Below are 57,671 nucleotides of genomic sequence, written 5' to 3' on the forward strand. Positions count from 1 at the left end.
ATTGCCATACCACCATCAATAGACAATACTTGACCTGTCATATATTCTTGCTCTGCAAGGAATTTCACGACTGTAGCAACTTCTTCTGGTTGACCAAAACGTTTCATTGGGATTTGGCCCTTCATTGTATCCTTGACTTTATCTGAAAGAACTTCAGTCATATCTGAATCAATAAAGCCTGGGGCTACAGCATTGACACGTACATTGCGTCCAGCAACTTCTCGTGCAATAGATTTTGTCAAACCGATCAATCCAGCTTTTGAAGCAGCATAGTTAGCTTGACCAGCATTACCAATTAAGCCCACTACAGAAGTAATATTAATAATTGCACCTTCTCTCGCACGTGTCATCGGTTTTAGGACTGCTTGAGTCATATTGAAAGCACCTGTAAGGTTTATTTTCAAAACAGCTTCGAAATCTTCTTCGCTCATTTTCAATGATAAACCATCACGAGTTATACCCGCATTATTAACCAAAACATCAACCGATCCTAAAGCATCAACCGCTTCAGCAACCATGCGTTTAGCATCTTCCGACTGAGAAATATCACCAGATACGCCAACAGCTTTAACACCAAAAGAAGTGAACTCTGACAAAAGCTCATCAGAAATGGCTGAACGTCCATTGATAACTACGTTTGCACCAGCTTGAGCGAACTGCAAGGCAATCGCTTTACCAATACCACGTGTTGAGCCCGTCACAAAGACATTTTTATTTTTTATTTCCATTATTTTTTCCTGTTCTTATGATTTTGATTGCTCTCAAACCAAGTTCTACAGCGACAACTATCACTCATTGTATAAGTTTAAGCTTCTTCTGCCAGTAAAGCCTTGAATGAAGCAAGATCTTCAACATTTGTAAAGCTGGCTTCTTTGTCGATTTTTTTAATAAAACCAGAAAGAACTTTACCAGGGCCAACTTCAATAAAGCGTTGTACACCGATCTCTTTCATTGTTTCAATAGACTCGTAGAAACGTACCGGCTCCATCACTTGACGTGTGAGAAGTTCTTTGATTTCTGTATCCTTCATCACTTTCGCTGTCGTATTTGAAATCAATTCCAACTTAAAGCTATTGAAGTTAACTTGTTCAAGTTCTTTGGCTAACTTTTCGCTCGCAGGTTTTAAGATTGCTGTATGGAAAGGGCCAGAAACTTGAAGCTCAATCAGACGTTTCACACCAGCTTCTTTCAGAAGTTCCACCGCGTAATCAACGGCTTCAGCTTGTCCCCCAATAACAATCTGTGCAGGGGTGTTATAGTTCGCCGGGCTCACAATCCCACGTTCTGATGCTTGTTCACAAATTTCTTCGATCAAAGCAGCTTCTGTATTCATCACAGCAACCATTTTACCTGATCCTGTTGGTGCAGCTTCTGTCATATATTGACCACGTTTTGCTACTAAAGCAACAGCTTCCGCAAAACCTAGCGCACCACTGGCTACCAATGCAGAGTACTCGCCTAAAGAAAGTCCCGCCACAAGATCTGGCTTAATGCCTTGTTCTGAAAGCAAACGAAGGATCGCTACAGATGTTGTTAAAATAGCTGGTTGTGTATATTGTGTCTCGTTGAGTTTTGCTTCATCATTATCGATTAACCCACGAAGATCATAACCCAAGACTTGACTTGCCTGATTAAAAGTTTCTCTGACAATGTCAAATTCATCATAAAGGTCTTTAGCCATACCCAATTTTTGAGCGCCTTGACCAGAAAAAAGAAATGCTGTTTTCATATTTTTAAGATTTCACAAAATTTAGATTTTTGTGACGCTTTCCTAATTTTCAAAATTTATTATAAGTGAAAAACGGGGCTTTCACCCCATTAATTCTCTTATTGTTGAGCTTCAACATATTTAACGAGATCAGAAACAGTTTTCATGTCCGCTTCTGTATCTACTTCAACATCGAATTCATCTTCGATATCGTTAATGATTTGGAAAAGGTCAAGTGAGTCAGCATCGAGTTCTTCAAATGAAGTTTCGAGTGTTACTTCTTCTTTTTCTTTGCCGAGTTCGTCAGCGATGATGTCTTGTACTTTTTCAAATACTGCCATGTTATTTCTCCTTTAATGTGTAGAAAGTATATATATTATAGCGTGATAAATCACTCATATAACCAAATTTAGATGTTATCAAACTTATCAAAGATTGATAATGAGCGTTCCCCATGTGAGGCCGCCCCCGAAACCTGTCTGGACAATTTTATAATTTTCGTCCAAAGAAAGTTTACCATTTTTTATTGATTCTGACAAGAGAATAGGTATCGAAGCGGCACTTGTATTGCCATATTCTTGCATATTCTGCAGGAATTTACTGCGATCAGTCCCTAATTTTTTAGCCATTTTATCAAGTATTCGAGAATTCGCTTGATGCAATAAAAAATAGTCAATATCTTCAGGTTTCAGACTTGCTTTTTCCAAGGTCTCTTGGATATTTTTGGGAACGTCATGTGTCGCAAAGTCAAAGACTGCACGCCCGTCCATTTTTATGAACTCTGTAACATGGTTAACTTGACCATTAAGTTCAGGATTAAGTGCTAAATAATTTGCGGTGAGAGAATCGCCTCGAGAGCCGTCTGTTCTTAGGTTTTCAGCAATAATTAAAGGCTGTGTCCCTGTATCTTCCAAAAGGACACCTCCTGCACCATCACCAAAAAGAACAGCGGTAGAACGATCCGACCAATCCAGAGATTTAGACAAAACTTCTGCACCAATAACCATCCCACGTTTGTAGCCACCGGCAATCAGCTTCTCAGCCGTTGCCAAGGCGAAGACAAAGCCTGAACAAGCAGCTGTTAAATCATAAGCAAAGGCACGATGTGCGCCAATTTTTGCTTGCACTAAAGCTGCCGTACTCGGCATACTGCTGTCTGGCGAGATCGTTGCCACGATAATAAAATCAATCTGGTCCGCTGACAAATCAGCTTGAGCTAAAAGTTGCTCACCAACTTTTGCAGCCAGATCACTGGTATTTTCGTCAACTGTAATGTGTCGCTGCTTAATACCCGTCCGTGAATAAATCCACTCGTCACTCGTGTCCATGATTTTTGCCAAATCATCATTTGACACAATATTTTCGGGCACATAATGTGCCACTTGGGTAATTTTAGCGAAAGGCATTATTTCATATTCTCCAATGACTTATGTAATTCTTCAAGCTCGCCTGCAAGTTTGTTTTCGGTAGTTCCGTAAACACTTAACATAAGTTTTTCTGAAATGCTACGGAAAAATTCGCTGTGCGATGCACAGAGTGCCATACCTTTTTCAGTCAATACGATATAAGCCACACGACGGTCACGATCTGAGCGTTCACGCTTGATATATCCCTTAGTTTCCAGGCGGTTGAGTGTAATGGTGATTGTTGAAAGGGCTAATTTTTGATTCCTTGCAATGTCTGTAGCGCGGCAAGTTCCCAAAGTATGGATAAGTGTCATTTGTTGAAGTTCTTTCACAGTTACATCTGGGTAATCAGAATCCTTCAAGAACTGTTCTTCTAAGTTCATGCAGTCGTGGAAAAGTTGAATCAACCATTCATTAATTTTGTCAAAATCTGTTTTCATTTGTACTTCCTGATATTTTGATGATACAAACCATTTACAATACAAAATTGTACCATAATAAAAATAATTTGCAAGTGCTAAGTAGATTTAAAAAATACCTCTGATGGCTTGGATTACCTCTTTGTTCTGCTTTATAAAGAAAAAATTCAAAATGTAGTCGACAGCAAAAAGATGAAATCATGGTATTTCATCTCTCTTGTTTATGAAAAATTTCCTTTTTAAAAAGGATCGTAAAATCCTTTTTTAGTTTTTAAGGTTTGAGGTTTTAACAGATCTACTATAAGCTTAATTTCATTATAGCAAAATAAAAGTTTAAAATTTTCTGTTTTTCTTGATTTCCTATAGTTTTTGGTCAAAAATGAAGCTTTAGATAACACTATCCTCTTTTTTGTCTAAAAAACTCTTGGAAAATCTTCCAAGAGTTAAGGTGCCCAGTTTTTTTATTTTGTTTGTTTTAATAAAGCTTCTGTATAATCAGTCAGTTGTGCCATCGAAGCTGTTGGCCCACCAAAGAAATAAACCTTGTCATAGTCCATTGTGATGACATGCCCTTCTTTAACTGCCTTGAGATTTTTCCATACTGGATTTTTTTGAAGTGCTTCATATTGTGCTTTATCTGCATTTTTAAAATCGATAAAAATATAGTCAGCATCGAAATCTTTGAGGCTTTCAGCGTTGACTTCGGCATACCCTGTTCCTTTAGATAATTCAGACATTTTTGGTGATTCTTGGAATCCAAGACCACGCGTAAGCGCTTGTCCACCACGTGCAAAGTTATCACCATAAGCATAAATCTTGTCGCCTTGGAGCTCTAACAGGGAAATACTTGATTGCGCTGTATCTATACCTTGAGCTTTAAGGTTTGTTTTTTGTTCTTCAGCTTTTTTGTCAAAAGTTTTGAGAAACTCTTTCTTTTCATCTTCACGGTTCAACAATTTGGCAAAGAAATCCAAAGATTTAACCATATCATTCAAATCTTGATAGTTAACAAGTACAGTAGGTGCTACTTTTTCATAATCAGAAACTTGTGTTTTATCCACTGTCACAATCAAATCAGGCTTTTGACCAATAAGTTTTTCAATATTAAAGCTTGGCGAACCAAGATCAACCATATTTTCCTTTTGTTTATCTGACAAATAAGGATTAGGAAAAGCCCAAGAATCCGTCCCAATTACATTTCCACCTAAGGTTGCAACATCATCCGGATAATTCTGTACTGCAATACGTTCCGGATGCGCAGGAACTTCTACATCACCATTCAAGGCAGTGAAGGTTACTTTTTCCTCTTTTTGGGATTGTGATACATCTGAGTTTGAACATGCAGAAAGACCCAAAAGTCCAACTGCTGCTAAAGCTATAGAATATAATTTAAGGTGTTTCATGAGATCCTCTTTCAAATTTTTTGTATTAAGTATATATAGTAAGGCGCACCTATGAGAGCAACAACAAAGCCAAGCGGTAAACTTGACGGTGCGATAATCATTTGCGATAAGCTATCTGCTAAAAGTAAAATAATCATTGAAATCAAAGCTGACGCCCAAGCCCGCTTTTTACTTTCAAATCCGACCAGCTCGCGAGCTATATGTGGTGCAATCAAGCCAATAAAGGCAAGACCGCCAACTAATAAAACGCCAATTGATGCAAAAAGTAGTGCCAATATATAAAATTGCATTTTACTCTTTTTCACATTTAAGCCAAGGCTTGTTGCCATTTCTTGACCCAAACTTAGTAAGTCTAGTTCTTTGCGAATCAAACTAAAAATTAATAAGCCAATAATTAACAGGACAAAAGTCAAACCTATAAACGCTTTATCTGTTTGCCAAATATCTCCTGATAACCAAACTGCCACTTGTTGAAAATCAAAACGGTTGATAGAAAGTTGCGCTAAGGTGATTAAGGCTTGAAAAAGAGCGGTAAGCCCTAAGCCAATCAGAAGGACTTGGATATTGCTTACATTTTTCCTTAGAGCAAGATGATAGAGTAAGGCAAAGGAAAAGACTGCACCCAATAGAGCAAATAAAGGATACATAAAGATCCAAGTGCCCGAAAGTTTTAACCATTGACTAATGAAAAGGAATAGCACCGCACCTGCACTTGCTCCACTTGTAATTCCAAGTGTACCCGCATCTGCTAAGGGGTTATCTACTACGGTCTGGATGATAAATCCAGCCATAGCCAAAGCCGTCCCCGCAATGAGCACAACCAATGTCCGCGGCATTCTAAACTGGGGAATCAGTATGGATAACAGATTCCAATCTGTAGAAAAGTGTGTCAAATCAATAATAATAAATGCAATCAGGAGTAAGACTAAAAATAAAAATTTCTTTTTCATTTTCCCTCCTGACTCATCATATAAATGAAGAAAATTGCACCGAATAAAAGGGTTAAACTACCTGCCGGAAATTCATAAGGCTTGAACAAATTACGGGCCAACAAATCTGCCACAAGTAAGAGCAGCACGCCCAATAAATTGCTCATAAAAAATCTTTTTAAAAAATGCCCACCGACAATTCGTCTTGCCAAATGTGGCGCCATGAGTCCAACAAAACTAATCACACCAACACTCGAAACTGTTACACCACTTGCCAAAGCCACCATGACCATAATAAATAACCTTAGACGGTTTACGGAAATTCCTAGACTAGTGGCCATTTCTTCACCAAAGGCTAAAACTTTAATCTGATTTGCAAACAGGAGAACCATCGATACAAACAGAACACTCACAACCATTAAAATTTCTAGTTTTAGTGGAGTAATTCCGGAAAACGACCCTACAATCCATAAAAAATAGGACTGCATATTTTTACTATAAAATGTCAAAATACTTGCAAGACTTGTCGCAAAAAGACCTACAGAGGTACCTACCAGCACAACCTTTATCGGTTGAAATTTACTTTTCACAGTGAGAACAGCTACCGTAACGAGAGCAACAAAAGCTCCTAAACTTGCTACAACGCTGCCTAACCATCCTCCTGTGGAAAGATTAAAAACTAAGAGAAGAGCAAGTGAAAAACTCGCACCTCCAGATATCCCCAATGTCGATATCTCGGCAATGGGATTCCCTGTCATACTTTGGACCAGAAGCCCACTACTGGAGAGGAGAATACCAACAAATACTAGAGCCAATAAACGCGGTAAACGTAAATGCAAGACGACACTCTCGTGCCAAATCTGGCTCAAACTATAGTTTTGATCACCGAGCATCAGATAAAGGAAAGACAGAAAGACAATCAACAACAGAGCAATTGTAACCTGATAAGAAAATTTCCTAATCTTCATTTTTAACTCCTGTAATCATTAGAGTTTGACAGAAAAGGTCCCGCCCTAAACGAACATGGAGGCCGAAGCTTTCATGAATTATTTCCTCTGTAAATAATTCTTCCACTGGACCTGAGGCAAAGATTTCACCCTCTTTTACAATCACTAAATTATCCGCAAAACGAGCCGCATGGTTCAAGTCATGAATGACATAAACAACGGTTTTTTTCATCTTTTTAGCAAAAGTTTTTAACAGTTTTAAAATATCAAGTTGGTGCAAAAGATCAAGATACGTAGTCGGCTCATCCAAAAGAATAATTTCACTATCTTGCGCCAAAATCATCGTGATAAAGGCACGCTGACGTTGTCCGCCAGAAAGCTGGGCAACTTGTTGGTTACGCAAATCCCAGATTTCGGTTTCCTTCATGACTTGTTCCACAAAGAGCTTGTCTGCTTCAGATAAGCTCTGCTGGGTAAGCTTTTGATGTGGAAAGCGGCCAAGACTGACCAGTTCATACACAGTTATATCACTCGGGGCTTGCATAGCTTGTGGAAGCAAGGTCAATATTTTAGCTATTTCTAGATTTTTACGATTAGAAAGGCATTCATCTTTATAAATAACTTCCCCTTCATACTTGATTAAACGTCCCAGGGCTTTGAGTAATGTCGACTTCCCTGAGCCATTTATTCCGATAATTGCTGTCGTTTTGCCTTGCTCAATTTCCAAAGATACATCTCTTAGAACCTGCTTTTTACCGTAATATACATTTAAATTTTTTGCCCCAAAATACATGAGTTCTTCCTTTTTAGCTCTAGTCACTCGAAGATGCCAATAATGTCAAATACTTTTTACATATTTAATTAAAGCATACTTTATAAAAGTTAACAAGTACTTTCTAAATTATTTTAAGCCAGATATTTTCTCTATCTTGACATTTTATTGTTTTACTTATCATGTGAGATTACAAGAGTAAAACCCCCAAGCCCAATGACTTGAAGGTTGTCCTGTTTACTTACTTTAAGTGTGGATTAGCTGAATCCCGCCTTGTAAATTTATCTACACCTATGATTATAACAAACTTTTTATGATTCTTTCTTATTTTCTTGTGGAATCTCGTGATTTCTCCTGAGTGAAAATTTATCAGGTACCAAATCATAACCTGGTTTACAGAATGGATGACACCTTAGAAGCCGGGAGGTTCCCATTGCAATTCCTTTTGTAGCTCCGTGCTTTTCAATAGCCTGAATCATATAATTTGAACACGTTGGATAGTAGCGACAAGCTGGCGGTAAAAGAGGAGAGATAAACCTCTGATAACCATGCACAGTTTTAACTAAAACTTTTTTCATTTTTTCCTTTTATTTGAGAGCTTCTAGAATATCTGCAATCATCAATTCTGGCGTCAAATGATAGCGATCATAAAGCTCATCCACAGCAACAGAGTCATTAAACTCTTTATCTGCACCATAATTCAATATTTTCACACCAAATTGCCCAAGATAACCAGCAACTTTTTGACCAAAACCGCCATCAAGAATACCATCCTCGATGGTCACAAAGACTTTATGGTCCCCAGTCAATTCTTTCAAGGTTTTCTTATCAAGTTCTGCAACAAACATTGGATTAACTAGTGTAGCATTGATCTGTAATTTCTCCAGTTCTTCTGCTACTTTTTGACCGTGACTAAAAAGACCGCCCAAGGCCAGAATGGCAACTTCTTCACCTTTATGCGCAATTTCATACTGTGGCTTGCTGAAATCAGTCAAAACGGTTGACCGATTTTCTACACCATGCTCAGGGATTTGTAGCACTACTGGATTATCTTTTTGTGTCAGTGCCCAATCCAACATCGCTACAAGTTCTTCCTCGCTCGTAGGTGCCAAGTAGACTAAATCAGGAATATTAGAGAGCATACCAATTGCAAAGCTTCCTTGATGGGTTTTATCTGAACCAGAGATGGAAGCTGATTTTACAATAACTACTGCCGGTTCTTTATTAATGGCTAAGTCGTGTAAAAATTGATCGTAAGCACGTTGCATAAAGGTTGAGTTATGAAAAATCATTGCACGCGCACCGCCTGCAGCAACAGCTCCACCAAAAGTAGTCACATATTGTTCCGCAATCCCAGCATCAACATAATTTTCAGGATACTTTTCAGCAAATTCCTTAAGGTTATTCACCATCGGAATCCCACCATTGACTGCTACTAAAGGCATTCCCTCAGAAACTTTTTCTTCCATATAATCAAGAATAATGCGGGTATAATTTTTAGTCGAATTTACATTTTTCAAAGATCCGTCTGCTAAGTTGAAAGGAGAGCGCCAGTGGAAGGCTTCCTTCATGTCAACAGCAGGTTTATAACCATGTCCTTTTTCAGTATTGATATGTAAAACAATCGGATGCTTAATATCTTTTACTTCTTCAAAAAGAGAAATGAGTGCTTCAAGATTATTACCATCTGCTAGATACTTGTAATCTAATCCAAAAGCTTTAAACAGATTATTTGGTGATTGACCTTCTGTTGCACGTAATTCAGCTAATCCCTTATAAATTCCACCGTGATTTTCCGCAATAGACATTTGGTTATCATTGAGAATGAGGATGAAGTTTTTATTATACGCACCGGCATTGCTGATGGCCTCCAAAGCTAAACCTCCGGAAAGTGAGCCATCACCTAAAATAGCAATGATATTCCCTTCTTGTCCTGTTAAATCACGTGCTTTAGCCAACCCCATCGCATTTGCAACAGAAGTTGAGGTGTGTCCAACAGTGAAGAAATCATGTTCTGATTCATGTTGACTTGTATAACCCGTGATATCATGAAAATGCCCATCTTGAAAACCGTGTTTACGTCCTGTTAGAATTTTGTGTGGATAAGTTTGGTGACTTACATCCCAAATAAATTTATCCACAGGCGACTGAAAGACTTTATGCAAAGCAATTGTTAATTCCACAACACCCAGATTTGGTCCTGTATGTCCCCCAATCTGGCTGACTTTATTCAGCACAGCTCCTCGAACATCTTGAGCAAGTTCTGTCAATTCAGCAGCGCTTAGCTTTTTTAAATCTGCTGGCGCATTTACTTTATCTAAAATAGTCATCTTCGCCTCTTTCTACTCGTTCTTTACTTTTATTTATAGTGCATAGGTTTACAACCTATTCTATTACTTTTTGGTCACTTTTGCTGATTTTGGAGATGGACTGGTCCTTAAACGGACGGTAAATTTTGTACCGCGTGGTTGATTATCTTCAACTGTAATTCGACCATTATGTGCCTCAGCTATTTGCTGTGCAAGAGATAATCCAAGACCTAAGCCCCCTTTTTGTCTTGTTCTCGCCTTATCCACACGGTAAAATCGGTCAAATATTTTTTTCTTATCTGCTGCTGTAATGCCCTCTCCATTGTCAGATACACTAAGCAGAAGCGTTGCTCCATTTTTTTGGACATCAACTTGAATTTCACCATCTTCGCCTGTATATTTCATAGCATTATCAAACAAAATCGTTAAAAGTTGTTTTACTAAGCTTCGATCTAAGCTTAAAGATCCTTCAAATTTCAAAGAAGTTTTCAAGGCCTTTTCTGAGCTTTCTGCCAAGAGCTGATAATTGCTAAAGATAGCTTCAAAGAATTCCTTATCTGTTGGCTCAGGATTGGTTTTAATATTATTATCCTGTCGTGCCATGTTCAATAGATTTGTCGTCAAAAGCCGCATATTACGCACTTCTGAAAGACTTTCTGAGATATTTTCAGATTCTTCAATTATTGTAGCATTAGGATTTTGGAAAAGTAATTCTAAACGGTTTTGTAAAATAGCAAGTGGAGTTCGTAGCTCGTGGCTCGCATTTTCCACAAAAGCTTTCTGTTTTTCATAGGCAACCATAACGGGGCGTAGTGTCCAGTTAGCAAGATACAGACTAATAATCACGGAAATGAACCAAAACATGACCATTGTTGTAATAATAATAAAATTGCTCCGGCTCAAGCTATCTTGGAGCTGGTCCACGTTACTAAAGACTTGAATATAAGCAATATTACTTGCACCATAGGTTGTATCCAGATTTGATTGGGGCATTGCCAAAGTAACATAACGATAATGCCAGTCGGGTCCATAAGGATTTCTAATTGAGATGGACTTGATTTGTCCGAGCGCATCCTTATCTAACTTAGCTGTCTGCTCAAGTTGGTAGCGTACGAGGTCAACACGTATGATTTGTTGTTGGCTACTGCTTCCCGGCTTCGTTGCCTCAACACTGCCTGTCGGACCTAAGACATTGCCCTTTTCATCGTACATCACGATACTATTTGTTGGGCTATAATTTCCTTGATTAATTTCAAAAGTCCCCTGATTGACTCCTGCCTGATCAAGTGCTAAAGCCCTCAAAATATCTGGATTAGCTGCCAAATCTCGTAGATTTTGGTCCGTTGATTTATAGACTCCACTTGTAAGGACTTGTAAAATAATCACTGTAAGTGCAAAGAAGATGATTGTGAAATCTAGAAAAAAATGAAGGAAGTTTTTCCCATCATTTTTCACAATTGGCATCGATTTTATTTTTTCAATTATCTTTTTCATAAAGTTTACCGTAAAATATAGCCGACATTACGTAATGTAGCTAGATTTTGGGCAAAGTCTGTATCTTTAAGTTTTTTACGGATTTTACTCATATAAACTTCAACTACGGTTACTGTTGTGTCACTGTCAAAGCCCCAAATGCGGTCAAAGATTTGTTCTTTAGGCAAGATGACATTTTGGTTTTGCATCAAATAAACTACAAGATCAAATTCTTTACCGATTAATTCCACAGGTGTATCGTTCACAAAGGCTGACTTGTTTGTCAAGTTTAAACGTACATTGCCGTAAGAAAGTCCATTAGCATCTTCAAGCTTTCCTGTACGTTTTAAGAGTGCTTGAATACGCGCTTTCAACTCATCAAGATAGAAAGGCTTCGTCAAATAATCATCGGCTCCAACATCGAAACCGTGCATTTTATCGTCTAAAGATTCCTTAGCAGTCATGATTAAGACTGGTGTGTCGATATTTTGGTCACGTAATTCTTTGAGTACCTCGAAGCCGTTTTTTTCAGGCAACATTAAATCTAGGAGGATTAAATCATAAATCCCCATTTCTGCTTCATAAAGTCCTTCTTCTCCATCAAAAACTTGTTTTACCTCAGCAAAAGATTTCAAGAAATCGTAAACTGATTTTGACAAAGAGAGGTCATCTTCAACTAATAATATTTTAATCATCGCATCCATCTTTCTTACACTAACGGGAAAATTTAAACGAGAAATTTACCCATCCTTCCCTTTATTTTACACTATTATGACCTTTTTTTCTTATTTAAAGCTAAAAGGAAGAGAGAGGCAATTGTTTTTTGAGGAAACTCCCAAATAGAAAAACAGTGAAAAATTTTTTCACTGTTTTTCTTTAGGTGCTGTCGTTTCTCTTAAGATAAGCTCAAAAGGAATAATTGTTTTATCATGAAAGGCTTCCTTATTTTGTGTCAGCCCAAGAAATTTCTCCACGGTTGCTGCTCCAAGACGTACGATATTTATATCAAAGGTTGTCAGATAGGGGTGAACAAGCGTTGAAAATGCTGAGTTATTGTACGTAATCACACTGACATCTTCTGGCACTTTTATACCTTGTTCTGACAATCGAGAAATCACTTTCAAAGCTAAGACTTCATCCATAACAACAAGTCCCGTCTCATCTTTCAAAGTCATATTTTCTTCAAAAACAAGCAAGTTTGGCTTACTTTGTTTTTTCAGCATCTCATCTTGGTAACCTTGATAGCGCTCTTCAAAGACTTCACCATCTTTCGTATCGGTTACAAAAGAAATCTCCGAATGTCCTAAAGTCATCAAATATCTTGTTGCTTCATGCCCCATCAAGACATTGTCATTATCCACATGGGTAATTTCATTTTGCTTTTCTGTTGGTGTGCCTAAGAGGACGAAGGGGATCTTGTTATCGAAAAGATAATTGCGAACACTATCTGCTTTACCAGCATAAAGGACAATAAAACCATCCACACGTTTCTCGGAATACATCAGCTCAACCTGCTGCTTAAGCTCACTCTCTTGGTATCCAGTCACAACAGCAATTGAAACATCGTATTTACGTGCGGTTTCATTAATTGATGTCAAGACTTTCATATAGAAAGGTTGGTTTGATTTATCTTCAACAGGAGGAAAGACAACCCCAATTGTATTGGATTTGCCTGAAGCCAGAATCTGAGCCGCCACATTGCGCGTGTAGCCAAGTTCTTGCATTGCTTTTCTTACCTTAACTTTCGTCTTCTCGCTGATTTCCGAACTGTCTTTGAGAACACGGCTAACTGTTGAAGCATTCACACCCGCTTTTTTTGCTACATCTTTTATAGTAACGGCCATATATTATCTCCTGAATCTACTGTCTTCTACTTATTTTCCCAAACTTTTGTTAATAATTCAAGAGAGAGACTGTTTGTATTTGAAACTAAAGCAATATCCGTTCCTAAATCTTCAGCAGCACCCACACCTATAGGTAATGCACCTGCTGCTTTTATCGCTGTAATACCAGCCTGTGCATCTTCAATTCCTATACACGAAGTAATAGGAACGCCAACACCAGCGGCAGCAGCCAAAAAGATATCTGGCGCTGGTTTTGAAGCTGCAACTTTTGCTGGATCAGCAATGGCATCAAAATACGAACTCAATCCCATCGCCTCAATAAGAAACGGACCATTTTTTGAAGCAGAAGCCAAGGCAATCTTGATGTTTTTCGCACGCAAATCTTTCAACAAATCTAGTATCCCGGGATAAATATCATCTGGTCCTACCTTCTGAATCATTTGGACATAGTTGTCATTTTTTCGTTGAGCAAGCTGGGCAAAAGTTTCATCATCATATGCTTCAAGCTTTCCACCAAGCTCCAATATCTTTCTCAAAGAATCCTCACGAGACACACCTTTTAATTGTTCATTAAAAGTTCGATCGACTCCATCTATTCCCAACTCTTCAGCCAAGGCTTTCCAAGCTTGAAAATGATACTCCGCGGTATCAGTTATTACACCGTCAAGGTCAAATAATACGGCTTTAAACATGTTTCACCTCTGCTTCATACTTGTCTTTCAATTGGATGGATTTACCATAAACTTCTAAGTCAATCGCTGCACCTTTGAGCAGTTCTATTTGAAGTTTGTCCCCCACACTGACTTTTATCAAACGATTACGATAGTTAATACGGAAACTGTAACCAGTCCAAGCTTTAGGAATGAAAGGCGCGAAACTTAACTGACCATCCCACGTTTTCATTTGAGCAAATCCCTGCACAATAGCCAACCATGAGCCGGTCATTGAGGTGATATGTAATCCATCCTCTGTATCGTTATTGTAGTTGTCCAAATCCAAACGCGCAGTCCGTTCATACATTTCAACCGCTTTATCTTCCATCCCAAGTTCAGCAGCTAAAATCGCGTGAATAGATGGAGAAAGTGAACTTTCATGAACAGTTAATGGCTCATAAAAGTTAAAGTTACGACGCTTTTCTTCCAAGCTATAGTGGTTGCCAAAGAAATAAATCCCTTGCAAAACATCTGCCTGTTTAATATATGGCGAGCGCAAAATACGATCCCATGACCAGTTTTGATTCAAGGGCAAGTGCTTAGAGTCTAAGTCTGCTACTGGTGTTAAATCTTTATCCAAAAAACCATCATGCTGTACAAAAATCCCCAACTCTTCGTCTGTTGGATAGTACATATGAGCAGTGATATCGTTCCATTTGGCCAGCTCTTCTGTTGAAACTTGTAGATCTGGTCGAGGGTATTTTGTCAAGCTCTCCATTGTATAATTTAAAACCCAAGTTGCCAATGTGTTGGTATACCAGTTATTATTGATATTATTTTCATATTCGTTCGGTCCTGTAACCCCATGAATCATGTAAGCTTTTTGTCGCTCCGAATAGTGAACACGGTCTGCCCAGAAACGAGCAATTTCCACAAGAACTTCAAGACCTTCTTGAGCCAAATAGGTTTCATCGCCAGTATAATTGCTGTAATTGTAAATAGCATAAGCTATAGCGCCATTACGGTGAATTTCCTCAAAAGTAATTTCCCACTCATTATGACACTCAACACCTGTGAAAGTCACCATTGGATAAAGGGCTCCATCCAAACCTTGTTGTCTTGCATTATGTTGTGCTTGTGGCAACTGTTTATGACGATAGCGTAATAAGTTTTGCGTTACTTGCTGGTCCGATAAAGAGAGGTAAAGCGGAACCGCATAGGCTTCCGTATCCCAATAAGTTGCTCCCCCATATTTTTCCCCTGTAAAACCTTTAGGACCAATATTAAGGCGTTCGTCTTCACCATAGTATGTCGCAAAAAGTTGGAAGAGATTAAAACGAATTCCCTGTTGTGCTTGGACAGAGCCGTTAATTTCAACATCCGCAAGTTCCCAACGCTTTGCCCATTCTTCTGCATGCTCTTGTAAAAGTTGTGCATAAGATTTTGTCTGAATTACTTCCTTTAGTCCGGTTAAAGCTTCATGCATAGCAGCTAAATCACTATAATCACGGCTCGTCAGAACAAGTACACGTTTTTCAAAATGTAATGGGTCCTGTTCTACAGTTGCTTCGTGGTAGTTAATCACTTTTTCTTCTTGGATTTCTTGTCCTTGGGCTTGAAAGTCTCCTCTGAAGTTTTGTCCTGCTAATACAGTAAATTGTTCTACACCAAAAGGATTAGCAATCGTTTGATTGGCAATATATGCCCCTTCTTTATCGCCACCTTTGTCTAAAACGGTCCAGAATTTTTCTTCGTAATTTGAATCTTCATTGTGCACGTCAGCATCAATAAACGAAGCAGTACGTACTTTGTGCGATTGACCATCCACACTAGAGAATTTGAAAGAGAAGACAGCTAATTCTGGATGCACGATCGACATAAAACGCTCAACAGTAACAGCCACGCCAGCTTTTTCATAAGAATAAGAGAGAACTGCTTTTTGCATATCCAAGGAAAGATTGAAATTATTAATGCTATCGGTGTAAAGATCAACTTCTTCGTCATCAATAAAAATCGATACCCCTGAGAAGTTCAAGGCATTGATTGCTTTACCAAAATATTCTGGATAACCATTTTTCCACCAGCCTACACGTGTTTTATCTGGAAACCACACGCCTGCAATATATGTTCCCTGATGATGATCACCTGAGTACTTCTCTGAAAAATTACCGCGCATCCCCATATATCCGTTTCCGATTGAGGTTAAAGATTCCTGTAGACGACGTTCTTTCTTTTCTAATTTATTTGATTGAATATGCCAAGGATCAATTTCCATGATTCTGCTGATTTTTTTCATCTTTTTTCCTATCTTTTTCTTTTCTTACTTTTTCTTAAACACTTGATATTCCCAAGGAAGGAAAGTCATCTTTTTTTCCAACTTTCTTGGACGGCTTCCTAAAATATGCCGGTAACCTTCTGTCTCTAGTTTATTAAAGTCCAAATGTGCTTTTTTGGTACCTAAATTTGTAATAATTAAAAACGAATCGCGTTCATAAACAAAGGCTGTCAAATGTTGCTCAAACCAAAATTTTATCGCCCCACGCGCAATATCCTCTTCCTCATGACGAAGACGGATTAACACTTTATACAACTCGATAAGCTCGTGTGATTTTTCAGTGTTTACTTCCTTATAATCTGGATGAATTGGCATCCAAGGTTTGCCACTGGTAAATCCTGCATTTTGACTTGCATCCCATTGCATCGGTGTGCGAGAATGATCCCTACTGTTCGCCATCACTTTATCCAAGGCTTCACGTTCAATCATTCCCTCTGCTATCAGAGCTTCATACGCCTGTTTGATTTCAGTTGCATCTGTCTGAGTGATATCTGTGAAAGGAAAATTACTCATACCAATTTCCTGCCCCTGATAGATAAACGGTGTGCCTCTGAGAAGCATATAAGATACGGCCAAAGCTTTAGCGGACGCAAGGCTACCATCACCAAAACAACTGATTGCTCGTGGTTGATCATGATTTTCCAAATAAAGAGCATTCCACCCTCGCGTAAGCATATCCTTTTGCCAACGTATAATTGTCTTTTTGTAACCAAACATCCAGCCCTGACCAGCATGATCCTTCTGACGTACGTTATGTTCCAATTCAAAAATCATCTTAAGATATCCTGAGGTTGCATCCGTCCAATCAGGAGCATCAGTTGAAGTCACACCTGAAGCTTCACCTACTGTTAAAGCCCCATATTCGTCAAATATTTCTTTTAAGTCAGCCATATAATCTTCGATGCCCGAGACATTCATAAAAGGCTTCCAAGGATCGTTTCCTCTTGGTGACTTGATTTTAAAGGACCAGTCTTCTTTTTGAATATGAGAAATCGCATCTAAACGAAAACCATCTATGCCTAACTCCAACCACCATCTAATCATCGTGTAGATTTCTTCACGCACTTGGGGATTTTTCCAGTTCAAGTCAGGTTGTTCTTTCGCAAAAACATGAAAATACGCTTGTTGAGTCTGTTCATCATAAGTCCAAGTTGACCCGCCAAAGAAAGATTGCCACTCATTTGGCATTTTTTCCGGTGTCGCATCTGCCCAGTGATAATAATCTCGATAGGGATTATCCTTTGATTTTTGACTTTCAATAAACCACGGATGTTGATCTGAAGTATGATTAACAACCAAATCCATAATGACTTTTATACCGTTCTCATGTGCTTTTCTCAGAAGTTCTTTTAAATCTTCCAAGCTACCAAAGCGCGCATCTATATTATAAAAGTCTGAAATATCGTAGCCACCGTCTACTTGTGGACTTGTGTAAATGGGGTTAAGCCAAATAAAATCTACCCCCAAATCTTTCAAGTAAGGTAACTTTTCGATAATTCCTTGCAAGTCACCCATCCCGTCACCATTACTGTCTTTAAAAGACTTGGGATAAATCTGATAACCTGTCCAATTCGCAAAAGCATCTTTTTTCATTTTTTTCCTTTTAATTATATTTCTTGAAATTAAAGCAAGTTCTTCGAAAACGATGAATAGAGTCAGAAATACATTGATTTAAAATAATATTTGTCATCCTACCAACACTTGTTATATAGCTGGTCTATCGAGTCTGAGGTTCCTTTTTCTCTATTATGTCAAAATTTTCCCATATAAGAAGCAATATCTGGGCCATAGTCATCTTTTAGAAGAATGAGCTATTAATTCGTTACTATATCTTGTTTAAATTTCTATTATTTATAGATTACAAAGCCATTTTTCTGAACTTGATTGTTTTCACTCAAGTGCGCCAGCAATATTTTACCCGCTTCGAAATTAACCGGCTGTGAACCCTTGTTGAAGATTGCCTTAAGCTCACCCCGTACCAGTTTCACCACTCCTTGAGCATCATCAACACACTGCCAGTCTAAATCTGATTGGCTTAGTGTCTCTGCGTATTCTCTACGGAAAGCTACCAAGTCTTTGAAGAAAGCAAACATTTCTAAATCTTGATGTTCTTCGGTCCAAGGCATGCATTTGCGACAATCTGGATCAGCGCCCCCATCCAAACCATATTCGTCACCATAATAGATACAAGGGACACCTGGTTGGAGATACATGAAGGCCTGAACTTGTTTAACTAAGTCTTTACTTCCTTTAGCTTGTGTTAAAAGACGAGGTGTGTCATGGGAATCTAAGATGTTAAACATAACTTGATTAGTCTGTTTACGATAAAGCATAAGTTGAGCATTAATCGCCGAAACCATTTGTTCTAAGCTTAACTCTTCTTTCACAAAAGTATCAATAATCGCATTTGTATAAGCATAGTTCATTACTGCCGAAAATTCATCACCAACAAGCCAAGGTTGTGCTGAATGCCAGACTTCTCCTAATATGTAGAAATCATCCTTCACTGCATCACATGTGGTACGGAATTTTTTCCAGAAAGCATGATCGACTTCGTCTGCCACATCTAAACGCCATGCATCAATATCGCACTCCTTGATCCAGTATTCTGCAATATTAAGCAAATACTCTTGAACTTCTGGATTGGCAGTATTTAATTTTGGCATATGCGGTGTAAAGGCAAATGTATCGTAAGTCGCCGCTTCAGAAACCTCAAAATCCTCGGTTGGCGTGTAAGTTGCGGGCCATTGATTAACATGGAACCAATCCGCATATTTTGAATTTTCTTGATGTTTGAGGACATCTTGCCACTGTGGGCTTGTATCCCCAATATGGTTAAAGACTGCATCAAGCATTACTTTGATACCTCGTTGGTGAGCTTCTTTAACTAATGTCTTGAAGACATCCAAATCGCCAAAATACTGGTCAATTTTCAAATAATCTTCCGTATCATATTTATGATTCGAATAGGCTTGGAAGACAGGGGTAAAGTAAATGCCATTCACACCTAAGTTTGTCAGATGATCCAAATGATTGATTACTCCTTGAAGGTCGCCACCGTATAAGTCTTGACGCTCAGGAGATTCAGTTGGATCCCATTCTTTAACTCCTACTGGGTTAATCACTGGATTCCCATTGGCAAAACGTTCGGGGAATATTTGATACCAGACTGTATTTTTGACCCAATCCGGAGCCTTAAATCGATCAACTTCATGGAAGAAAGGCATACGAAATGCAGCATACTTCTTTGTGAGTAGTTTGTCTTCATAAGGGAGAATACCAGAGTCAGTATAAACAACCTTTTCTCCATCTCGGCCCGTAATCACGAACACGTAGTCCATACGCTTATGGGGAACACTAACCTCGGTCATATAGAAGTCACTCTCTGCTGTAGCCAAACCGTACTTCATTTCTGCCTCTTGATAATCCCAGACCATCTCTGGTTCATCATCATGCTTTACAAACATATAAGGGTCACCATAGATCAATGCAACACTTTGAACATCGTTACGAGCAACACGTAAACGGATATGAATTGTTTCCTCTGTATAGAGATAAGCAAATTCTGATTCTGGACGGTGATAAATGGCTGCTTTATTCATGAATAAATACCTCTTTTTTTCTTGTTTTTTTCATTTTAGCACAAGCTCATCATTTGCGCAACCGTTTGCAGTATATTTTTTTGTTGAAAATGAAATCCCAAGGAAAACTTTCTATTATATACAGCTATAACGTGTATATACCACCACACACAGTAATCAAATTGTAATAAATTTATACTTGACAAAACGGAAGCGTTTGCATAAAATAGAATTACAAATTAGAATAATTATTTTCATTAGGAGGAAATATTTTATGAACACATGGAAAAAAATCGCTCTGGGTAGCGCTTCTCTGATTGCTCTTGCTAGCCTCGCTGCTTGTGGGAATAGTAAGGATAGTGGAAGCACAACTTCTGCATCTTCAGATGCTAAAGACCATAAAGGTGCAGTTACACTCTGGGTCGATCCAGCAAACGTTGCTTCTTATAAAGATTTAATTAAAAACTTCAACAAAGAATACCCAAACATTAAAGTGACTGTCACACAATCTCCAAACGGTTCTGCAAACGCAAAACAAGATGTGAGTAAAGACCCTGGACAAGCTGCGGATGTCTTTAAAGTACCAAATGACCAGTTGGGAGCCATGGCTGAAGCAGGATATATCAATCCTCTTTCACCATCAGCAACAGACTGGGTAAAATCGAATGATATCTCTATCGCTGTTGATGCTGTCTCTTGGAAAGGTAAACTCTATGCTTATCCCCAAGATGAACAATCAAACATTGTTTACTATAATAAAGCGAAATTTAGTGAAGCTCCAAAAGATTGGGCAGACTTTACAGCAGAAAAACCAATCGGAACAGATTTCACTAACTCATATAACTGGTATCCTGTATTCTTAGCCAATGGAACACAGCTTTTCGGTAAAGATGGTGAAACTGTTGACGGTACGGATGCAAATACTAAAGCTGGCATCCAAGCTATGACTTGGTTTGCTCAACAAAAAGCAAATCCTGGTGTCAAACAATCTGGTACAGCACTTCTCGCTGACCTCAAATCTGGTAAAACACAAGCTATCCTAAATGGCCCATGGGACGGTAGCACAGTAAAAGAAATCCTTGGCGATAACTTTGGTGCAACTACCTTACCAACTGCTGACTTCGGTTCAGGCTCTAAACAAATGCAAGCATTCTCTGGTGTGGGTACTCTTGCTGTGAACTCACAATCTGAAGATCCTGTAGCTGCCTCTGCTTTAGCACAATATCTATCAAACACTGAATCACAATTGGCACTCTATAAAGCCAATAATGCAATCCCAGTTTCAAAAGAAGCCCAAAAAGATTCTGAAGTTGCAAAAGACCCTGTAGCTCTTGCAGTTATCAAACAAGTAGAAAACGATACATTGATGCCTAAGATGCCACAAATGGCTACATTCTGGAACTTGGCTGCCCCACTTATCGAAAATGCGTATACAGGTAAGACTCCAGCAACACAATACCAAGCACAACTTGATAATTTCGTAAAATCAATCTCATCAGCTACTGAATAATTTTTGATTAACTTAAGGGGATTGGGCTCATCCTAATCCTCTTATTTTTTATATACAAAAGGGTAAAATATATGTTTAAAAAGAAAATTAAACCATCTCCTGAAGCAACATACAAAGAGGTATGGCGCGAGGGTGATATTTTCACAAAACTCAGCTTCTTTATCATGGGTTTAGCACAACTAAAAAATAAACAATGGCTTAAAGGACTTAGCTTCCTCATCATCGAAATTGTCTTCCTTTTCTGGCTCATCTTCAATGGTATCAGCTCAATCAGTCTTCTGAGCAGCCTTGGACATATCAAGAATAAACAAGTCGTTTTTGATGAAGCACGACAAATTTATGTCACTCAACAACCTGACAACTCCATGCTTATCCTCCTGTTTGGTGTCATGTCATTAGTACTCATTGCGATGGTTGCGGTTATCTACGTTACAAGTCTTCGTTCAACACGTCACCTCTATGCCTTAAATCGTGATGGAGAGCATATCCCTACAACGATGGAGGATTTGGCTACACTCTTAGACAGCCGTCTTCATTACACACTGATGGCGATTCCTTTGCTTGGAATTTTAGTTTTCACAATTGCCCCTTTGCTTTTCATGATTACCATTGCCTTTACTAATTTCAACCAAGACCATCCTATCGGATTTTCTTGGACTGGTTTTGCTTCATTTGGTGAAATTTTGACAGGGAATATCGCAGGAACATTCTTTCCTGTCTTAGGTTGGACCCTCGTTTGGGCTGTGGCAGCTACAGCGACAACCTTCTTCTTTGGTGTCTTACTTGCGCTCTTGATTGAATCATCTGGAATTAAATTTAAGGCTTTCTGGCGTACACTCTTTGTTATCGTTATGGCCGTTCCTTCTTTTGTTTCCCTCTTAATGATGAATATGTTCTTGGACAACAACGGTCCACTTAACAGTTGGCTTCAAAGTATCGGTCTGATTGATCATCCTATTCCATTTTTGATGGATCCTTTATTGGCGAAGTTTTCAGTTATCGGCGTTAATATGTGGATTGGTATTCCTGTATCGATGTTAATTTCAACTGCGATTATCCAAAACTTGCCAACTGATCAAATTGAAGCAGCAAAAATTGATGGCGCCAACAGTTTTGATATTTTCCGCTCTATTACTTTCCCACAAATTTTGTTTGTTATGACACCTGCTTTAATTCAACAATTTATCGGAAATATCAATAACTTCAACGTTATTTTCCTCTTGACTGGTGGTGGACCATTGAACGCAGAGTATTTCCAAGCGGGCTCTACTGACTTATTGATTACTTGGCTTTACAGCTTAACCATGAAGTCTATTCCAAGTTATAATATCGCTTCAGCTATTGGTATCGTGATCTTTATCATCTCAGCTACAGCTTCATTGTTTGCTTACCGCCGTACAAACGCTTTTAAGGAGGGATAAAATGAAATCATATAAACGCCAACGTCAAGCTTCATTAGTACTCAGATACTTGCTCTTGACCTTACTCGCAATCATCTGGATTTTCCCAATTATTTGGATTATCCTGACCAGCTTTTCTAAAAATAATACCGGTTTTGTTTCGACATTCATTCCCCAGCAGTGGACTCTGGATAATTTTACTGGTATTTTCAATAACCCGGTTTATCCTTATGGTCATTGGCTCCTCAACACATTTATCATCGCAGTTATCTGTGCAGTTGTTAATACTTTGATTACCACTGTTATGTCATATGTTCTGTCACGTTTACGCTTCAAATTACGTAAACCTTTCCTACAGTTGGCACTTATCATTGGAATGTTCCCTGGTATCATGGCGATGATTGCTCTTTATTACATCCTAAAATCATTCAATATGACCAACTTAGTTGGCCTGACTTTGATCTATATAGGCGGCTCTGGTTTAGGCTTCTATATCTTTAAAGGTTTCCTCGACACAATTCCTGCTTCAATTGATGAAGCGGCCGTGATTGACGGCGCAACTAAATGGCAAATTTTCACCAAAATTACTTTGCCTTTGTCAAAACCAATGATTGTTTACACATCACTCACTGCCTTTATTGCACCTTGGCTTGACTTCCTCTTTGCGAGTGTTATCTTGGGCGGTGGCGATCCTAAGTCACGTACCATTGCCTATGGTTTGCAGAACATGATGACCAACTCCAGAGGATCCTCTGCAACAAACTTTACCCAATTTGTTGCGGGATGTGTAATTATCGCAATCCCTATCACTATTCTCTTCATTGTGATGCAAAAATTCTATGTTAAAGGAATTACTGCCGGTGCAGATAAAGGATAATAAACTAAAAAAGCACTCAACTTTGCGTTGAATGCTTTTTTTTATTGTCCCAAAAGTTCCTGTGCTTTTGCACCATACTTGTTCATATCAATGAGGATACCTGAACCTCCGTACATATCATAGGCAGATTGCCAATCATTGTCGGATGGGATCGTTGTATTTTCTACACCACCAAACATTGCCGGTAAAGCTTTTGTGATCAGGAATGTGTTGGAAAGATTTGTCATTGTAACAGCCCGAGCTGTACCCAAGGCACTTGCACCAGTAAAGAGTGTCAACGGATTTTTAACTTTTGATGTGAGCGTTTGCATCACTTGCTGTTGACGTTGGACACGTCCAAAGTCGCCTTGATCATCGTGACGGAAACGTGCATAGTTCAAAAGCGTGCGTCCATCCATTCGTTGTGGACCTTGCTTGATCATCATAAAGATTCCACCGCCATCAGGATAGCCCAAGGCCGCAGCTTCTTCTGCACTCAATTCCTTATCGTTTTTGGCCATACCTTCTGTTTCCGCTAAATCATCTGGTACGGGGACTTCATCAAATTTTTGACCGTTAATTGTAGCGAATTTGGCATCAATCTGTACTCCTCCAGGGAACATCGAATCAATCACTGTTGCAAAACTTGAGAAGTCCACTACAGCATAGTACTTGGCATTTATACCAAAATTTTGCTGCAAGGTTTGACGCACAAGTTCGACTCCTTGATTTTCATTTTGCTCACCAATCGTAAAGGCCGCATTAAGCTTCATGTTAGGGCCTTGACTTGCATCACCAACACCTGGGATGTTAACCAGAGTATCACGCATAAAACTCACTAATTGCATTTTACCATTCCTGCCAACATTCAAAACCATAATACTGTCAGAGTGAGCCACTCCTGAACTTTGCCCTGGACGCTGATCAGCACCTAGCAAAAGGATATTGACTGAGCCATCAGCATTGGCAGCACCATTGAACTGTTCGGCTTTAATTCCACCACCTTCTCGGCTGATTCCACGCTGATAGCCATAAATAAAGAAACCAATCATAATCAATATCAGTGCGATTAAAATAAAGAAGATCCGTTTGAGCCAACTTTTCTTTTTCTTTGGTTTTTTACTTCCTGTTTCCTCAGATGTTCCATCATCCAAGTTCTCTTCTGCACGACGACTTTCTTTCTTTTTCCCACGTTTGGATAAAAATGCTTCCGGTGCTGAATCGAAAGATCGGCTGGATCTTCTCCTTCTCTCAGAAGAAGAACTTTCAGACTGTGCGCGTTCTTCTTCCAAGTCAGCTGCGTATTCTTCTTCAAGAGCTTGCCAGCCTTCTATCTCTTCTACTAATTCATAATATTCTTGCTTTTCGCGTTCACTTAAGTAAGCTTTATTTGCTCTTAAGTATTCAAAACGTTTTTGTTTATTATCTTTCATTATCTGTCTATTATATCATGATTTTTTATTTTTGATAAAAGCCTTTCATAATTCTCAGCAGAATACAGATCCTTTTCTTAAGTTTTTTTACCAAAAAATTTATTTCTGAATCGTTTAACTTTCAGAAACTGTTCACGTGCTTTGTGCATCTGTTTATATCTCTTAGGGTTCTTTTTATAAAAATCTTGGTGATAATCTTCAGCTGGCCAAAATGTTTGCGCATTTTCTATAGGGACTATAATTGGTTTATCCCAAAGCCCCGACTCCGACAAGGCCTGCTTACTTTTCTCAGCAGCTTGACGTTGTTTCTTATTTTGAACATAGATTACTGGTCTATAATTACTACCTCGATCATAAAATTGACCTTCTTCATCCGTTGGATCAATAAGATTCCAGTAAATTTCCAGTAAGGTATCGTAAGAAATAACGGTATTTTCAAAAATTATCTCCACAGCTTCAGTGTGCCCTGTATATTTTCCGGAAACTTCATCATATGTCGGGTCATCCACATGACCACCAGTATAACCGCTAATGACAGACACTATGCCTGGACGTGTTTCAAAAGGTTCAACCATACACCAAAAACATCCTCCAGCAAAAATTGCAGTTTCTTTACTCATAGTTCTTCCTCCAAGCACATTATAGCACAATGAAAGGGCTTGCATGATATAATTTAACTATGAATAAATCATTAAATCAGGTTGAAATTTTGAATGAAATGTACAACTTAGTTTTAAGCAAACATATCCGAGAGTGGGAACGTACGTTGATATTAGAAGCTAAAAATCGCATTGAAAGCCAAGAAAATCTTGAAGATGCCTTAGTACAATTAGAGGCCCAATTACGCCCACTAGCTCTTCGCTATAATTTAACACCTATGACAAGCGAATTTTATAATAAAATATCCAATTCAAGTTTGTTTGGGCGTGGCGTCGGCCATCGTTTATAAGTGTCCATCTTTTTAATCAAAAAACGTTAGCTTTGCTAACGTTTTTTATTTCAAATTTCTTTTGCACTTAATTCCGTTTGACTCAAGCGTTCATACCACAACTTTCGTGTGCGTGAAAGTGTTGCAAAGAGAATATCTAGTATTGGCAACATAAGAAGAATTAAAGAAAGAACAATCATTAAGAAATTTTGCCCCAACTCATTTTGTGGGATGTAACCTGACCGTTGCAAGAAATAAGACAAGAAAGCAACAATCCCAAAATTAACGCAAGATAAAAGTTGTCGGATTAGGATCTTCCAGCGACTTCCTTCTATTTTTATTTTAAGAAGTTTTTGACCAAAAGTAACATTAAAAATGACAGGAATAGCCACGAAAGCAATAAGCATTGCTATATAAAAATGCGGTACAAAGTTCGATAGAAGATTCGCAAAAACGAGATCTACACCAAAGGCAATACTCCGTCGTATCATTCCAATCTGAGCAGGAACAGCTTGTTTAGCATCCAAATCAGGTAAAACCTTCACAAGTAAACACGCAATACCAAACCCTAACATACTTCCTAATGTATTAATCATTAAATCATCCACATCAAATAAACGATAAGGACGAGGATAAAGACCAAAAAGAGCTGAGCGTTGTAAAAGTTCAAACGATAAGGTGAGCATAAAACTCCATACTAAAGTTTGAGAAAAATTGCGTTTAAAGAGATAACGTAAATATATCCCAAATGGCAGTGTCAACAGAAGGTTAAAAAAAGGCTGAATAAAACTCGGCGCTTTTATAGCCATTAGCCATGTGGAAGAATCGTCGAGTACCAGCGGATTATAAGTTATAAACTGACGTACAAACTCAAAAGGAACAAGGTTTTGTTTAGGCCCTGTCATCTGTGCAACTTGTGCCACATCAGGCAAGGGAAAGATAGTCATCGCATAAGCACAAACTATGTAAAGAACAAAAGAAAAATTGACGATAAAACGCCAAGGGTTAACACGTCCATATTTACGATATTGAACGATCATATAAGGAATAAGACTCAGTAAGAAAAAAACAAAGAAGAGCAATACACCAATTTGAATAGCATGGAGATAAGTAAGCATAGAGATCCTTAAAAAATTTTTTATCTTTATTATAACAAAATTAATCAACTAAAAATGTTGGATAAGTTTATAAAAATATTTTGAATGAAAGGTAAGTGTATATCATTAATATTTCTCGTACAGTGACTATGCCTCAAATGCTTGAGCATATTTGATACAACCTGAAACATTTCTTAGTGCCTCTGGCTGTAAAGGTCGAATCATAAAAGCTTCTGCTGGAACGTCAAATGGTGCTTTAACTTTATATTTTTCAGCAGGTACATAGCCAAAACGAGAATAATACTGGGGATGCCCCAGAATACTTATGTAAGAAAATTCTTTTTGGATGGCACGTTTTTCTAACTCTTTCAGAAGATGTTGCCCCACTTTTTTACCTTGCCAAGAAGGTAAAACAGCTAATGGTGCAAGCACTAGCCCTTTATAACTTGCCTTATCGTTTATAATATTTACTTCGCTAAGTAAACCATAACCAACAATTCTCACCCCTTCAGTTGCAACCACTTCTAACCCTTCAACATAGCTGCAATCTGTTCGAAGCTTTTCTACAAGTTCTGCTTCATTACCATAGCCATGTTCTGACCTACTAAAAGCTTGCCAGATTAACTGCCTGACTTCTTCATAGTCTTTTTGATCGATACTTCTTATTTCCATTTTTTTCTCCTTCTTTATAATAGAAAAAACGGAATATTTTACTCCGTTTCTTCCTTTAAAATGTGATTGATTACAGAAGCTCTCGGGCTTTTTCTTCGATAAAACCTGCCACTTGATCAATCGTTTTTCCTGTACTGTCTAACAGTATAGCATCCTCAGCTTGTTTTAAAGGTGAAACTGCTCGTGTACTGTCCTTACGATCACGTTCGGCAATTTCTACTTTGAGGTCTTCCAAATCAGTAGGGATATTTTTTTGTAAATTTTCTTTATAACGTCGCTCTGCGCGTTCATCCACAGAAGCCACAAGGAAAATCTTCAAATCCGCATGAGGGAGGACAACTGTACCAATGTCACGTCCATCCATGATAATGCCACCTTCGTCAGCAATACGTTGTTGCTCGGCAACTAAAAATTCGCGTACTTGAGCTAAAGCAGAGATTTTTGAAACATTCTGTGTTATTTCGTTTGTACGAATAATCTTAGTAATATCCTCCGTTCCTAAAAACACAAGCTGACCATCAGCAGTATTTTTAAAGAAGATTGGTTTTTTCTTAATCACATCAATGATTTTTTGAGGATCTTCTGTTTTGTTTTGGAGGGCAACCAGTGTTGCCGCACGATACATTGCGCCCGTATCTAAATAGATGATTCCCAGATTTTGTGCAACGATTTTAGCGACAGTTGATTTCCCGCTTGAGGCAGGACCATCAACAGCTATTTGTAACTTTATCATGTTTCTTTCCTATTATAAATGCTTTTTATTATTTTAATTTTAATACTTGGCCAGGTGATATTGGTGAACCATCGGCATTGTATCCTGTTGCTGAGATATTATTAAGGCTTGCGATTACAGACCATGCAACACCTGTCTTCGCTGATATCTTACTTGGATCATCTCCAGCTACAATAACATAAGTTGCTCCCTCTTCTGTCGAGGATTCTTCAGTGGTTGGTGGTGGAGCTACTGTGCTTTCTTCTGGTTTTACTTCCTCAGTTGTCTGCTCTGTTTGTTCCTCCGTAGTTTGCTCTACAGTCTTTTCTGGATTTTCTTGAGCAAATCCACCACTATGTTGCGTTTGATTATTCCAAAGAATAAAGGCAATCATGAAACCAACCAGTAAAAACATCGTCACGACAGTAAAGGTCAAAGCACGTGAAGTTAATGACTTGTTATTTTGTTTTTTTCTAGGTGTGCTACCCGAACGCCTCTTTTCGGAATCTGCTTTCATGGCCTTGTAGATTTCTTTATCCCACGGTTCTTTTTCTGCCACATCTTTTTCCTTTCCTTTTTTATTTTTTTATATTATCATCATTGTATGAAAGTAAACATAATACCAGAAAATTGTATTGCATGCGGCCTTTGTTATTTACATGCTCCAGACGTCTTCGATTACCATGACAATGGTATCGTTAAATTTAATAATTCCGATAAACTGGAAAAAGAATATATTTCTGATGATAAAATAATAAGTGCAGCCAAGGCATGCCCAACAGCTGCGATAAAGATTACCAAATCTTAAAACCTTAAACTCTGATATTTATTTTACCATAAAATTACTTCTTTATCTAACTATTTCGTGATTTTAATTGAGTATTCTCATTATATATACAGCTTGTTTTTAACCGACAAGTTGTTTTTATTTTGGCTACTTAAATTAAAAAATCAGATTTATGAAACCAGTTTCACAAATTTTTGCAAATGTTTTCAATTTGTAGTATACTAAGACAGTAATAATTATATTATATAAAAATTTATAAGGAGGTTACTCAATTGAGTATCGGAATTGTTATTGCGAGCCACGGTGAATTCGCTGCAGGCATCAAGCAATCTGGTTCAATGATCTTCGGTGAGCAAGAGAAAGTACAAGCTGTCACTTTCATGCCTAACGAAGGACCAGACGACTTACGCGCCAAAATCGAAGCCGCTATCGCAACATTTGATGCTGAAGATGAAGTCCTTGTCCTTGCTGACTTGTGGAGCGGTTCTCCATTTAACCAAGCAAGTGCTGTTATGGGTGCCAATCCAGAACGTAAGGTAGCTATCATCACAGGCCTCAACTTGCCAATGCTTATTCAAGCCTACACAGAACGTATGATGGATGCTTCTGCTGGTGTTGAACAAGTTGCTGCAAACATTATTAAGGAAGCGAAAGCTGGTATTAAAGCATTACCAGAAGAGCTTAATCCTGCTGAAGAAAGCGCTGCACCAGCTGAAGCTGGCGTAAACGCTGCTGCTATCCCAGAAGGTACTGTTGTTGGTGACGGTAAGATTAAAATTAATCTTGCACGTATCGACTCACGTCTTCTCCACGGTCAAGTTGCCACTGCTTGGACTCCAGATTCAAAAGCAAACCGTATCATCGTTGTTTCTGATGCTGTTGCCAAAGATGAGATGCGTAAAACACTTATCACACAAGCTGCACCTCCAGGTGTTAAAGCCAACGTTGTCCCTATCAAGAAAATGATTGAAGTTGCTAAAGATCCACGTTTTGGTGAAACTAGAGCCCTTCTCTTGTTTGAAACTCCTCAAGATGCACTTGCTGCTATTGAAGGTGGTGTTCCTGTAGAAACACTTAACGTGGGTTCTATGGCACACAGTACAGGTAAAACAATGCTTAACTCAGTATTGTCTGTAAACAAAGATGATGTTGCCGCTTTTGAAAAGTTACGTGATCTCGGCGTTAAATTTGACGTTCGTAAAGTCCCTAACGATTCTAAATCTGACTTGTTTGCTTTGATTAACAAAGCAGACGTTAAGTAAAATTAAATATTATTAGGAGAAATTTATAAAATGAGTATTATTTCAATCATTTTAGTTCTTATCTTCGCGTTCTTAGCTGGACTTGAAGGTATCTTGGACCAATGGCAATTTCACCAACCAATTATCGCCTGCTCATTGATCGGTATCGCTACTGGTCACATGGCTGCAGGGATCATCTTGGGTGGTTCATTGCAAATGATCGCCCTTGGTTGGGCTAACGTTGGTGCCGCTGTCGCACCTGACGCTGCACTTGCTTCTGTCGCTTCTGCTATCTTGATGGTTCAAGGTGGTAACTTTGACTTGACACACATCACTGGTGTTATCGTACCTGCCGCTATCTTGTTGGCAACTGCTGGTCTCGTACTTACTACATTGGTTCGTTTCCTTTCAGTTGGTATCGTTCACTTAGCTGATGCTGCTGCTGAAAAAGGTTCTTATTCAGGTGTTGCTGGTTGGCACATGTTCGCACTCCTTCTTCAAGGTTTGCGTATTGCTATCCCTGCTGCAATCATCCTTGCTATCCCTGCTGAAACAGTAACTGCTGCCTTGAACTCAATTCCTGATTGGGTTTCTAAAGGTCTTGCTGTTGGTGGTGGTATGGTTGTTGTTGTTGGTTACGCAATGGTTATCAACCTCATGGCAACTAAAGAGCTATGGCCATTCTTCTTCCTCGGATTTGTACTCGCACCACTTTCTTCAATCACTTTGATTGGTATGGGTATCCTTGGTGTTGTTATCGCTCTCATCTACCTCAATCTTTCTAATACTGCTGGTAACGGTGGAACTGCTTCTTCAAGTGGTGACCCAATCGGCGATATTCTCAACGATTATTAATTAGGAAGGAGATTTTATAAAAATGGAAAATACAAATAAAAAGTTTAGCCTTTCTAAAAACACACGCTTGAGCGTTATGTTCCGTTCAATGTTCCTTCAAGGTTCTTGGAACTACGAACGTATGCAAAACCTTGGTTTCCTCTATTCAATCATCCCTGCATTGAAACAGTTCTACAAACCAGGTTCTGAAGAAGCTAAAGAAGCTTTGAAACGCCACATGGAGTTCTTCAATACTCACCCATACGTAGCCGCACCTATCGTCGGTGTTACATTGGCCCTTGAAGAAGAAATCGCTAACGGTGTCGAAATCGACGAAGCAGCTATCCAAGGTGTGAAAGTCGGTATGATGGGACCTCTCGCTGGTATCGGTGACCCTGTCTTCTGGTTCACAGTACGTCCTATCGTTGGTGCCATCGCTGCCTCACTTGCAACTGGTGGTTCTATTATCGCTCCAATCTTCTTCTTCGTTGTTTGGAATGCAATCCGTATCGCTTTCTTGTGGTATACACAAGAGTTTGGTTACAAACAAGGTACTGCAATCACAAGCGACCTCGGTGGAGGAATGCTTCAACAAATTACTAAAGGTGCATCTATCCTTGGTATGTTCATCCTTGGTGTATTGATCCAACGTTGGGTTAACATCAGCTTCACTGGTCCTAACGCTATGCTCCCATCTAAACCTTTGGCAGATGGCGCTTACGTTGGTGAATGGATCGACAAAGCAGGTAAAGTCGTTGTTCAAGGTGCCCAAACAGGTACTACTGGCGATGGTGTTGCTAAGTTTGATTGGTTAGACCAAGCAGGTAACGTTGTTGGTAACGGTGTTGCTGGTCAAGACGGTTTCGCACATTACGTAACTGTTGATCAACTTAACACAGTTGACGGTTCTACATTGCACAACATCTTAGGTCAAGTATCATCTGGTCTTGGCTTGAGCCCAGAACAAACACAATCACTTCAAGACGTGTTCAATTCATTAATTCCTGGATTTATCGCATTGCTCTTGACTTTCCTTGTTCTTTGGATCTTGCGCAAATGGAAAAACAAAAACGCACCATTGTTCATCATCATTGGTATGTTCGTTCTTGGTATCGTACTTCACGTTGCAGGTCTTGCTTAATAAGATTTTAAAACAAGAACAAAATCGTCGTGTACTCGCGGCGATTTTTTATTAAGATTATTTTTGATATAATAAAGATACTATAATATCGTTAGGAGCACTAAATTGGCACAATCACTGAATACTAAAGTCGACTTTACCACTGCTGGTATTGCTTATCTTGGCTTTGCTGAATATGGTAAAATTATGATTGGAGACCGAGCTTTCGAGTTTTTCAATGATACAAATGTTGAAAAGAATATGCAATTTCCGTGGGCCTCTATTAAACGTGTGGAAGGTGATGTTTCTGTTTCAAAAAATGGAAAAGTAAAAATTGGTCGTCAGTTTATCATTGTCTTTCGCAATGAGCAGAAAGTTCGTTTTGCTTCCAAGGAGTCTGGTACTGTCTTAAAATACATCCGACAATATATTGGAAATGAAAAAGTTGTGCGTCAGAAAGGCTTCTTTGATAAATTCTTTAGCCTCTTCCGTCGTAAAAAGAAATAAAAAGTCTCAAATGAGGCTTTTTATTTTTTAACAAAAAAAGCATACTGCACATGCACCATGATTTTCTTAATTAAGTATCTGTTTCGTTTCGTTCACGTCCAAAGAGATTAAAATATAGGCGATCTAAGATATTTTCACGGTAATCCTTTCGACCAATGAAACGTGTGACTTTACTAAAAATGTAGCATGACAATAGAGTAACAGCAAAGTTTGGAAAGGCCAGATAGGTCGCTAAGGATAACCCCATAACCACAATATCAATTCCAAATAAGACACGGTCAATCGTAAATTGCCAACGGTCTTCCATAATTCGACTCAAGAGGATTGAACCACCGAAAGTCCCGTTAGAAACTACAACCAGCCCTGCTCCTATTCCTGATAAAACACCATCAGAAATACCAGCGAAAATAATTTGGTTAAATTGAAACCCATTAATCCCCATCGCCTCATAGGCCAGCATCCATAAGCTCATCGCAGCTGCACCAGGAACACTCAGCAAAAGCTCCCTTCGGCTCAAAAGCTTCCAGCCAAAGAGAAATAAGGGAATATTCACTACAAAAAAAGTCAGTGCTGGATTAATCCCGAAAACAAAATCAACAAATACTGAAAAACCTGCGATTCCGTTACTTGCCAAGTAATTAGGAATAACAAAAAGTCTTACCGATAAAATATAGAAACCCACTCCTACAATAAGAACAATTAAATCTTTTATAAACTGTTTATCTATCTTTACTCCAATGATTGACATAGGTCCCCCTTTATTCTATAATACCATTTAGTATTTTAAAGAACTAATGATTTATGAGGCGCTTGCAAAGTTTTAAATTTTCTGATAGAATGACATTAGAAGTCAGTTTTAAGACTATCTTTTTGGAGAGAGCTTGTGGGTGGTGAAAACAAGTAAAGATTCTTTAAACATTCTGCTTCTTGCTTGATTTTATCCTATGAAAATAGGAACGTGTTTCTCGCGATAAGGGAACTAAAGTCCTATCCCTATGATAGGAAATTTAGGTGGAACCGTGCTTATAGCGCCCTAATTCTTCTTTAAGGAGAGTTAGGGCTTTTTATTTTATATTAAAAGGAGATTTTATGCTTGATATCAAAAAAATCCGTGCAGACTTTGACGGAGTAGCCGCAAAATTGGAAACACGTGGTGTTAAAAAAGAAACACTGCAAGAACTCCACGAACTCGATGTACGCCGTCGTGAACTGATCGTACAATCTGAGAACTTGAAAAAAGAACGTAATGCCGTATCTGATGAAATCGCGTTGATTAAACGTGAAAAAGGTGATGCCTCTGAAAAAATCACTGCCATGAAACAAGTTTCTGCTGATATTAAAGTCATTGATGCTGAACTTGCTGATATCGAAGAAAAGTTGACCACTTACACAACAACGCTTCCCAACTTGCCACATGATGATGTGCCTATAGGTGCTGATGAAGATGATAATGTGGAAATTCGTCGTCATGGTCAAGCGCCTGAATTCAGTTTTGAACCTAAACCTCATTGGGACTTAGGAGAGTCTCTTGGTATCCTTGATTGGGAACGTGGTGGTAAAGTGACTGGCTCACGTTTCCTCTTCTATAAAGGCGCTGGTGCGCGTTTAGAGCGCGCCCTGTATAACTTTATGTTGGACGAACATGCTAAAGAAGGCTATACCGAAATGATTACGCCTTATATGGTCAATCAAGACTCTATGTTTGGTACTGGTCAATATCCAAAATTCAAAGAAGATACTTTTGAAGTAAATGATGATCGTGGTTTTGTGCTCATTCCTACTGCTGAAGTACCTTTAACCAACTACTACCGTGGTGAAATCTTGGATAATGCTGAACTCCCAATCTACTTCACAGCAATGTCTCCTTCATTCCGTTCTGAAGCGGGTTCAGCTGGCCGTGATACACGTGGCTTGATCCGTTTGCATCAATTCCATAAAGTTGAAATGGTCAAATTTTCTCGCCCTGAGGAATCTTATGATGAGCTAGAAAAAATGGTTGTCAACGCAGAAAACATTTTGCAAAAACTAGGTTTAGCTTATCGTGTAATTGCTCTTTCTACAGGCGATATGGGCTTCTCTGCCGCTAAAACTTATGACTTGGAAGTTTGGATCCCTGCCCAAAATACTTACCGTGAAATTTCAAGCTGTTCAAACTGTGAAGATTTCCAAGCGCGCCGTGCCCAAATCCGCTATCGTGATGAAGAAGGCAAAGTTAACTTGCTTCATACTTTAAATGGTTCTGGACTTGCTGTTGGTCGTACAGTTGCTGCAATCCTTGAAAACTATCAAAACGAAGACGGCTCAGTAACCGTCCCTGAAGTTCTTCGTCCATACATGGGTGGATTAGAAGTTATTAAATAAAACAAAAAAACTTGCAAATGCAAGTTTTTTATTTTACAACTCAACGATATTTCCAGATTTCAAGTAAACGATCCATTCACAAAGGTTAACCGCATAGCCAGTAATACGCTCCAAGAATACAAGAGTCATCAAGTAATCTTTACCCGTCGTGATTGTTTCTGTGTTTTCTTTCATCGCTTCCAAGATTTTTTCTTGAATTTCACCGCTCATATTTTTAACTGTTTGGTATTGATCTGCGATTTCACGCGCACGTTTATCATTACCTTGAATATAAGCATTCAATGAAGCATCAACCACTGATTTGACCTTTTCACCTAAAAGAGAAATATCTTCTTCAACTTCATGAATACGCTCTTCACCTTTAAGGTTAATTGCTGCTTTGGCAATTGAAGTCACGTGATCGCCCATACGTTCCAAGTCACTTGAGGCTTTAAGCACTGTGATAATCGTACGTAAATCCCCTGAAACTGGTTGTTGCAAGGCAATCATTTCCAATGATTTTGTTTCTAATTTTGTTTCCAATTGGTTAATCATCTCATCGCTTGTAATGACATCTTCTGCCAACTCACGATCATGACTCACAAAGGCACGAACTGCTTTATTCAATTGTGCAGAGACTTGTGTTCCCATTGAATAAAATTGGTTGTGAAGTTTATTGAGTTCTTCTTCGAATTGTGTACGTAACATTTTTTCTCCTCTTAACTAAGCTCAGAGCAATAAGTGCTCCTTACATCATACCATATTATCCAAACTTACCAGCAATATAATCTTCTGTTTCCTGTTTTTCAGGATTAAGGAAGATTTTTTTCGTATTATCCATTTCAACTAGGTCACCATTGAGCATGAAAGCAGTACGATCAGAGATACGTGAAGCCTGTTGCATGCTGTGCGTAACAATAGCCAAAGTATAATCTTCTTTAAGTTCTAAAAGTGTTTCTTCCACGTGCCCTGCCGAAATTGGATCTAGAGCTGACGTTGGTTCATCAAGCAAGATGATTTTAGGATTGACTGCAAGTACACGTGCAATACATACACGTTGTTGTTGTCCACCAGATAAACCAAGTGCTGAAGTATGAAGGATATCTTTTACCTCATCCCAAATATTTGCGGCCTTAAGTGAATTTTCAACGACTTCATCAAGCAAAGCTTTGTCTTTTACACCTTTGAGGCGCAAACCATAGACAACATTTTCATAAATCGAAAATGGGAAAGGATTAGGTTGTTGAAAAACCATACCGATTTCTTTACGAAGATCTACGGTATCCACTTTTGGACTGTAGATATTATGCCCTTTATACATGATTGCTCCAGTAATCGTTACGGTTGGAATCAAATCATTCATGCGGTTAATCGAACGTAAAAGTGTTGATTTACCACATCCAGAAGGGCCAATAAGTGCTGTAATCTCATTAGGATAGAATTCCATGTTGATTTGATTGAGCGCTTTTTTCTTACTGTAATACAGCGAAAGGTCGCTGACTGTTAAAATTGCTTCTTTTGTCATATTGTCCTCTCGATTATCCAAAGTGTCCTGAAACATAATCTTCTGTCGCTTTAAGATTTGGCTGCGTGAAGATTTTGCTTGTCTCATCGTATTCAATCAAGTCGCCTGAATAGAAGAATGCCGTATAGTCAGAAACACGACTGGCTTGTTGCATGTTGTGCGTAACGATAATAATCGTATAGTCTTTCTTAAGTTCGGTCATTGTTTCTTCAATTTGCATTGTAGAAATAGGATCCAAAGCTGAGGCTGGTTCATCCATCAAGATGATTTCTGGTTTAACTGACAGTGCACGTGCGATACATAAACGCTGTGCTTGACCACCGGAAAGTGCCAAAGCTGACTTGTTCAAATTATCCTTAACTTGCTCCCATAAAGCTGCTTGCTTGAGCGATGTTTCCACAATTTCATCTAATTTTTTCTTGTCTTTTATTCCTTCACGACGGTGGATAAAAGCGATATTTTCATAGATTGACTTTGGGAAAGGATTTGGTCTTTGGAAAACCATACCGATTTGCTTACGGACTTCGTAAACATTGACTTTAGGGTCACTGATATTGACACCTTCATACATGATTTCACCTGTTACTCGTGCGCCATCAATCGTATCATTCATACGGTTAAGCGCGCGGAGATAAGTTGATTTACCAGAACCTGAAGGGCCGATTAAAGCTGTTACTTGATTTTTAGGAAATTGCATAGAGACACCATGAATTGCTTCTTTTGTGCCGTTATAGAAAACCCGCAAATCGTTTGTTGAAAGAGCGATATTTTTGTCGAAAGTCAAAATGTGACGTTCGTTCCAATCATAAGTTGCCATATTTTTCTATATTCCTTACTAATTTCCAGATGTGAGTTTCTTGTGGAGGCGATTTCCGAGGAAACGTGCCCCAAGATTGAACAGCAATACAAAGATAATCAGTACTGCAGAAGCTCCTGCAGAAATCTGAGTTGCCGTTGCGATCGTTCCTTCAGTATTCAAAGCCCAAATATGTACGGCCAATGTTTCAGCAGGACGGAAGAGTGACAATGGGCTTGTCAATGACATAGGATTCCAGTTAGCCCAGTTGATTGGCAAGTTGGTTTGACCCGCAGTATAGATCAAGGCCGCAGCTTCACCGAACACACGTCCTGAAGATAAGATAACCCCTGTTAAAATCCCCGGTACTGCTGCTGGTAAAATGACTTTAGTGGCTGTTTCCCATTTTGATAAACCGAGAGCTAAGCCACCTTCACGTTGCATTGTCGGAATGGCACGGAGTGATTCTTCAACATTACGTGTCATTAAAGGAAGATTGAAGACTGTAAGAGCAAGGGCACCTGATAAGACAGAGAAACCAAGCCCAAACTGAATAACGAAGAGTAACATACCGAAGAGACCCACAACGATTGAAGGGAGAGATGATAAAACCTCAATCGCTGAGCGAACTGCACCAGTCAACCAATGTTTTTGATTGGCATATTCTGAAAGGTAAATTCCTGCCCCCAATGAGAGTGGAATCGAAATAATTAAAGTCACAACTAACAAGTAAACTGAGTTAAAAAGTTGAATAGCAATACCACCACCAGTCAATGGATTTGACGGTGTTGTTAAGAATTCCCAAGATACAAAAGGTAAACCTTTAATTAAAATATAAATCAAGAGAAAAGCGAGTATCGCCACAATGATGCCTGAGAGTGCATAGAGCACGCCAGTAGCAATTTTATCTGTGCGTTTAGCATTCATTATTTAAGGCTCCCTTTCTTAGCGATAGCACGCATCGCGATGTTAAATACTAATGACATAAGGAGAAGGAGGAGTCCAAGTGACCAAAGCGCATTCAATTGAATACCTGGTGTAGCATTTGGAATACCTGATGTCAAAATTGACGTTAAAGTTGAAGCTGGTGAAACCAGATCCTTTGGCATTGTCACAGCATTACCAACAACCATTTGGATAGCTAATGCTTCACCGAAGGCACGCGCCATACCAAAGATTACCGCTGTCAAGATACCAGGTGCTGCCGCACGGAGTAAGACACGCCAAATAGTTTGCCAGCGTGTGGCTCCTAAACCAAGTGAAGCTTCACGATAATGCGGTGGAATTGCTTTAAGCGCATCGACAGTCATTGAAGTAACAGTTGGTAAAATCATAACAAAGAGTACAAACACACCGGCAAGCAAGCCAAGACCTGTTCCACCAAATGTATTACGTATAATAGGTACAACAACAGTCAAACCGATAAATCCATAAACAACTGAAGGGATACCTACCAAAAGTTCAATAACTGGTTGTAAAATTTTCGAACCGTATTTTGGTGAAATTTCTGTCATATAAATTCCAGCACCGATGGCAAAAGGTGTCGCAACTAAAGCTGAAAGCACAGTAACGATTAAAGACCCAGCAAACATTGGTAAAGCACCAACTGCAGGTTTTCCATCAGGTCCAATCGCGCCTGGTTCCCAATGTGTTCCAAAGAGGAAGCGGAACGGATTCACACCATCAACGAAGAAAGTGGAAAGACCTTTTTGAGCGACAAAGACCAGAATAAGTCCAACGACAAAAACGATAATTGCGATACACAAGAACGTCAATGTTCTACCAAATTTTTCCAAGCGTGAATCTTTTGAACTTGAAAGTAATTTTTCTTTAATTTTTGAGTTTTCCATAACTACCTTACTAATTATTTAATTGGTGTAACTTTACCTTTATAATCACGATCAATTTTCATCTCCGTTACAGGGATGTAGCCGAGTTTTCTCAGTGTTACTTTGTCATTTTTAACATAGTTGATAAAGCGATTTTCTACAAAGTTCTTATTTTTATTATTGGTATACATATGTTCGTAAGACCAAATTTTCCACTTATTAGTTGTTACATTTGTATCTGTAGGTTCAACCCCATCTAAGTTCAGTGGTTTAATCCCTGGCTTGTGGATATAAGGGAACGAAACATAAGAAATTGCACCTGGTGTTTGACCAACCAATTGTACAACCGAACCAGAGGCATCTTGAGTAGGGCCGTCAATTTCCCGTGCTCCATTCAAGGCAAGGTTATCAAAATTGACACGTGTTCCTGAACCTGCCGTCCGTCCGATAACCGTAATTTCTTGATCTGGACCGCCAACTTCTTTCCAGTTTTTTACTTTTCCGGTGAAAATATCAATAAGTTGATCTTGAGTGACATTTGATAAATCCAAATTTCGATTCACGATTGGTGCAAAACCGACAACTGCAACCTTATTTCCTGTGATTTTAGAAGCATCAATTCCTGATTTTTCTTCCGCAAAGATATCTGAGTTACCAATTTGGAAAGAACCTGCGACCACTTGTGCAAGTCCAACACCTGAGCCTCCACCTTGAACCATAATAATATCTTCTGGATATTTCTTCATATAATCCAAGGAAACTTGTTCAACCAGTGGTTTCATTGCCGTTGAGCCACCTACTGTGACTTGATTTGAGTTGGGCGCACATGCCGCTAAAGTCACAAGACTCATTGCTGCAAATAAAGCCATTAAAATTTTCTTTTTCATATCCTTATTTTAGCATAAATCAACCATAAATAAGCAAAAGCTTACCGCTTACAATGTAAACAGTTTGTAAATGGAACGGCAAAGAGAGCACCTGAGACATGGCCCAAGTACTCTTGCTCTTTGCATCATCATTAAGAACAAGGATTCTCTAAAAGAATAAGTTTTTGTAAAGTAAAACTAAGGGTATGAAAAAGAAAATTTTAACGTTTTACTCTGCTCACTCTCAATTCTTATTTATTTGTGATTTTTCCTTGAGCGTCACGTTCTACTTTCATATCAGAAACTGGAATATAGCCGAGTTCCTTGATTGTTTTTGTATCTTCAGTAACGTATTTGATGAAATCTGTTTCGGCTGCTGTTTCTTTTTCTTTATTGGTATACATGTGTTCGTATGACCAAACTTTGTAGCTATTGTCTGCAACATTTTCATCTGTAGGTTTTACATTATCAATGCTGACTGCTTTAATATCTTTACTCTTATCAAGGTAAGAAAAAGCAACGTAAGAGATTGCACCTGGTGTTTGAGAGACCATAGTTACCGCCGTACCTGAGGCATCTTGCGTTGGCCCCTCTACTTCTTTTTCGCCACCGAGAGCTAAATTATCAAAGTTCACACGTGTACCTGAACCTGCTGCACGCCCAATTACTGTGATTTTTTCATCCGGACCTCCTACTTCCTTCCAGTTCTTCACTTTCCCCGTGAAGACATCTTTAAGTTGTTGTGTTGAGAGATTATCAATGTTAATATCTTTATTTACAATTGGAGCAAAACCGACGACAGCTACTTTATGGTCGTTCAATTTAGAAGCATCAATTCCTGATTTTTCTTCTGCAAAGATGTCAGAATTACCGATTTGGAAGGTTCCTGTTGAGACCTGAGTCAAACCTACACCGGATCCACCACCTTGTACAGTAATTTGAACTTCTGGTTTTTTAGCTGTATACTCAGTTGAAGCTTGTTGTGCCATAGGTTGCAAGGCTGTTGAACCTCCAGCGATGATTTTACCTGAAGCTGGCGTTGAGCTCTCTGAGCTGCTATTAGACGATGAATTGCCATTTCCGCAAGCTGCAAGCGTCAACAGAGCTGCACCAGCGATAATTCCAGAAAGTAACTTTTTATTCATGAGATTTTCTCCAATATTTTTCTATGTTCTCCGTAAGCTCTTTTGCTTACATAACTATCTTAACACTGTTAGCAACCTATAATTGTAAATACTTAGTAAATACTAGGTAAACGCTTAGTAAACGGTTTTACTTTTTATTATTACTACAAGAGAAAAAGCAAGAGACAGCTGTCTCCTGCTTTTTAACGATTGTAGGCTTTGATTTGACGTGCAATGTCACGATTTTGTTCTTTACGTTTGAGTGTTTCACGCTTGTCGTATTGTTTTTTCCCTCGTGCAAGTCCCATTAAAACCTTAGCAAAACCATTCTTCAGATAAACTTTCAAAGGAATAAAAGTAATTCCTGTTCCTGTTAATTCTTTTTCAATCTTCATGATTTCTTTTTTCTTAAGTAAAAGTTTGCGCGTGCGAAGTTCATCCACATTAAAGATGTTTCCTTGCTCGAAAGGTGCAATATGAACATTGGAAAGCCAAACCTCACCATCCCGTACCCGAGCAAATCCATCCTTAAGCTGAATTTTTGCTTGACGGACCGATTTGATTTCTGTTCCTGTTAGAACAATCCCTGCCTCAAATGTTTCAAAAATTTCATAATCATGCCGGGCCTTTTTATTCTGGGCCAAGGGCTTATCTACTGTATTTTTTACCATACATATATTATATCACATAACTTTTTCTTACAAACTTCCTCAGTTCTTTTTGATAATATTTTATAAAAAAATCTTTAGACAGAAAATCACCAATCCATCCAAAGACTTTTTATTTAAGATAAATTCTTAAGAAAGTTTTGAGCCAACATTTTCGATAAGCTCTGGGATTCCAGCAGCTTTAGATCCACCAGCCATAGCCATATCTGGTTTACCACCACCTCGGCCATCAATATATGGTGCGAGCTCTTTAATCAAGTTTCCAGCTTTAACATCAGCTGTTTTACTTGCTACAAGAAGACTCACTTTTTCACCAATCTTAGCAACAAGGACAAGGACATCTGACAACTCTTTTTGTTTCCAGATATCTGCAAGATTACGTAGACCATTTACATCAGGTACTGCAACTTCACTGGCAATATAACTTGTACCTGCTGCTTTGAGAACATTTTTAAAGACTTCATCAGATTGACTTGCAGCTAATTTACCTGCTAGTGCGTCATTTTCTTTTTGAGCAGCTTTTAGTTCTTCTTGCATTGCTGTCACTTTCGTCACAACTTGAGCAGCTTGAGGTGCTTTTACAACTGCAGCGACTTCATTGAGCGTATTTTCAGCATCTTTAAATGCTTCATAGGCTTTTTGACCTGTTACGGCAACAATACGGCGAACGCCTGATCCGATACCTTCTTCTTTGATAATCTTGAAGAGACCAATTTCACTTGTTGTCGCTGTGTGCGTTCCGCCACAAAGTTCGACAGAGTAATCACCAATTTTAACGACACGTACATTTTTACCATATTTTTCGCCAAAGAGAGCCATTGCACCCATTTCTTTAGCTGTATCAATATCAGTTTCTACCGTTTCAACAGCCAATGATTGCCAAATTACTTCGTTAACTTGACGTTCAATATCAGCCAGCTCTTCCTTGCTTACAGGAGCAAAGTGTGTAAAGTCAAAGCGAAGGAATTCTACCTCATTAAGTGATCCTGCTTGAAGTGCATGCTCACCTACAATGTTGTGCAATGCGGCATGGAGCAAGTGAGTCGCTGTGTGGTTTTTAACGATACCATGACGGCGTTCCGCATCAATTTCAAGTGTGTAAGTTTCACCAACTACAAGAGTAGAGAGAATGTCAACCATATGAAGGTTTTGACCATTTGGTGCATGTTGGACATCCTTAACTTCTGCAACAACTTTGCCTGCAGCATTTTTGATCACACCGTGGTCAGAAACTTGTCCACCCATTTCTGCGTAGAATGGTGTTTTATCGAAAATAAGTTGCGCTTCACCGCTTACGGTATCCACTTTTTCATCATCTTTAACGGCCACAAGAAGTTTGCCATCGTATTTTTCAACATCGTAGAGGAATTCAGATTCTTCTTTGATGGATTGGAGTGTCTCATTTTGTGCGCCCATTGAGCCACCTTTAACGACAGCAGCACGTGCACGATCTTGTTGTTCTTTCATCGCTGCTTTGAAACCTTCATGGTCAATCTTGAAGCCTGCATCTTCAGCTAATTCCTCAGTTAACTCTACTGGGAAACCATAAGTATCATAAAGACGGAAGATATCTTGACCTTCAAGCATTGTCTTGCCTTCTTCTTTGAGTTTACCAAGCAGTTCATCCAAGAGTTTGCTACCACCATCAATTGTACGGCCAAAAGCTTCTTCTTCACGATCGATAATTTGCATGATAAAGTCTTGCTTTTCAAGGACTTCTGGGTAGTATGACTCCATAATTTTACCTACAACGGGAACAAATTGAGCCAAGAATTTACCTTCAATACCTAATTTTTTACCGTGCATTACTGCGCGACGAAGAAGACGGCGGAGAACATAGCCGCGTCCTTCATTTCCTGGCAAAGCACCGTCACCGATAGCAAAGCTCAATGCACGAATGTGGTCCGCAATCACTTTAAAGCTCATGTTATTGCCATCTGGATCGTAAGTTTTACCAGAAATACGTTCAATTTCACGAATGATAGGGAGGAAAAGGTCGGTATCAAAGTTTGTTTTACCACCTTGGATAATACAAACCATACGTTCAAGCCCCATTCCCGTATCAATATTTTTCTGTGGCAACTCTTTGTATTCGCTACGTGGAACAGCTGGATCAGCATTAAATTGCGACAGAACGATATTGTATATTTCGATGTAACGGTCGTTCTCGATATCTTCAGCCAAGAGTTTCAACCCAATATTTTCAGGATCGTAAGCTTCACCACGATCGAAGAAAATTTCTGTATCCGGTCCTGAAGGCCCTGCACCAATTTCCCAGAAGTTGTCTTCGATCGGTACTAAATGACTTGCATCAACACCGAGCTCCACCCAACGGTTAAATGTATCTTTATCATCAGGGTAGTAAGTAATATAAAGTTTTTCTGCTGGAAAATCAAAATATTCACTACTTGTAAGCATCTCCCAAGCATAAGCGAGCGCTTCTTCACGGAAATAATCACCAATTGAGAAATTTCCAAGCATTTCAAACATTGTATGGTGACGCGCTGTTTTACCAACATTTTCGATATCGTTTGTACGGATTGATTTTTGGGCATTTGTAATACGTGGATTTTCAGGCACAACTGAACCGTCAAAATATTGTTTCAATGTCGCAACACCAGAGTTGATCCAGAGTAAAGTTGGGTCGTTCACTGGTACTAAAGATTGTGAAGGTTCAATAGAGTGTCCTTTTGATTTAAAGAAATCAAGGAACATTTGACGTACTTCTGTTGAAGTCATTTTTTTCATAGCTATTCTCCTAATAAAATAATTTTCATTTACTTTTTTTGTGAATAATCACACAATATAAAAACAAAAAAATCATCGTAAACGAGGGGCGTCACTCACGCGGTACCACCCTCATTCACGATGAATTCATCGTCTCTCTTTTGCTTGATAAAGCAGATTCCCTGCTGTTAGAAAACCTTAAGGTCTTCAGCACGTTGACTTATCGACTTTCACCCCACGTCGACTCTCTGTAAAGTCATTTTTTTCATTTATTTAGATGATGAACTTGATGTAAATTGCGAGAAGACTGAAGAAAATGCTTCTTCTTTTACAGTGACATTATGTGCTTTTAGGTATTCACCAATTACTCCAGCAACATAAGTCGTATCTGCCAATTTTTCGGCTTTGATTACATCTTTAAGTTTATCTTTGTATTTGTTCATATCTGAACCTTTATCTGAAGTTTTAATCATTTTCACAACATAGTAACTTGTTGCTCCTGTTGAGGCATCTGCAGATTCAATAACATCAGAAACTTCACCATTTTTTAACTTAAAGGCTGCAGTTTGTACTTCTTTTGGAATAGTAGTACTTGTTGAATCAAATTTTTGCTTGTTGCTTGCATTATCTTTCTCGAATTTAGCTGCATCAGCTTTAGCAGATTTTACCGCTTTTGTCGCGGCATCTTTAGTTGTTTCTGGAACAACAATTGCTTCAACTTCGGGATGGAAGTCTGCCCAAGCTGCTTTTAAGTTAGCATCTGTAAATTGTGTATCTGAGATTTTTTTCTCAATAGCATAATTTTGCAAGAGACCACCACGCAGATAAGTCTTATAGCTTGCTTCAGTAAAACCCTGTTGTTGCAATGCCGATGCAAATTGTTCACCCATTTGTTTTTTTGTTTCATCAAACTTTGCTTGAACATCTTTATCTGTAACCTTATCACCAAAGTCTTTTTCAAACATTTTTGACATTGTCAAATTTTGCAAAAGAGATGTAGCAGGCATATTTGGAAAAGATTTAGCTTCGTTATAGAAGTCGCTCACATTGATTGTGTCACCCTTCATAGTGATGATATTAGCCCCAGTTGAGTTATTATTTCCACAAGCGGAAAGTGTGACAAGCCCTAAAGCTGCAACTGCTGTTGCGACTAAGATGTTCAATTTTTTAAATTTCAAAGTTTTCTCCTTGTTGGGTGTAATCCCTTGATACATTTGTTTCTTGTAACAATATTATAACACAAAAGATTAAATAAACCTAAACTGATTTATAATATCAAACTTTCTTAATCATTAATATGCCATCTCCTAAAGGTACCATACTGGCACGATATTTAGGATTATCTAAAACTTCGTCGAATAGACGACGCAGACCACGTTCAAGTGCACGCTGCGTTCGTTTAATTTCCATAATCGGAATGAGAATTTCTCCGCCTTGGAAAATGTCATCCATGATAATCACACCATTTTCCGAAAGCAGCTCCATTGCCCGGGGAAGAAATTCTACATATTTTGATTTTGCCGAATCCATAAAGATAAAATCGAATTCCCCTTGAAGATCCGCCAAAAGATCTGCAGCATCTCCTTCTAAGAGAGTGATTTGTTTTCTTACATCATAGGTAGCCAGATTGTCTTTAGCCAAGGCAATCATCTCTGGGTTACGATCAATAGTAATAATCTCCGCACCTGGTGCAGCTTCTGCCATCATGAGAGCAGAAAAACCAATTGCAGTCCCTATTTCTAAAATTCTTTGCGGTTTCATCAGGTCCAAAAGCATTTGGAAATATACTACCGTCTCATGAGGAATAATTGGGATATTATTTTCATGAGCAAACGTCTCAACATTCTTTAGCGGACCAGTAATTTGTGTTTGACGTTCGCGCATAAAGTCAACAATTTCTTCTTTGACTACTGGACGATTCATCATTGGATTACTTGTTCTCTTATATGTTAAAACCATTATAAATGGACTCCTTTTTCGACTAAATTTTCCAGCTCAATTAAACGTTTTTCAAAAACAGCAAAAGCCGATTCTAAGTACGTTATTTCTTCCATATCTACACCTGCTTGAGCAATCACAGCCAGCGGATAATCACTTGATCCAGCTTTGAGATAAGTGAGGTATTTTTCACGCGCTTCTGATCCACCATTTACGATAGCCTCTGCAAGATAAGTTGCTGCCGCAAAGCCTGTTGCATATTGGAAAACATAATAATTATAATAAAAATGCGGAATGCGTGCCCACTCGTACTGAATTTCAGGATTTTCTAGAGCAGGCAAACCATAATACTTCTCATTAAGACCTGCGTAGAGCTGGTTCATGAATTCACTGGTCAGGACCTTTCCTTCTTGATCAGCTTTATGAATTTCATGTTCAAATTCAGCAAATTGGCTTTGACGAAAAACGGTTCCCCGGAAGCCATCAAGCCAGTGATTTAAAATGGCAAAACGCTCTTTTTCATCTGTCGTCTCCGCAAGTAAACTTTCCGTCAAGATATTTTCATTGGTTGTTGAGGCAATTTCTGCAAGAAAGATTGGATAATCCCCATAAACATAAGGTTGATTTTCTCGTGTAAATGTAGAATGCATACTGTGTCCCATTTCATGAACTAAGGTAAACAAATCATCCAAAGTTTCTTGCCAGTTTAAGAGCATAAAGGCATTTGTATCATAGCATCCTCCCGAGTATGCGCCAGAACGTTTGCCAATATTTTCTGCTACATCAATCCAACGCTCATCAAAAGCTTTTTTAACATGTGCTGCATACTCAGGGCCGAAAACTTGAAGAACTTCTTCTGCTTTCTCTACTGCTTCTGGATAGTTAAACTTATAATCCAAGTCAGATAAGGGGGTGTAGACATCATACATCTTCAAATCATCATCTAAACCTAAAATTTGCTCGCGTAATTTGATATAGCGATGTAAAAGAGGCAAATATTTATTAACCGACTCCAAAAGCCTATCGTAAACTTCTTCCGGAATAAAATTACTTGATAAAGCTGCTTGACGGGCTGAATCATACCCACGTGTCTTCGCCTTAAAATTATGGACTTTTACATTTGTTTGTAGCGTTTTAGCATAAGTGTGCTGATACTGTTCATAGTTGCTATAAAGGGCTTGATAAGCTGCCTTTCGCACATGACGGTCCTTACTTTCCATGAGCGAGATATAATTACCATGTGTCAGCTGTACTTCCTGCCCTTTTTCATCTTTAATCATCGGAAGCTCAATATCAGCATTGTCAAAAATTTCGAAAGTTTCGGCAGCTGCACCAAAAATCTCACTGGCACTGGCTAACAGTTTTTCCTCTTTTGGACTTAAGATATGCTCTTTTTTAGCAAAAAGACGTTCAAACATATGAGAATACTGTTCCAACTTAGGCTCTTCTCTTCTAAAACTCTCATAACGTTCTGGCGTTAAAGCTAAAAATTCCGGCTCATAAAAGGCAAACATTTCACCAAACTTAGCATATAAATTTGTAGCCCTAGCTTCATATTCTTGGTAACGACTCACTTGTGTATCTTGATCATGCTTCATTGAAGCATAAACATAAACTTTTTCCACAGCGCGCGAAATCTCTAGCTCAACTTCCGTGATTTCTAATAAGCTTTGAGCACTCTCTAAAAGATGTCCTTCGTAGCGGTTTACCGTCTCTAACTTTTCCGAGACACTTTTAAGTTCAAGTTCCCAGGCGACATCATTTTCAAATACGGTTGACAAATCCCAAGTTAAGTTTTCAGCTATTTCATCACGTTTTTTTGCCATGCCATTCTCCGTTTTTCACTTTATTTTTATCTTTAATTATAGCATAGTAGCTTGGTGTATGCAGTCTTTCATGTTCTTGTGACTGAAAACTTTCGTAGAAGCCTTGATAATATTTTTCTAAGGAAGTATCCACTTGAAAAAAACTTTCTCTTCTTTCGTTTATAAAGTCAAAGGTCAATAAGTTTAGTCCTGGAGGTGCCCAGTAACATTTCTTCCAGTTGAGATCTAACAAATTTTTACCCTGTTCATAATATTTTTCTTGCACTTTAATCCATTTTGGCACTTGATAATACAGTTGTTTTTGAATAAAAAACTGTAACTCTTCTTGCTCTGGTACATCTATACTAAGATTTTCTCCTTTGAGAAAAGGCTGACGTAAGAGTTCTAAGAGACTCTCTTGGAAAAAATCAAACTCTTCCGTAAGACATATCAGTCGACCTTTTAAATCCTGATGAATCAATGATTTCAAACGTAGCTTCTTTCTGTCCCAATCTAACTCCCAAAAGTAAAAACCTCGCTCAACTGAATAATAGAGCAAATTTTTCTGTAGCGATGATAAGGTCTTCTTGAGCCACAAATCCCTTCCTTGAAGCCAAAGTACATAATATCCCTTTTCTTTGTAGCTTACCGTTCTCTCTTCTAAACGTTGTAAAGAGAGTGGCGAACACTGTATTTCGATGGCAAGTTTATCATTCACTAACAAATCAGCCGTTTGCTTAATCTCTGGCACATATTTTTCTAGCTCTACTTTCTCTTTTTCCTTAAGCCATTGGTATAAGCTAAGTTTTAAACCCAGATGTTGTGCAGATTCGCTTTCACTCCAAGAATCACAATTTTGTAAAGATATGTGCGCAAAGTGAGGTATTTTTATCTTTCCTCTTTTTAAACGCAGGGACGACTTGCAAGCTGGGCAATAAAAAGGGGGATTAATGGGTTTATTATCAAAGAGATTAATTGTATTTCCGTCTTTATCCAATGCATTCAACATATAAAATAGTACGAAGAGCAACTCTAAAAATCACAAGGCAAACAAAAAACTCGGAAAATCCGAGTCTTTATACCTTAACGATTAAGTACAAAGTGATCCATAAAAAGGATGAAGAGAGCAAATGCTATGAAAATACCTGTAATCAAGCCTACCCAAAAAATATGTTTACGTCGTTGGCTATTCATCACAGCGATAAATTCACGGATGAATGCTGGAAGACGGAAATACAGCGGTGTTTTCCCACCAATACCCCCTTGTGCATTTAGTCCTTGTTGAGCAGCAAAGAGAGCCGCTCGGAAAACGTGATAGTCCGAAGAGAAAAAGAGAAATTCTTCATCGGCTTTCTGTTCAATTTTTTCAATCAACTGAGATGAAAATTTTAAATTTTCAAAAGTTGTTTTTGATTGATCTTCAACCAAAGTTCGTTCTTTGGGAAAGCCCAGTTCTTCGACAGCGTATTTTTGCATCGCTAGTGCTTCCGCAAGTTGTTCATCACTACCTTGTCCCCCAGAGAAAACCATTATAGTTTTATCATTTGCAGCCTTTATTCCTGCACGGATACGGTTAGCTAAAAGGGGGCTAACGAACTGGCCATTAATCAGTCCAGAGCCTAGAACCACGTGATATTTTGAAGACTTTTTACGGAAGCGACGTCCATATGTCCAGCTGGCAAAAAAGAAAACGATAAATTGCCAGACGAGATAAAAGGCCAACACAGGATAAACATAGCTTAAGAGCTGTAACCAAAGCCAGCCTTCGGACAAACTCGAAACTCGAATATAAAGCCAGTCAACCAGAAAAAAGACAAACATAATAGCCGGCAAAATTAAATTCGCTAAGCTGTGTGATTCACGGCGCCACATTTTAATCGTTAAAACAACAATCCCCACAGGAACGACAAAACTGATCATAAAAGCAGGGATTAAAAAGAGAGCAGCTTCAATAATAAGTATGGCCAGAATGATGTTTGAATGCGAATTATAATTAGCCGAAAAAAGAATCCCCATAATACCGTTAAACAGTACAAAAAGGCTGGCTAAAAAACCAATAGTAAGTCGCCCTAAGCGTAAAGTTCTCATATCCTTCAAACGATGCGACTTGGTGTAAAAAATGACGGTCGGGATTAAGGCTAAAAAGCTAATCACCGAAAATGCAATAATAAGTGGTGTCTCCATGTCTTTATTTTAACATAAAAATCCGCTGATAAAAGCGGATTTCTCTCATGATAGTGTACAAATTATAGTGGTGTTTTTTAGAGAATAGCAAGTACGGCAAAGTTTAATGCAAATGCGATTGCCACAACCCAAATAATTGGTTTTACTTCTTTAATCTTACCTGTAAAGAGTTTTGAGAAGATATAAGTGATAAAGCCAGCAGCGATACCATATGAGATAGAGTAACCAAGTCCCATAAATACTGAAGCAAAGAAGGCTGGAATAGCTTCACTTAATTCAGACCAGTTGATTTCCTTGAATGATGACAACATCATCATACCCACAATAATCAAAATTGGGGCCGTTGCTTGCGTTGGAACAATGGCAAGTAATGGTAAGAAAAGACTTGAGATCGCAAACATCACAGCAACAACAATTGAAGTCAATCCTGTACGTCCACCTGCTCCAATACCAGCTGCTGATTCTACATAAACAGTTGTATTTGAAGTCCCGAAGATGGCACCTATTGGTGTAGCAATCATGTCAGCAAAGAGTGCTTTATCCATTTTAGATGAAAAACCTTTACTGTTCGCCATATCCACATAATCTTGATCTGTAAAGATACCTGTGCTACGACCTGTACCAATGAACGTACCAATCGGATCAAAGATTGAGGTTAACGAGAAGGCTAAAATTGTCATCAAAACTTCAATAATTCGAGATGAATCAGAAAACAAGCTACCAAAACCTTTAGGACCAAAAGCAGCACCAAAAGTTGTTCCCATCTCGTTGATTGCTGTCCCGAGATTGTTGTCTGCAAAAAGTGTAGACATATCAACTTTTGTAACACCTGTTAAAAGTGCAAGTACAGTCGTTACTGCGATTGACAAGAGAATCCCTGCTTTCCATTTACGGAGAACAAAGAACATTGTTACTAAAATACCTACTAAAGCAACAAGAACACCAGGATCATCAAATTTAACTAAACCAGGAACAATTGTTGAGTCTGCAGTAATTGTGCCGTGATTATCTGTATAAGTACCTGGTGATGCAATAAATTCAAGAATACCAGCATTTTTAATACCAATATAAGCGATGAAAATACCAATACCACCACCAATAGCATGTTGTAAGCTCTCAGGGATTCCTAAAACGATTGCTTTACGAATTGAAGTGAATGTAATAATAATATTGACAATACCACAGATGAAAACCATTGCTAAAGCTTCTTGCCAAGTGTAGCCTAATGAAAGAACAACAGTATAAGCAAAGAAGGCGTTAATTCCCATACCTGGTGCAAGGGCATAAGGAACATTGGCGATTAAACCAATAGCTACTGAACCAACAATCGAAGCCAAGATAGTAGCTAAGAAAACTGCCTGAACGGGCATCCCTGTTGATCCTAAAACATCAGGATTGACAAACAAGATGTAGCTCATAGCAAAGAAGGTAGTAATACCTGCCATAATTTCACGGCCCACAGTAGTGCCGTTTTCTTCAAGTTTAAAGAACTTGTTCACGAATAAATTCTCCTTTTAATAAAAAGTTGCATGTCACATTCGTTTTTTCGTGACACACGTCATAAAATGATACATGTTCAGTATAAATAAATTTTAAGTTTGAAACAAGGAATTTCGAGTCATTTGAAAAAACAAGTCCCTATATGTTCGTAAATACCGAACTTAAACCTTGCAAATATTTATAAAAGTTCGTCCATTTTAATATTCATTATTTTATAGAGAACATTTATTTTCGATAACATCTGATGGATGACTTCACAACGAGCACACACTCGTCATTTCTTAAAAATAACCTAGACCAAAAGCAGCTTTACTGCTTTTCTGGTATAATAAAAAATAAGAAATATTTTAAAGGATTAAGTATGGAAAACCAAGATAGAAAATTGATCGCCATTGATCTTGACGGCACAACGCTTCATAGCGACGGGCGTACAATCAGTCGCTATACAAAATATATTTTTAAACGTATTGAAGAGCAGGGCCATATCATCTGCATCTCCACGGGCCGTCCTTTCCGTATGGCTGTGGATATTTATCGCGAACTCGAACTTAAAAGTCCGATGATCAACTTCAATGGTGCTTTGATTTCCAAGCCAGATAATCGTAATTGGGAGTATACAAAAGGTCACTACATTGATCGTTCATTTGTTTTTGACTTTTTACGTCATCAGCAAAATTTCGATTTAGAGTTTTTTGCGGTTGAATATCGTCGAAAATTTTTCCTCAATAACTTCCGAAACGTTGAGCCTAAACTCTTTGGTGTTGAACAGTTTCATCCCTACAATCGTTTGCGGGCGGATCGGCTAGATGACAATCCTCATGCAGTCCTTCTTTCCACACGAGTAAAAGACAAATTCCGACTCGCCAAGCAAATTCAGGATCATTATAACGGGAAAGTTAGCGTGAGTGGCTGGGGTGGCCCCAATGGTGTTTTAGAAATTGTCCCCAAAGGTGTCAGCAAAGCTTCTGGACTCAAGCATCTTCTCCGTGTTCTCGAAATTCCAAAAGAAAACCTCATAGCATTTGGTGATGAGCATAACGACATCGAAATGTTTAAATATGCTGAAGAAGCCTATGCTATGAAAAATGCCTCCACTCGTCTCACACCTCATGCGAGTAAAATCCTTCCTTGGACAAATGATGAAGACGGAGTTGCCCGTAAATTGGAAGAGCTCTTTTTAAAGTAGTCACTTAATCCAAAAACAAAAAACTTCATCAAATGATGAAGTTTTTTTATTAATCACGACTACTTCCCATAAATCCGAAGATTCTTAAGAGTGAGAGGAAAAGGTTGACAAAATCAAGATAGAGAGATAGCGCCATGCTAATCGCCCAGCCATTATTTACATTTCCGTTATTTTGACGGTAAACTTGTTCAATTTTTTGATTATCCCAAGCAATCAGCCCACTGAAAACTAAAACACTAATGATTGATGAAACGAAGACAACCATTGGACTTCTTAAGAAGATATTAATGATACCTGCAATGATTAAGCCAATCAGCATTCCCATCATGGCACGTCCCATACCTGTCAAATCACGTTTGGTTGTACGTCCGTAAACTGAAAGCCCAAAGAACATTCCAGCAGTTGAGACAAAAGCCAAAGTGACATCAGAAGCCGTATAGGCTGCAATTGTAAAACTCATAATGAAGCCCATTAAAACTGAGAAACCGACAAACATTGGCAATGCTGTGGGTTTATTTTTCATAGCTGCGTTTTGCATAGGGAAGACGAGAAGCAGTGGCAAGAATAAGAGGATAATCATTGCAAAACCTGCACGATTAACAAAATTCTGAGTTGCTTCCCAGAAGAAATTTATTGTTAAAAAAGATGTGAGTGCTGAAACAGCAACCCCAATCCCGACAATCCCATAAATGCGAGCAAAAAATTGGTTCAGCGATACTTGACTTCTATTATTATTTATAAATGGATTTTCCATAGTATCTCCTTTTCTAATATACCTTTAAGACTATTTTACCAAAAAATTACAAAGCTGTCATCAGACTTGAGTCCTAGTTTGAGGTTCTTTCTTCATAATTTTCTTATTTTGACCAATCTATCCCTTTTTGTCCTGTCTTTTCCAAAAAGCTATTAGCTTTCGAAAAGGGCTGTGAGCCAAAGAACCCCCGCGAGGCAGAAAGAGGTGAGGGGTGTGCGGACTCAAGTACCAAATGCTTAGAAGAATCAATCAGCTTAGCTTTCTTCCGTGCATCACCACCCCACAAGAGAAAGACTTTTGGGCGGTCATCATCCGAAGCAATTTTTATTATCTCATCAGTCAAGGGTTCCCATATTTTCCCCTTATGGGCGTTGGACTTCATTTCGGGGACAGTAAGCACAGCATTGAGCAATAAGACCCCTTGCTCAGCCCAATGTGTTAAATCTGAATCCTCCTTATCAAAACCCTCGCTTTTAAGTTCTTTCTGAATATTGACAATAGAGTCTGGTCGATTTACCACGAAGGAAGCTGGGTAGGAAAAACTAAGTCCCTGAGCTTTGCCCGGCTGTGGATAGGGGTCCTGCCCCACCAGTATAACTTTGACATCAGCTAAGGCGGTCAATTCAATCGCTCGAAATATTTTATCCTCAGGTGGATAAACATTGCCTTGAGAATAAACGTCATTGATAAAATCAACAAGTTCTGAAAAGTATTCCTGAGGTAATCTTTCCCTTAAAGGTGCACTCCAATCCGTTTTTTTCATTGTTCTTCCTTCTCTTTCGTTTTAATTTGTACATATTGGCGCAATACGGTTTTTAACTTTTCTGGGGAGGTTTTACGAAAGTCGCTAAGATAAATCTCGCGATGATGGAAATCTTTGTAGATAAGTTCATAACCCTCTTCTGCAGCAAATTTCGCCATCAAGGAAAAAGTTTCAGCTTCATCGTCAAAACTCCCCTTGTGCATGGTTTGAATACAAAGACCGTCTTTAATCTTTTCATGTTTCACTTGAGAAAAATCTTGTTTTTTCTTTAATGCTGTCTCTTTTTTCGCCCACTCAACAACCTCCTCGGTTACAAATTCTGGCATCCGAATCATTATTTTCCAAATCAGTTCTTCTTTACGCAGTGGTTCATTGGCTTCTGGAACTGTCTTACTTGTCCACAAACCCTCCAAGGGGGGCACAACAAAACGGTAAAAATGAGGAATGACTATGTTTTCTCTTTTGTAGGACATCGAAATAGCATATGCTATAGGGTAAAGTGATGCTATCGCCTCTTGGAAAACTGCATCTGCTGGTGCACCGTGCCCAGAGACAGTCAGATAAGTCATCTCAGGTACAGTAATTACTTCAATTTTTTTAGGAAAATAAAACTCTTTTTCAGTCTTTTTAAAATCTACTTTTATAGAATCTGTCATTATTTGGTATCGGAAATAAGCAGGAAAATCATTTCTAACTCTTCTACTTTCCTCTCCTTTCTTAGTCGCTGCCGAATCCCTGTCACGCTACGTATAAATACAAGGTTGTTAATAATATTATTATAACATTTATCTTACTTGTTTAAGTTCTAACATAGGCTTTATCCAAACTTCTTTTATGTTTTTAGAGTAAAAAAAAATCCTATCAGCAGACAGGAATATTTTTTTGCAATTAAGAATTAGCCCAATTTAGCTGCCAAACGTGATTTGTCACGTGAAGCTTTGTTAGCGTGGATAAGACCTTTTGATGCAGCTTTGTCGATTGCAGAGCTTGCAGCTTTGAATGTGTCTTCGCTTGGTGCAGTTTCAAATTTTTTGATTGCAGTACGCATTGCAGATTTTTGTTGTGAGTTGCGTTCGTTAGCAACAACGTTCAATTCAGCGCGTTTGATTGCAGATTTGATATTAGCCATTATTTCCTCCAAATTTTTGTAATACCTATAAATTATACAGGATTTTTAGCTTTTTAGCAACTGTTTGTCAAAAGAAAATTGAAATATTTTTCTTTTTTCTTGTGTCAATTTGCATATTGCTATTTACATTTTATAGAATGGTGCTATAATATGAATATGAAATTAGATGAAAATCCATGGTTGACAGATGCCGAGTTTATGAGTTATGTTGGTCACTTTCTTGAAATGCCGGAACTGAAACAACTTGATGAAATCACACATCACTATACTTCGACACGTTTGATTCATTCGATTAAAGTAAGTTATGTGAGCTATTTAGTTTGTAAAAAGATGGGCTGGAATGCAAAATCTGCAGCCCGTGCGGGTCTTTTACATGACCTTTTCTACTACGATTGGCGCGACACTAAATTCAACAAAAGTCACGCCTATGTTCATCCTCGCATTGCTGCACGTAATGCGGCAAAAATTACTACTCTTTCAGATCTTGAATATGATTGTATTGTCAAACATATGTGGGGTGCCACAATTGCGCCACCACGCTATAAAGAAAGTTGGGTTGTTACCTTAGCAGACGATTATGTCGCAATGACTGAGGGCGTAGAAACTGCACGTTTCAAATGGAAAACGCGCAAATACTTTAAACGTCACCTTCCAATTTGAACTATTAACATAACAATAGTTCATGAGAAGCATATAACCAGTGGTTATATGCTTCTTTTTATTTTTCAGACTTTTTATAGGGTTTAGCACTTTTTACTTCCCACACAAAAAAGCTCTCTGGGAAGAAGAGCTTTTTGGCCATGCATTGGCAAATATGTGAAAACTATAAACCGAACTGGATACGATTTATAGCTTTATTTTATCACGGTAAACTAAATGAAGGAACTAATTATACTTCAAGTTTAGAATTCCAAAAATTCTACGAACTAAATAGGAAGCGACAATAACACTGATATGCATTAATTTCCTGATTGGTTAAAGATAAAAACCACACTGGCAAGGTGTGGTCTAATTCAAAGTATTAAAAAATTTGTGCTATGTATTGTGTTATTTTGCCTTATTTATTATATCATCAAGTCATGCTGTTATTTCCTCATGAAATATAAAGTTTAAAATATTAAAAAAGACACCTGCTCTTGTCTAGCAAGTGTCTCATCTTTGAAGAACTTCATTATAGCAAAATAATTTGTAGTTTGCCTCTCATAATAGCGATGTTTAAAATCTTAAAATATTCATCTACATAATAAAAAATTTATCTTTCAACCAAAATCTTACAATACATTAAAATTCAAAGCAACTTTATCTTTTCTTAACTATTCCCATGTTATAATATTGGTAAGCTTATCGTTCGTAATTATTTACTCAAATTTTTGGAAAGGGGGCCTAATACTATGAGTCTTTCAAAAGAACAACGCGTGCATGATTTGGCCTTATGCATATTAAATAATGTCAATATGACTGAAGGTTTATTCTCTGCATTAGAAAAGGCAAACGAATTATCTGTAAGTGATGCTTATCCTAAAAAATATGCTGTTGCTTACACGGTATTAACGCAAAAACTCCAAAATGAACTCACTGATTTTGATGATATAACTTTCTAAGGCTAAAAGTGAAAATAAAAAAGACGGGTTTAAATCCGTCTTTTTTTATTTAAAAATCGC

General features: G+C 38.4%; 58 protein-coding genes (2 of these 58 cut by a window edge). 13 read left to right on the forward strand and 45 right to left on the reverse strand.

Annotated elements, in window-relative coordinates; all coding sequences use genetic code 11:
- The 18 genes from fabG to KJS37_RS00660 form a co-directional block, all read right to left on the reverse strand.
- Window positions 1-728, reverse strand: the 5' portion of a protein-coding gene (gene fabG, locus KJS37_RS00575; protein WP_165711357.1) for a 3-oxoacyl-[acyl-carrier-protein] reductase. It extends 4 nt beyond the left edge of the window; the window shows 728 of its 732 coding nt (coding positions 1-728); it begins with the start codon at window positions 726-728; its stop codon lies beyond the left edge, outside the window.
- Window positions 729-805: 77 nt separating this feature from the next.
- Complete coding sequence (fabD, locus tag KJS37_RS00580; protein ID WP_213495427.1) at window positions 806-1,729, reverse strand: ACP S-malonyltransferase; 924 nt, start codon at window positions 1,727-1,729, stop codon at window positions 806-808.
- 98 nt (window positions 1,730-1,827) lie between these two features.
- The gene (locus KJS37_RS00585; protein ID WP_003135454.1) at window positions 1,828-2,049 is read right to left on the reverse strand and encodes an acyl carrier protein; all 222 of its coding nucleotides are present in this window, start codon (window positions 2,047-2,049) and stop codon (window positions 1,828-1,830) included.
- Between the two features lie 87 nt (window positions 2,050-2,136).
- Complete coding sequence (locus KJS37_RS00590; RefSeq protein ID WP_213495429.1) at window positions 2,137-3,114, reverse strand: beta-ketoacyl-ACP synthase III; 978 nt, start codon at window positions 3,112-3,114, stop codon at window positions 2,137-2,139.
- Window positions 3,114-3,554, reverse strand: coding sequence for a MarR family winged helix-turn-helix transcriptional regulator (locus tag KJS37_RS00595; RefSeq protein WP_004258807.1), 441 nt, complete (start codon window positions 3,552-3,554; stop codon window positions 3,114-3,116). Before KJS37_RS00595 ends, KJS37_RS00590 begins: the two co-directional genes overlap by 1 nt.
- A gap of 440 nt (window positions 3,555-3,994) precedes the next feature.
- Window positions 3,995-4,936 (reverse strand): iron-hydroxamate ABC transporter substrate-binding protein, encoded by a 942-nt coding sequence (locus KJS37_RS00600; RefSeq protein ID WP_213495431.1) that lies wholly within the window; start codon window positions 4,934-4,936, stop codon window positions 3,995-3,997.
- Window positions 4,937-4,947: 11 nt separating this feature from the next.
- The gene (locus tag KJS37_RS00605; protein ID WP_165711360.1) at window positions 4,948-5,886 is read right to left on the reverse strand and encodes a FecCD family ABC transporter permease; all 939 of its coding nucleotides are present in this window, start codon (window positions 5,884-5,886) and stop codon (window positions 4,948-4,950) included.
- The gene (locus tag KJS37_RS00610; protein WP_213495432.1) at window positions 5,883-6,833 is read right to left on the reverse strand and encodes a FecCD family ABC transporter permease; all 951 of its coding nucleotides are present in this window, start codon (window positions 6,831-6,833) and stop codon (window positions 5,883-5,885) included. Before KJS37_RS00610 ends, KJS37_RS00605 begins: the two co-directional genes overlap by 4 nt.
- Window positions 6,823-7,605: an ABC transporter ATP-binding protein gene (locus KJS37_RS00615; protein ID WP_165711362.1), complete on the reverse strand. Its 783-nt coding sequence runs from the start codon at window positions 7,603-7,605 to the stop codon at window positions 6,823-6,825. Before KJS37_RS00615 ends, KJS37_RS00610 begins: the two co-directional genes overlap by 11 nt.
- 290 nt (window positions 7,606-7,895) lie before the next feature.
- Window positions 7,896-8,162, reverse strand: coding sequence for a membrane protein insertion efficiency factor YidD (yidD, locus tag KJS37_RS00620; protein WP_017368942.1), 267 nt, complete (start codon window positions 8,160-8,162; stop codon window positions 7,896-7,898).
- A gap of 9 nt (window positions 8,163-8,171) precedes the next feature.
- Window positions 8,172-9,914: a 1-deoxy-D-xylulose-5-phosphate synthase gene (locus KJS37_RS00625; protein WP_213495433.1), complete on the reverse strand. Its 1,743-nt coding sequence runs from the start codon at window positions 9,912-9,914 to the stop codon at window positions 8,172-8,174.
- A 63-nt stretch (window positions 9,915-9,977) separates the two neighbouring features.
- Entirely contained in the window at window positions 9,978-11,387 is a 1,410-nt protein-coding gene (locus KJS37_RS00630) for a sensor histidine kinase (RefSeq protein WP_017368940.1), read from the reverse strand.
- 5 nt (window positions 11,388-11,392) lie between these two features.
- Entirely contained in the window at window positions 11,393-12,061 is a 669-nt protein-coding gene (locus tag KJS37_RS00635) for a response regulator transcription factor (protein ID WP_213438991.1), read from the reverse strand.
- 168 nt (window positions 12,062-12,229) lie between these two features.
- Window positions 12,230-13,210, reverse strand: coding sequence for a LacI family DNA-binding transcriptional regulator (locus KJS37_RS00640; protein ID WP_017368939.1), 981 nt, complete (start codon window positions 13,208-13,210; stop codon window positions 12,230-12,232).
- A gap of 26 nt (window positions 13,211-13,236) precedes the next feature.
- Entirely contained in the window at window positions 13,237-13,902 is a 666-nt protein-coding gene (gene pgmB / locus KJS37_RS00645; protein WP_213495434.1) for a beta-phosphoglucomutase, read from the reverse strand.
- Entirely contained in the window at window positions 13,895-16,159 is a 2,265-nt protein-coding gene (locus KJS37_RS00650) for a glycoside hydrolase family 65 protein (protein WP_213495435.1), read from the reverse strand. The genes pgmB and KJS37_RS00650 overlap by 8 nt, the downstream gene beginning before the upstream one ends.
- A gap of 24 nt (window positions 16,160-16,183) precedes the next feature.
- Entirely contained in the window at window positions 16,184-17,791 is a 1,608-nt protein-coding gene (locus KJS37_RS00655; protein WP_213495436.1) for an alpha-glucosidase, read from the reverse strand.
- A gap of 254 nt (window positions 17,792-18,045) precedes the next feature.
- A complete protein-coding gene (locus KJS37_RS00660) occupies window positions 18,046-19,800 on the reverse strand; it encodes a glycoside hydrolase family 13 protein (RefSeq protein WP_213495438.1) in 1,755 nt (584 codons plus the stop codon).
- A gap of 253 nt (window positions 19,801-20,053) precedes the next feature.
- Between KJS37_RS00660 and KJS37_RS00665 the strand changes: the two genes are divergently transcribed.
- The 3 genes from KJS37_RS00665 to KJS37_RS00675 all read left to right on the forward strand — a co-directional run bounded on the left by KJS37_RS00665 (window position 20,054) and on the right by KJS37_RS00675 (window position 23,566).
- Complete coding sequence (locus KJS37_RS00665) at window positions 20,054-21,289, forward strand: extracellular solute-binding protein (RefSeq protein WP_017368934.1); 1,236 nt, start codon at window positions 20,054-20,056, stop codon at window positions 21,287-21,289.
- Between the two features lie 71 nt (window positions 21,290-21,360).
- Window positions 21,361-22,710, forward strand: a complete 1,350-nt coding sequence (locus KJS37_RS00670) for a carbohydrate ABC transporter permease (RefSeq protein WP_165711369.1) — start codon at window positions 21,361-21,363, stop codon at window positions 22,708-22,710.
- A gap of 1 nt (window position 22,711) precedes the next feature.
- Entirely contained in the window at window positions 22,712-23,566 is an 855-nt protein-coding gene (locus KJS37_RS00675) for a sugar ABC transporter permease (protein WP_017368932.1), read from the forward strand.
- A gap of 41 nt (window positions 23,567-23,607) precedes the next feature.
- Here KJS37_RS00675 and KJS37_RS00680 read toward each other — a convergent pair whose 3' ends face one another.
- Window positions 23,608-24,978 (reverse strand): LCP family protein, encoded by a 1,371-nt coding sequence (locus KJS37_RS00680; protein WP_165714373.1) that lies wholly within the window; start codon window positions 24,976-24,978, stop codon window positions 23,608-23,610.
- Window positions 24,979-25,055: 77 nt separating this feature from the next.
- Window positions 25,056-25,598 (reverse strand): peptide-methionine (S)-S-oxide reductase MsrA, encoded by a 543-nt coding sequence (msrA, locus tag KJS37_RS00685; protein WP_213495440.1) that lies wholly within the window; start codon window positions 25,596-25,598, stop codon window positions 25,056-25,058.
- Window positions 25,599-25,657: 59 nt separating this feature from the next.
- Here msrA and KJS37_RS00690 point away from each other — a divergent pair, with 59 nt between their 5' ends.
- A complete protein-coding gene (locus tag KJS37_RS00690; protein WP_213495441.1) occupies window positions 25,658-25,927 on the forward strand; it encodes a bacteriocin immunity family protein in 270 nt (89 codons plus the stop codon).
- Window positions 25,928-25,977: 50 nt separating this feature from the next.
- Here KJS37_RS00690 and KJS37_RS00695 read toward each other — a convergent pair whose 3' ends face one another.
- From KJS37_RS00695 to KJS37_RS00710, 4 genes are all read right to left on the reverse strand, one after another.
- Window positions 25,978-27,024 carry a VanZ family protein gene (locus KJS37_RS00695; protein WP_213495442.1) on the reverse strand — a complete coding sequence of 349 codons (1,047 nt, stop codon included), beginning with the start codon at window positions 27,022-27,024 and terminating at the stop codon, window positions 25,978-25,980.
- Between the two features lie 126 nt (window positions 27,025-27,150).
- Complete coding sequence (locus KJS37_RS00700; protein WP_213495443.1) at window positions 27,151-27,675, reverse strand: GNAT family N-acetyltransferase; 525 nt, start codon at window positions 27,673-27,675, stop codon at window positions 27,151-27,153.
- A 70-nt stretch (window positions 27,676-27,745) separates the two neighbouring features.
- On the reverse strand, window positions 27,746-28,408 hold the full coding sequence (gene cmk / locus KJS37_RS00705; RefSeq protein WP_017368926.1) for a (d)CMP kinase: 663 nt from the start codon (window positions 28,406-28,408) through the stop codon (window positions 27,746-27,748).
- Between the two features lie 28 nt (window positions 28,409-28,436).
- Entirely contained in the window at window positions 28,437-28,946 is a 510-nt protein-coding gene (locus tag KJS37_RS00710) for an SAG1386/EF1546 family surface-associated protein (RefSeq protein ID WP_017368925.1), read from the reverse strand.
- A 45-nt stretch (window positions 28,947-28,991) separates the two neighbouring features.
- Here KJS37_RS00710 and KJS37_RS00715 point away from each other — a divergent pair, with 45 nt between their 5' ends.
- From KJS37_RS00715 to KJS37_RS00735, 5 genes are all read left to right on the forward strand, one after another.
- Window positions 28,992-29,195, forward strand: coding sequence for a ferredoxin (locus KJS37_RS00715; RefSeq protein ID WP_017368924.1), 204 nt, complete (start codon window positions 28,992-28,994; stop codon window positions 29,193-29,195).
- A gap of 251 nt (window positions 29,196-29,446) precedes the next feature.
- Window positions 29,447-30,436 (forward strand): mannose/fructose/sorbose PTS transporter subunit IIB, encoded by a 990-nt coding sequence (locus tag KJS37_RS00720; protein ID WP_213495444.1) that lies wholly within the window; start codon window positions 29,447-29,449, stop codon window positions 30,434-30,436.
- 30 nt (window positions 30,437-30,466) lie between these two features.
- Window positions 30,467-31,270 (forward strand): mannose/fructose/sorbose family PTS transporter subunit IIC, encoded by an 804-nt coding sequence (locus KJS37_RS00725; protein WP_003134975.1) that lies wholly within the window; start codon window positions 30,467-30,469, stop codon window positions 31,268-31,270.
- Between the two features lie 22 nt (window positions 31,271-31,292).
- Window positions 31,293-32,390, forward strand: coding sequence for a PTS system mannose/fructose/sorbose family transporter subunit IID (locus tag KJS37_RS00730; RefSeq protein WP_017368922.1), 1,098 nt, complete (start codon window positions 31,293-31,295; stop codon window positions 32,388-32,390).
- 105 nt (window positions 32,391-32,495) lie between these two features.
- The gene (locus KJS37_RS00735; RefSeq protein ID WP_017368921.1) at window positions 32,496-32,876 is read left to right on the forward strand and encodes a DUF956 family protein; all 381 of its coding nucleotides are present in this window, start codon (window positions 32,496-32,498) and stop codon (window positions 32,874-32,876) included.
- Between the two features lie 70 nt (window positions 32,877-32,946).
- Here KJS37_RS00735 and KJS37_RS00740 read toward each other — a convergent pair whose 3' ends face one another.
- The gene (locus KJS37_RS00740) at window positions 32,947-33,624 is read right to left on the reverse strand and encodes a YitT family protein (RefSeq protein WP_213495445.1); all 678 of its coding nucleotides are present in this window, start codon (window positions 33,622-33,624) and stop codon (window positions 32,947-32,949) included.
- A 341-nt stretch (window positions 33,625-33,965) separates the two neighbouring features.
- On the opposite strand from KJS37_RS00740, the gene serS reads away from it, so the two are divergent.
- The gene (gene serS / locus KJS37_RS00745) at window positions 33,966-35,237 is read left to right on the forward strand and encodes a serine--tRNA ligase (protein ID WP_213495446.1); all 1,272 of its coding nucleotides are present in this window, start codon (window positions 33,966-33,968) and stop codon (window positions 35,235-35,237) included.
- 33 nt (window positions 35,238-35,270) lie between these two features.
- On the opposite strand, the gene phoU is transcribed toward serS, so the two are convergent.
- From phoU to KJS37_RS00820, 15 genes are all read right to left on the reverse strand, one after another.
- Window positions 35,271-35,924 (reverse strand): phosphate signaling complex protein PhoU, encoded by a 654-nt coding sequence (gene phoU, locus KJS37_RS00750; protein WP_003134981.1) that lies wholly within the window; start codon window positions 35,922-35,924, stop codon window positions 35,271-35,273.
- Between the two features lie 55 nt (window positions 35,925-35,979).
- The gene (gene pstB, locus KJS37_RS00755) at window positions 35,980-36,741 is read right to left on the reverse strand and encodes a phosphate ABC transporter ATP-binding protein PstB (RefSeq protein ID WP_004258923.1); all 762 of its coding nucleotides are present in this window, start codon (window positions 36,739-36,741) and stop codon (window positions 35,980-35,982) included.
- A 13-nt stretch (window positions 36,742-36,754) separates the two neighbouring features.
- Complete coding sequence (gene pstB / locus KJS37_RS00760) at window positions 36,755-37,558, reverse strand: phosphate ABC transporter ATP-binding protein PstB (protein WP_014024392.1); 804 nt, start codon at window positions 37,556-37,558, stop codon at window positions 36,755-36,757.
- Window positions 37,559-37,576: 18 nt separating this feature from the next.
- Window positions 37,577-38,464: a phosphate ABC transporter permease PstA gene (gene pstA, locus KJS37_RS00765; RefSeq protein ID WP_017368917.1), complete on the reverse strand. Its 888-nt coding sequence runs from the start codon at window positions 38,462-38,464 to the stop codon at window positions 37,577-37,579.
- Window positions 38,464-39,387: a phosphate ABC transporter permease subunit PstC gene (gene pstC / locus KJS37_RS00770; RefSeq protein ID WP_017368916.1), complete on the reverse strand. Its 924-nt coding sequence runs from the start codon at window positions 39,385-39,387 to the stop codon at window positions 38,464-38,466. Before pstC ends, pstA begins: the two co-directional genes overlap by 1 nt.
- A gap of 14 nt (window positions 39,388-39,401) precedes the next feature.
- Window positions 39,402-40,253, reverse strand: coding sequence for a phosphate ABC transporter substrate-binding protein (locus KJS37_RS00775; RefSeq protein WP_017368915.1), 852 nt, complete (start codon window positions 40,251-40,253; stop codon window positions 39,402-39,404).
- 230 nt (window positions 40,254-40,483) lie between these two features.
- Window positions 40,484-41,377 (reverse strand): PstS family phosphate ABC transporter substrate-binding protein, encoded by an 894-nt coding sequence (locus tag KJS37_RS00780; protein ID WP_017368914.1) that lies wholly within the window; start codon window positions 41,375-41,377, stop codon window positions 40,484-40,486.
- Window positions 41,378-41,559: 182 nt separating this feature from the next.
- Window positions 41,560-42,027 (reverse strand): SsrA-binding protein SmpB, encoded by a 468-nt coding sequence (smpB, locus tag KJS37_RS00785; RefSeq protein WP_165711378.1) that lies wholly within the window; start codon window positions 42,025-42,027, stop codon window positions 41,560-41,562.
- 126 nt (window positions 42,028-42,153) lie between these two features.
- Complete coding sequence (gene alaS / locus KJS37_RS00790) at window positions 42,154-44,772, reverse strand: alanine--tRNA ligase (RefSeq protein WP_213495448.1); 2,619 nt, start codon at window positions 44,770-44,772, stop codon at window positions 42,154-42,156.
- A 248-nt stretch (window positions 44,773-45,020) separates the two neighbouring features.
- Entirely contained in the window at window positions 45,021-45,929 is a 909-nt protein-coding gene (locus KJS37_RS00795) for a peptidyl-prolyl cis-trans isomerase (RefSeq protein ID WP_017368906.1), read from the reverse strand.
- A 97-nt stretch (window positions 45,930-46,026) separates the two neighbouring features.
- Window positions 46,027-46,710: an O-methyltransferase gene (locus KJS37_RS00800; protein ID WP_165713194.1), complete on the reverse strand. Its 684-nt coding sequence runs from the start codon at window positions 46,708-46,710 to the stop codon at window positions 46,027-46,029.
- The gene (pepF, locus tag KJS37_RS00805) at window positions 46,710-48,515 is read right to left on the reverse strand and encodes an oligoendopeptidase F (RefSeq protein WP_213495450.1); all 1,806 of its coding nucleotides are present in this window, start codon (window positions 48,513-48,515) and stop codon (window positions 46,710-46,712) included. The genes KJS37_RS00800 and pepF overlap by 1 nt, the downstream gene beginning before the upstream one ends.
- Window positions 48,499-49,503 carry a competence protein CoiA gene (locus KJS37_RS00810; protein WP_165711382.1) on the reverse strand — a complete coding sequence of 335 codons (1,005 nt, stop codon included), beginning with the start codon at window positions 49,501-49,503 and terminating at the stop codon, window positions 48,499-48,501. The genes pepF and KJS37_RS00810 overlap by 17 nt, the downstream gene beginning before the upstream one ends.
- A gap of 74 nt (window positions 49,504-49,577) precedes the next feature.
- Window positions 49,578-50,678 carry a YdcF family protein gene (locus KJS37_RS00815; protein ID WP_165713191.1) on the reverse strand — a complete coding sequence of 367 codons (1,101 nt, stop codon included), beginning with the start codon at window positions 50,676-50,678 and terminating at the stop codon, window positions 49,578-49,580.
- Window positions 50,679-50,755: 77 nt separating this feature from the next.
- Window positions 50,756-52,177, reverse strand: coding sequence for an NCS2 family permease (locus tag KJS37_RS00820; protein ID WP_213495451.1), 1,422 nt, complete (start codon window positions 52,175-52,177; stop codon window positions 50,756-50,758).
- A 362-nt stretch (window positions 52,178-52,539) separates the two neighbouring features.
- On the opposite strand from KJS37_RS00820, the gene KJS37_RS00825 reads away from it, so the two are divergent.
- The gene (locus KJS37_RS00825; protein WP_213495453.1) at window positions 52,540-53,364 is read left to right on the forward strand and encodes an HAD family hydrolase; all 825 of its coding nucleotides are present in this window, start codon (window positions 52,540-52,542) and stop codon (window positions 53,362-53,364) included.
- A 49-nt stretch (window positions 53,365-53,413) separates the two neighbouring features.
- Here the strand turns inward: KJS37_RS00825 and KJS37_RS00830 are convergent, their stop codons facing one another.
- The 4 genes from KJS37_RS00830 to rpsT all read right to left on the reverse strand — a co-directional run bounded on the left by KJS37_RS00830 (window position 53,414) and on the right by rpsT (window position 56,010).
- Window positions 53,414-54,118 carry a Bax inhibitor-1/YccA family protein gene (locus KJS37_RS00830; RefSeq protein WP_096368588.1) on the reverse strand — a complete coding sequence of 235 codons (705 nt, stop codon included), beginning with the start codon at window positions 54,116-54,118 and terminating at the stop codon, window positions 53,414-53,416.
- A 103-nt stretch (window positions 54,119-54,221) separates the two neighbouring features.
- Window positions 54,222-54,881 carry a uracil-DNA glycosylase gene (locus KJS37_RS00835; protein WP_096368589.1) on the reverse strand — a complete coding sequence of 220 codons (660 nt, stop codon included), beginning with the start codon at window positions 54,879-54,881 and terminating at the stop codon, window positions 54,222-54,224.
- Window positions 54,878-55,537, reverse strand: a complete 660-nt coding sequence (locus KJS37_RS00840) for a GyrI-like domain-containing protein (protein ID WP_213495455.1) — start codon at window positions 55,535-55,537, stop codon at window positions 54,878-54,880. Before KJS37_RS00840 ends, KJS37_RS00835 begins: the two co-directional genes overlap by 4 nt.
- A gap of 239 nt (window positions 55,538-55,776) precedes the next feature.
- On the reverse strand, window positions 55,777-56,010 hold the full coding sequence (gene rpsT / locus KJS37_RS00845; RefSeq protein ID WP_004259004.1) for a 30S ribosomal protein S20: 234 nt from the start codon (window positions 56,008-56,010) through the stop codon (window positions 55,777-55,779).
- A 150-nt stretch (window positions 56,011-56,160) separates the two neighbouring features.
- Here rpsT and KJS37_RS00850 point away from each other — a divergent pair, with 150 nt between their 5' ends.
- Both KJS37_RS00850 and KJS37_RS00855 read left to right on the forward strand, forming a co-directional pair.
- Window positions 56,161-56,670, forward strand: a complete 510-nt coding sequence (locus tag KJS37_RS00850) for an HD domain-containing protein (RefSeq protein ID WP_017368896.1) — start codon at window positions 56,161-56,163, stop codon at window positions 56,668-56,670.
- A 731-nt stretch (window positions 56,671-57,401) separates the two neighbouring features.
- A complete protein-coding gene (locus tag KJS37_RS00855) occupies window positions 57,402-57,611 on the forward strand; it encodes a hypothetical protein (RefSeq protein ID WP_017368895.1) in 210 nt (69 codons plus the stop codon).
- A 45-nt stretch (window positions 57,612-57,656) separates the two neighbouring features.
- Here the strand turns inward: KJS37_RS00855 and recD2 are convergent, their stop codons facing one another.
- On the reverse strand, window positions 57,657-57,671 hold the 3' portion of the coding sequence (gene recD2, locus KJS37_RS00860) for an SF1B family DNA helicase RecD2 (RefSeq protein WP_213495457.1). The gene runs 2,427 nt beyond the window's last position; only the last 15 of its 2,442 coding nucleotides appear in the window; the start codon falls outside the window, past its right edge — the gene reads right to left on this strand; the stop codon is at window positions 57,657-57,659.

It is taken from the genome of Lactococcus formosensis, assembly GCF_018403745.1.
Taxonomy (GTDB): domain Bacteria; phylum Bacillota; class Bacilli; order Lactobacillales; family Streptococcaceae; genus Lactococcus; species Lactococcus formosensis.

Bases quoted from the DNA above. Each gene is read 5' to 3' on its own strand.
- KJS37_RS00590 (WP_213495429.1), bottom strand. From the start codon at position 3,114: ATGCCTTTCGCTAAAATTACCCAAGTGGCACATTATGTGCCCGAAAAT.
- KJS37_RS00700 (WP_213495443.1), bottom strand. From the start codon at position 27,675: ATGGAAATAAGAAGTATCGATCAAAAAGACTATGAAGAAGTCAGGCAG.
- alaS (WP_213495448.1), bottom strand. From the start codon at position 44,772: ATGAAAAAAATGACTTCAACAGAAGTACGTCAAATGTTCCTTGATTTC.
- KJS37_RS00775 (WP_017368915.1), bottom strand. From the start codon at position 40,253: ATGAAAAAGAAAATTTTAATGGCTTTATTTGCAGCAATGAGTCTTGTG.
- KJS37_RS00715 (WP_017368924.1), top strand. From the start codon at position 28,992: ATGAAAGTAAACATAATACCAGAAAATTGTATTGCATGCGGCCTTTGT.
- KJS37_RS00605 (WP_165711360.1), bottom strand. From the start codon at position 5,886: ATGAAAAAGAAATTTTTATTTTTAGTCTTACTCCTGATTGCATTTATT.
- pstA (WP_017368917.1), bottom strand. From the start codon at position 38,464: ATGAATGCTAAACGCACAGATAAAATTGCTACTGGCGTGCTCTATGCA.
- pepF (WP_213495450.1), bottom strand. From the start codon at position 48,515: ATGGCAAAAAAACGTGATGAAATAGCTGAAAACTTAACTTGGGATTTG.
- smpB (WP_165711378.1), bottom strand. From the start codon at position 42,027: ATGGTAAAAAATACAGTAGATAAGCCCTTGGCCCAGAATAAAAAGGCC.
- KJS37_RS00595 (WP_004258807.1), bottom strand. From the start codon at position 3,554: ATGAAAACAGATTTTGACAAAATTAATGAATGGTTGATTCAACTTTTC.
- KJS37_RS00830 (WP_096368588.1), bottom strand. From the start codon at position 54,118: ATGGAAAATCCATTTATAAATAATAATAGAAGTCAAGTATCGCTGAAC.
- KJS37_RS00855 (WP_017368895.1), top strand. From the start codon at position 57,402: ATGAGTCTTTCAAAAGAACAACGCGTGCATGATTTGGCCTTATGCATA.
- fabD (WP_213495427.1), bottom strand. From the start codon at position 1,729: ATGAAAACAGCATTTCTTTTTTCTGGTCAAGGCGCTCAAAAATTGGGT.
- KJS37_RS00725 (WP_003134975.1), top strand. From the start codon at position 30,467: ATGAGTATTATTTCAATCATTTTAGTTCTTATCTTCGCGTTCTTAGCT.
- KJS37_RS00670 (WP_165711369.1), top strand. From the start codon at position 21,361: ATGTTTAAAAAGAAAATTAAACCATCTCCTGAAGCAACATACAAAGAG.
- KJS37_RS00655 (WP_213495436.1), bottom strand. From the start codon at position 17,791: ATGAAAAAAGATGCTTTTGCGAATTGGACAGGTTATCAGATTTATCCC.
- cmk (WP_017368926.1), bottom strand. From the start codon at position 28,408: ATGATAAAGTTACAAATAGCTGTTGATGGTCCTGCCTCAAGCGGGAAA.
- KJS37_RS00695 (WP_213495442.1), bottom strand. From the start codon at position 27,024: ATGCTTACTTATCTCCATGCTATTCAAATTGGTGTATTGCTCTTCTTT.
- KJS37_RS00835 (WP_096368589.1), bottom strand. From the start codon at position 54,881: ATGAAAAAAACGGATTGGAGTGCACCTTTAAGGGAAAGATTACCTCAG.
- KJS37_RS00675 (WP_017368932.1), top strand. From the start codon at position 22,712: ATGAAATCATATAAACGCCAACGTCAAGCTTCATTAGTACTCAGATAC.
- KJS37_RS00780 (WP_017368914.1), bottom strand. From the start codon at position 41,377: ATGAATAAAAAGTTACTTTCTGGAATTATCGCTGGTGCAGCTCTGTTG.
- KJS37_RS00650 (WP_213495435.1), bottom strand. From the start codon at position 16,159: ATGAAAAAAATCAGCAGAATCATGGAAATTGATCCTTGGCATATTCAA.
- pgmB (WP_213495434.1), bottom strand. From the start codon at position 13,902: ATGTTTAAAGCCGTATTATTTGACCTTGACGGTGTAATAACTGATACC.
- pstC (WP_017368916.1), bottom strand. From the start codon at position 39,387: ATGGAAAACTCAAAAATTAAAGAAAAATTACTTTCAAGTTCAAAAGAT.
- KJS37_RS00640 (WP_017368939.1), bottom strand. From the start codon at position 13,210: ATGGCCGTTACTATAAAAGATGTAGCAAAAAAAGCGGGTGTGAATGCT.
- pstB (WP_004258923.1), bottom strand. From the start codon at position 36,741: ATGACAAAAGAAGCAATTTTAACAGTCAGCGACCTTTCGCTGTATTAC.
- yidD (WP_017368942.1), bottom strand. From the start codon at position 8,162: ATGAAAAAAGTTTTAGTTAAAACTGTGCATGGTTATCAGAGGTTTATC.
- KJS37_RS00630 (WP_017368940.1), bottom strand. From the start codon at position 11,387: ATGAAAAAGATAATTGAAAAAATAAAATCGATGCCAATTGTGAAAAAT.
- serS (WP_213495446.1), top strand. From the start codon at position 33,966: ATGCTTGATATCAAAAAAATCCGTGCAGACTTTGACGGAGTAGCCGCA.
- KJS37_RS00800 (WP_165713194.1), bottom strand. From the start codon at position 46,710: ATGGTTTTAACATATAAGAGAACAAGTAATCCAATGATGAATCGTCCA.
- KJS37_RS00600 (WP_213495431.1), bottom strand. From the start codon at position 4,936: ATGAAACACCTTAAATTATATTCTATAGCTTTAGCAGCAGTTGGACTT.
- KJS37_RS00625 (WP_213495433.1), bottom strand. From the start codon at position 9,914: ATGACTATTTTAGATAAAGTAAATGCGCCAGCAGATTTAAAAAAGCTA.
- KJS37_RS00610 (WP_213495432.1), bottom strand. From the start codon at position 6,833: ATGAAGATTAGGAAATTTTCTTATCAGGTTACAATTGCTCTGTTGTTG.
- phoU (WP_003134981.1), bottom strand. From the start codon at position 35,924: ATGTTACGTACACAATTCGAAGAAGAACTCAATAAACTTCACAACCAA.
- rpsT (WP_004259004.1), bottom strand. From the start codon at position 56,010: ATGGCTAATATCAAATCTGCAATCAAACGCGCTGAATTGAACGTTGTT.
- KJS37_RS00730 (WP_017368922.1), top strand. From the start codon at position 31,293: ATGGAAAATACAAATAAAAAGTTTAGCCTTTCTAAAAACACACGCTTG.
- KJS37_RS00740 (WP_213495445.1), bottom strand. From the start codon at position 33,624: ATGTCAATCATTGGAGTAAAGATAGATAAACAGTTTATAAAAGATTTA.
- KJS37_RS00615 (WP_165711362.1), bottom strand. From the start codon at position 7,605: ATGTATTTTGGGGCAAAAAATTTAAATGTATATTACGGTAAAAAGCAG.
- msrA (WP_213495440.1), bottom strand. From the start codon at position 25,598: ATGAGTAAAGAAACTGCAATTTTTGCTGGAGGATGTTTTTGGTGTATG.
- pstB (WP_014024392.1), bottom strand. From the start codon at position 37,558: ATGGCAACTTATGATTGGAACGAACGTCACATTTTGACTTTCGACAAA.
- KJS37_RS00665 (WP_017368934.1), top strand. From the start codon at position 20,054: ATGAACACATGGAAAAAAATCGCTCTGGGTAGCGCTTCTCTGATTGCT.
- KJS37_RS00660 (WP_213495438.1), bottom strand. From the start codon at position 19,800: ATGAATAAAGCAGCCATTTATCACCGTCCAGAATCAGAATTTGCTTAT.
- KJS37_RS00810 (WP_165711382.1), bottom strand. From the start codon at position 49,503: ATGTTGAATGCATTGGATAAAGACGGAAATACAATTAATCTCTTTGAT.
- KJS37_RS00840 (WP_213495455.1), bottom strand. From the start codon at position 55,537: ATGACAGATTCTATAAAAGTAGATTTTAAAAAGACTGAAAAAGAGTTT.
- KJS37_RS00690 (WP_213495441.1), top strand. From the start codon at position 25,658: ATGAATAAATCATTAAATCAGGTTGAAATTTTGAATGAAATGTACAAC.
- KJS37_RS00825 (WP_213495453.1), top strand. From the start codon at position 52,540: ATGGAAAACCAAGATAGAAAATTGATCGCCATTGATCTTGACGGCACA.
- KJS37_RS00585 (WP_003135454.1), bottom strand. From the start codon at position 2,049: ATGGCAGTATTTGAAAAAGTACAAGACATCATCGCTGACGAACTCGGC.
- KJS37_RS00680 (WP_165714373.1), bottom strand. From the start codon at position 24,978: ATGAAAGATAATAAACAAAAACGTTTTGAATACTTAAGAGCAAATAAA.
- KJS37_RS00850 (WP_017368896.1), top strand. From the start codon at position 56,161: ATGAATATGAAATTAGATGAAAATCCATGGTTGACAGATGCCGAGTTT.
- KJS37_RS00635 (WP_213438991.1), bottom strand. From the start codon at position 12,061: ATGATTAAAATATTATTAGTTGAAGATGACCTCTCTTTGTCAAAATCA.
- KJS37_RS00815 (WP_165713191.1), bottom strand. From the start codon at position 50,678: ATGGAGACACCACTTATTATTGCATTTTCGGTGATTAGCTTTTTAGCC.